Origin of the sequence: Sphingomonas sp. MJ1 (PH-R8) (genome assembly GCF_048058635.1) — a bacterium.
Lineage (GTDB): Bacteria > Pseudomonadota > Alphaproteobacteria > Sphingomonadales > Sphingomonadaceae > Sphingomonas.
Genome location: NZ_JBBEFX010000012.1, coordinates 1 through 55804, shown reverse-complemented (window position 1 = coordinate 55804; position 55804 = coordinate 1). Strand labels below are relative to the sequence as shown.

53 protein-coding genes (1 of these 53 cut by a window edge) are annotated in these 55804 nt (G+C 70.1%); 9 read left to right on the top strand and 44 right to left on the bottom strand.

The features are described 5' to 3' along the window. The 3 genes in view from VPH46_RS11410 to VPH46_RS11400 are tightly spaced (at most 40 nt apart) and all read right to left on the bottom strand, a layout consistent with a single transcriptional unit that may run on beyond the window. Positions 1 to 168 carry the beginning of an acyl-CoA thioesterase gene (locus tag VPH46_RS11410; protein WP_125961421.1) on the bottom strand. It extends 222 nt beyond the left edge of the window, so 168 of the gene's 390 nt are visible here — the first part of the coding sequence; it begins with the start codon at positions 166 to 168; its stop codon lies beyond the left edge, outside the window. Then, a complete protein-coding gene (locus VPH46_RS11405; RefSeq protein WP_416611334.1) occupies positions 161 to 382 on the bottom strand; it encodes a hypothetical protein in 222 nt (73 codons plus the stop codon). Before VPH46_RS11405 ends, VPH46_RS11410 begins: the two co-directional genes overlap by 8 nt. Positions 383 to 422: 40 nt before the next feature. Continuing rightward, positions 423 to 1739 (bottom strand): pyruvate dehydrogenase complex dihydrolipoamide acetyltransferase, encoded by a 1317-nt coding sequence (locus tag VPH46_RS11400; RefSeq protein ID WP_416611332.1) that lies wholly within the window; start codon positions 1737 to 1739, stop codon positions 423 to 425. A 125-nt stretch (positions 1740 to 1864) separates the two neighbouring features. Between VPH46_RS11400 and VPH46_RS11395 the strand changes: the two genes are divergently transcribed. Next, positions 1865 to 2320, top strand: coding sequence for a universal stress protein (locus VPH46_RS11395; protein ID WP_125961424.1), 456 nt, complete (start codon positions 1865 to 1867; stop codon positions 2318 to 2320). Positions 2321 to 2368: 48 nt separating this feature from the next. Here VPH46_RS11395 and VPH46_RS11390 read toward each other — a convergent pair whose 3' ends face one another. Together VPH46_RS11390 and VPH46_RS11385 are read right to left on the bottom strand one after the other, a co-directional pair. Further along, positions 2369 to 3364 carry a ferritin-like domain-containing protein gene (locus VPH46_RS11390; RefSeq protein WP_416611329.1) on the bottom strand — a complete coding sequence of 332 codons (996 nt, stop codon included), beginning with the start codon at positions 3362 to 3364 and terminating at the stop codon, positions 2369 to 2371. Between the two features lie 29 nt (positions 3365 to 3393). Next, a complete protein-coding gene (locus VPH46_RS11385; RefSeq protein ID WP_416611327.1) occupies positions 3394 to 4359 on the bottom strand; it encodes a ferritin-like domain-containing protein in 966 nt (321 codons plus the stop codon). Positions 4360 to 4673: 314 nt separating this feature from the next. Here VPH46_RS11385 and VPH46_RS11380 point away from each other — a divergent pair, with 314 nt between their 5' ends. Then, entirely contained in the window at positions 4674 to 5966 is a 1293-nt protein-coding gene (locus VPH46_RS11380) for a M20/M25/M40 family metallo-hydrolase (RefSeq protein WP_416611325.1), read from the top strand. A 17-nt stretch (positions 5967 to 5983) separates the two neighbouring features. Here the strand turns inward: VPH46_RS11380 and VPH46_RS11375 are convergent, their stop codons facing one another. The 6 genes from VPH46_RS11375 to VPH46_RS11350 form a co-directional block, all read right to left on the bottom strand. Then, complete coding sequence (locus VPH46_RS11375; RefSeq protein ID WP_416611323.1) at positions 5984 to 6187, bottom strand: hypothetical protein; 204 nt, start codon at positions 6185 to 6187, stop codon at positions 5984 to 5986. A gap of 339 nt (positions 6188 to 6526) precedes the next feature. After that, positions 6527 to 6880 (bottom strand): DUF3617 domain-containing protein, encoded by a 354-nt coding sequence (locus VPH46_RS11370; RefSeq protein WP_416611321.1) that lies wholly within the window; start codon positions 6878 to 6880, stop codon positions 6527 to 6529. 148 nt (positions 6881 to 7028) lie between these two features. Then, positions 7029 to 7940: an Hsp33 family molecular chaperone HslO gene (locus VPH46_RS11365; RefSeq protein ID WP_416611319.1), complete on the bottom strand. Its 912-nt coding sequence runs from the start codon at positions 7938 to 7940 to the stop codon at positions 7029 to 7031. A gap of 312 nt (positions 7941 to 8252) precedes the next feature. Then, positions 8253 to 9179 (bottom strand): ornithine carbamoyltransferase, encoded by a 927-nt coding sequence (gene argF / locus VPH46_RS11360; RefSeq protein ID WP_416611317.1) that lies wholly within the window; start codon positions 9177 to 9179, stop codon positions 8253 to 8255. Positions 9180 to 9269: 90 nt separating this feature from the next. Then, positions 9270 to 10460 (bottom strand): aspartate aminotransferase family protein, encoded by a 1191-nt coding sequence (locus tag VPH46_RS11355; protein WP_416611315.1) that lies wholly within the window; start codon positions 10458 to 10460, stop codon positions 9270 to 9272. Positions 10461 to 10589: 129 nt separating this feature from the next. Further along, the gene (locus VPH46_RS11350; RefSeq protein ID WP_317894335.1) at positions 10590 to 11432 is read right to left on the bottom strand and encodes an ABC transporter permease; all 843 of its coding nucleotides are present in this window, start codon (positions 11430 to 11432) and stop codon (positions 10590 to 10592) included. Positions 11433 to 11500: 68 nt separating this feature from the next. On the opposite strand from VPH46_RS11350, the gene VPH46_RS11345 reads away from it, so the two are divergent. The 5 genes from VPH46_RS11345 to VPH46_RS11325 all read left to right on the top strand — a co-directional run bounded on the left by VPH46_RS11345 (position 11501) and on the right by VPH46_RS11325 (position 17939). After that, on the top strand, positions 11501 to 12217 hold the full coding sequence (locus tag VPH46_RS11345; protein ID WP_416611313.1) for a GcrA family cell cycle regulator: 717 nt from the start codon (positions 11501 to 11503) through the stop codon (positions 12215 to 12217). A 79-nt stretch (positions 12218 to 12296) separates the two neighbouring features. Continuing rightward, complete coding sequence (locus VPH46_RS11340) at positions 12297 to 13301, top strand: alpha/beta fold hydrolase (protein ID WP_416611311.1); 1005 nt, start codon at positions 12297 to 12299, stop codon at positions 13299 to 13301. 51 nt (positions 13302 to 13352) lie between these two features. Further along, positions 13353 to 15335 carry a DNA topoisomerase IV subunit B gene (gene parE / locus VPH46_RS11335; protein WP_416611309.1) on the top strand — a complete coding sequence of 661 codons (1983 nt, stop codon included), beginning with the start codon at positions 13353 to 13355 and terminating at the stop codon, positions 15333 to 15335. A gap of 104 nt (positions 15336 to 15439) precedes the next feature. After that, positions 15440 to 16582, top strand: a complete 1143-nt coding sequence (locus VPH46_RS11330; protein ID WP_416611307.1) for a hypothetical protein — start codon at positions 15440 to 15442, stop codon at positions 16580 to 16582. A 34-nt stretch (positions 16583 to 16616) separates the two neighbouring features. Then, positions 16617 to 17939: a serine hydrolase gene (locus tag VPH46_RS11325; protein WP_416611305.1), complete on the top strand. Its 1323-nt coding sequence runs from the start codon at positions 16617 to 16619 to the stop codon at positions 17937 to 17939. Positions 17940 to 18196: 257 nt separating this feature from the next. Here VPH46_RS11325 and tatC read toward each other — a convergent pair whose 3' ends face one another. From tatC to VPH46_RS11180, 29 genes are all read right to left on the bottom strand, one after another. After that, the gene (gene tatC / locus VPH46_RS11320) at positions 18197 to 18973 is read right to left on the bottom strand and encodes a twin-arginine translocase subunit TatC (protein WP_125961436.1); all 777 of its coding nucleotides are present in this window, start codon (positions 18971 to 18973) and stop codon (positions 18197 to 18199) included. Continuing rightward, positions 18970 to 19386, bottom strand: a complete 417-nt coding sequence (gene tatB, locus VPH46_RS11315; RefSeq protein ID WP_416611302.1) for a Sec-independent protein translocase protein TatB — start codon at positions 19384 to 19386, stop codon at positions 18970 to 18972. Before tatB ends, tatC begins: the two co-directional genes overlap by 4 nt. 53 nt (positions 19387 to 19439) lie before the next feature. Then, positions 19440 to 19733: a twin-arginine translocase TatA/TatE family subunit gene (locus VPH46_RS11310; RefSeq protein WP_416611300.1), complete on the bottom strand. Its 294-nt coding sequence runs from the start codon at positions 19731 to 19733 to the stop codon at positions 19440 to 19442. A 30-nt stretch (positions 19734 to 19763) separates the two neighbouring features. Next, positions 19764 to 20342 carry an SMC-Scp complex subunit ScpB gene (gene scpB / locus VPH46_RS11305; protein ID WP_416611298.1) on the bottom strand — a complete coding sequence of 193 codons (579 nt, stop codon included), beginning with the start codon at positions 20340 to 20342 and terminating at the stop codon, positions 19764 to 19766. Continuing rightward, positions 20339 to 21067 carry a segregation and condensation protein A gene (locus VPH46_RS11300; RefSeq protein WP_416611296.1) on the bottom strand — a complete coding sequence of 243 codons (729 nt, stop codon included), beginning with the start codon at positions 21065 to 21067 and terminating at the stop codon, positions 20339 to 20341. Before VPH46_RS11300 ends, scpB begins: the two co-directional genes overlap by 4 nt. A gap of 217 nt (positions 21068 to 21284) precedes the next feature. After that, positions 21285 to 22292, bottom strand: a complete 1008-nt coding sequence (gene nagZ / locus VPH46_RS11295; RefSeq protein ID WP_416611294.1) for a beta-N-acetylhexosaminidase — start codon at positions 22290 to 22292, stop codon at positions 21285 to 21287. Positions 22293 to 22658: 366 nt separating this feature from the next. After that, a complete protein-coding gene (locus VPH46_RS11290) occupies positions 22659 to 23408 on the bottom strand; it encodes an SPOR domain-containing protein (RefSeq protein ID WP_416611292.1) in 750 nt (249 codons plus the stop codon). Next, complete coding sequence (gene argS / locus VPH46_RS11285) at positions 23408 to 25132, bottom strand: arginine--tRNA ligase (RefSeq protein WP_416611290.1); 1725 nt, start codon at positions 25130 to 25132, stop codon at positions 23408 to 23410. Before argS ends, VPH46_RS11290 begins: the two co-directional genes overlap by 1 nt. 237 nt (positions 25133 to 25369) lie before the next feature. After that, positions 25370 to 26539, bottom strand: coding sequence for a deoxyguanosinetriphosphate triphosphohydrolase (locus VPH46_RS11280; protein WP_416611288.1), 1170 nt, complete (start codon positions 26537 to 26539; stop codon positions 25370 to 25372). Beyond that, positions 26536 to 28503, bottom strand: coding sequence for an SPOR domain-containing protein (locus tag VPH46_RS11275; protein ID WP_416611286.1), 1968 nt, complete (start codon positions 28501 to 28503; stop codon positions 26536 to 26538). Before VPH46_RS11275 ends, VPH46_RS11280 begins: the two co-directional genes overlap by 4 nt. Positions 28504 to 28641: 138 nt before the next feature. Then, positions 28642 to 30132: a cell division protein FtsZ gene (gene ftsZ / locus VPH46_RS11270; RefSeq protein WP_416611284.1), complete on the bottom strand. Its 1491-nt coding sequence runs from the start codon at positions 30130 to 30132 to the stop codon at positions 28642 to 28644. 112 nt (positions 30133 to 30244) lie between these two features. Next, positions 30245 to 31504: a cell division protein FtsA gene (gene ftsA / locus VPH46_RS11265; RefSeq protein WP_416611282.1), complete on the bottom strand. Its 1260-nt coding sequence runs from the start codon at positions 31502 to 31504 to the stop codon at positions 30245 to 30247. A gap of 11 nt (positions 31505 to 31515) precedes the next feature. Beyond that, positions 31516 to 32496: a cell division protein FtsQ/DivIB gene (locus tag VPH46_RS11260; protein ID WP_416611280.1), complete on the bottom strand. Its 981-nt coding sequence runs from the start codon at positions 32494 to 32496 to the stop codon at positions 31516 to 31518. Beyond that, positions 32493 to 33434 carry a D-alanine--D-alanine ligase gene (locus VPH46_RS11255; RefSeq protein WP_125961448.1) on the bottom strand — a complete coding sequence of 314 codons (942 nt, stop codon included), beginning with the start codon at positions 33432 to 33434 and terminating at the stop codon, positions 32493 to 32495. The genes VPH46_RS11260 and VPH46_RS11255 overlap by 4 nt, the downstream gene beginning before the upstream one ends. A gap of 43 nt (positions 33435 to 33477) precedes the next feature. Then, entirely contained in the window at positions 33478 to 34392 is a 915-nt protein-coding gene (gene murB / locus VPH46_RS11250; protein ID WP_416611278.1) for a UDP-N-acetylmuramate dehydrogenase, read from the bottom strand. Beyond that, a complete protein-coding gene (locus VPH46_RS11245) occupies positions 34389 to 34586 on the bottom strand; it encodes a hypothetical protein (protein WP_132883230.1) in 198 nt (65 codons plus the stop codon). The genes murB and VPH46_RS11245 overlap by 4 nt, the downstream gene beginning before the upstream one ends. Further along, positions 34583 to 36010, bottom strand: coding sequence for a UDP-N-acetylmuramate--L-alanine ligase (murC, locus tag VPH46_RS11240; protein ID WP_416611276.1), 1428 nt, complete (start codon positions 36008 to 36010; stop codon positions 34583 to 34585). The genes VPH46_RS11245 and murC overlap by 4 nt, the downstream gene beginning before the upstream one ends. Beyond that, positions 36007 to 37158 (bottom strand): undecaprenyldiphospho-muramoylpentapeptide beta-N-acetylglucosaminyltransferase, encoded by a 1152-nt coding sequence (gene murG / locus VPH46_RS11235; protein WP_125961451.1) that lies wholly within the window; start codon positions 37156 to 37158, stop codon positions 36007 to 36009. The genes murC and murG overlap by 4 nt, the downstream gene beginning before the upstream one ends. Further along, positions 37158 to 38387 carry an FtsW/RodA/SpoVE family cell cycle protein gene (locus VPH46_RS11230; protein WP_239434599.1) on the bottom strand — a complete coding sequence of 410 codons (1230 nt, stop codon included), beginning with the start codon at positions 38385 to 38387 and terminating at the stop codon, positions 37158 to 37160. The genes murG and VPH46_RS11230 overlap by 1 nt, the downstream gene beginning before the upstream one ends. Then, positions 38384 to 39673, bottom strand: a complete 1290-nt coding sequence (gene murD / locus VPH46_RS11225) for a UDP-N-acetylmuramoyl-L-alanine--D-glutamate ligase (protein WP_416611273.1) — start codon at positions 39671 to 39673, stop codon at positions 38384 to 38386. Before murD ends, VPH46_RS11230 begins: the two co-directional genes overlap by 4 nt. Next, positions 39670 to 40740: a phospho-N-acetylmuramoyl-pentapeptide-transferase gene (gene mraY, locus VPH46_RS11220; RefSeq protein ID WP_125961454.1), complete on the bottom strand. Its 1071-nt coding sequence runs from the start codon at positions 40738 to 40740 to the stop codon at positions 39670 to 39672. Before mraY ends, murD begins: the two co-directional genes overlap by 4 nt. After that, the gene (locus VPH46_RS11215) at positions 40740 to 42110 is read right to left on the bottom strand and encodes a UDP-N-acetylmuramoyl-tripeptide--D-alanyl-D-alanine ligase (RefSeq protein WP_416611271.1); all 1371 of its coding nucleotides are present in this window, start codon (positions 42108 to 42110) and stop codon (positions 40740 to 40742) included. Before VPH46_RS11215 ends, mraY begins: the two co-directional genes overlap by 1 nt. Then, entirely contained in the window at positions 42107 to 43528 is a 1422-nt protein-coding gene (locus VPH46_RS11210) for a UDP-N-acetylmuramoyl-L-alanyl-D-glutamate--2,6-diaminopimelate ligase (protein ID WP_416611269.1), read from the bottom strand. The genes VPH46_RS11215 and VPH46_RS11210 overlap by 4 nt, the downstream gene beginning before the upstream one ends. After that, a complete protein-coding gene (locus tag VPH46_RS11205; protein ID WP_416611402.1) occupies positions 43525 to 45210 on the bottom strand; it encodes a peptidoglycan D,D-transpeptidase FtsI family protein in 1686 nt (561 codons plus the stop codon). The genes VPH46_RS11210 and VPH46_RS11205 overlap by 4 nt, the downstream gene beginning before the upstream one ends. Positions 45211 to 45230: 20 nt before the next feature. Continuing rightward, complete coding sequence (locus VPH46_RS11200) at positions 45231 to 45968, bottom strand: hypothetical protein (protein ID WP_416611267.1); 738 nt, start codon at positions 45966 to 45968, stop codon at positions 45231 to 45233. Beyond that, positions 45968 to 46915, bottom strand: a complete 948-nt coding sequence (gene rsmH, locus VPH46_RS11195) for a 16S rRNA (cytosine(1402)-N(4))-methyltransferase RsmH (RefSeq protein ID WP_416611265.1) — start codon at positions 46913 to 46915, stop codon at positions 45968 to 45970. Before rsmH ends, VPH46_RS11200 begins: the two co-directional genes overlap by 1 nt. Further along, positions 46912 to 47394, bottom strand: coding sequence for a division/cell wall cluster transcriptional repressor MraZ (locus tag VPH46_RS11190; protein ID WP_132883220.1), 483 nt, complete (start codon positions 47392 to 47394; stop codon positions 46912 to 46914). The genes rsmH and VPH46_RS11190 overlap by 4 nt, the downstream gene beginning before the upstream one ends. 361 nt (positions 47395 to 47755) lie before the next feature. Beyond that, the gene (locus VPH46_RS11185) at positions 47756 to 48073 is read right to left on the bottom strand and encodes a hypothetical protein (RefSeq protein WP_239434590.1); all 318 of its coding nucleotides are present in this window, start codon (positions 48071 to 48073) and stop codon (positions 47756 to 47758) included. A 47-nt stretch (positions 48074 to 48120) separates the two neighbouring features. Continuing rightward, on the bottom strand, positions 48121 to 49113 hold the full coding sequence (locus tag VPH46_RS11180) for a cysteine synthase A (protein ID WP_416611262.1): 993 nt from the start codon (positions 49111 to 49113) through the stop codon (positions 48121 to 48123). A gap of 148 nt (positions 49114 to 49261) precedes the next feature. Here VPH46_RS11180 and VPH46_RS11175 point away from each other — a divergent pair, with 148 nt between their 5' ends. After that, entirely contained in the window at positions 49262 to 51325 is a 2064-nt protein-coding gene (locus tag VPH46_RS11175) for a TonB-dependent receptor (protein ID WP_416611260.1), read from the top strand. Between the two features lie 24 nt (positions 51326 to 51349). Here VPH46_RS11175 and VPH46_RS11170 read toward each other — a convergent pair whose 3' ends face one another. The 4 genes from VPH46_RS11170 to VPH46_RS11155 form a co-directional block, all read right to left on the bottom strand. After that, the gene (locus VPH46_RS11170) at positions 51350 to 51970 is read right to left on the bottom strand and encodes an ATP-binding cassette domain-containing protein (protein WP_416611257.1); all 621 of its coding nucleotides are present in this window, start codon (positions 51968 to 51970) and stop codon (positions 51350 to 51352) included. Continuing rightward, entirely contained in the window at positions 51960 to 52646 is a 687-nt protein-coding gene (gene modB, locus VPH46_RS11165) for a molybdate ABC transporter permease subunit (RefSeq protein WP_416611400.1), read from the bottom strand. Before modB ends, VPH46_RS11170 begins: the two co-directional genes overlap by 11 nt. Before the next feature lie 9 nt (positions 52647 to 52655). After that, entirely contained in the window at positions 52656 to 53429 is a 774-nt protein-coding gene (gene modA, locus VPH46_RS11160) for a molybdate ABC transporter substrate-binding protein (RefSeq protein WP_416611255.1), read from the bottom strand. 91 nt (positions 53430 to 53520) lie between these two features. Beyond that, on the bottom strand, positions 53521 to 53958 hold the full coding sequence (locus VPH46_RS11155) for a phasin family protein (protein WP_416611253.1): 438 nt from the start codon (positions 53956 to 53958) through the stop codon (positions 53521 to 53523). 283 nt (positions 53959 to 54241) lie between these two features. Here VPH46_RS11155 and VPH46_RS11150 point away from each other — a divergent pair, with 283 nt between their 5' ends. Then, positions 54242 to 55792: an MFS transporter gene (locus VPH46_RS11150; RefSeq protein ID WP_416611251.1), complete on the top strand. Its 1551-nt coding sequence runs from the start codon at positions 54242 to 54244 to the stop codon at positions 55790 to 55792. Positions 55793 to 55804 lie beyond the last annotated feature (12 nt).

The window sequence follows — 55804 nt, the reverse complement described above, 5'->3', positions numbered from 1 at the left end:
CGCGATGGTGACGGCGCGGCCGCGGGCGTGGCGCGCCGCGGTTAGGCCGGCGGCCATGTCCATCTGGCTCATCAGCCAGCCGCCGAAGATGTCGCCATAGGGATTGGCGTCGGCGGGCATGGTGGTGACGCGCAGCGCCGGCTGCCCCTGGGGCGGGCCGTCAGTCATGGGCCAGACCCCCGCGGGCGAGACGCTGTTCGGCAATGGCGCGCTGCAGCTGGCGGATGCCGAGCACCACCACCACCAGCACCGCGCCCAGCGTCACCAGCTCGACGTCGTCGCGCGCGGGCCGGTAGGACCAAGCGGAGAGCATCCCCACCCCCACGACGGCCGCGACGCTCAACACGATCTGGATCAGCTCGATCGCAATCCGCACCTTCATCGCCGCGCTCCGCCTAGCAACCACCGGCTGCGCCCGGGCCTCAAGCAAGCAGGCCCATCGGCTGCTCAACCAGCGCCTTGAACAGCTTGAGCATCTGCGCGCCGTCCGCACCGTCGATGGCGCGATGGTCGAAGCTGCCGGTCGCCGTCATGACGGTCGCGACACCCAGCGCGTCGTCGACGATGTACGGGCGCTTCTCGCCCGCGCCGACCGCCAGGATCATGCCCTGCGGCGGATTGATGACCGCCTCGAACTGCTTGATGCCGAACATGCCCATGTTGGAGAGGCTGGCGGTGCCGCCCTGATATTCCTCGGGCTTCAGCTTGTTCTCCTTGGCGCGGCCGGCGAGCTCCTTCATCTCGGTCGAGATGCGGGCGACGCCCTTGGCGGCCGCGTCGCGGATGATCGGGGTGATCAGGCCGGTCGGGGTGGAGACCGCCACCGACACGTCGGCGCGGCTGTAGCTGACGAGCTGGTCGCCCAGGAACGTCACGTTGCACTTCGGGCTCTGCTCGAGCGCGATGCCGAGCGCCTTGATCAGCAGGTCGTTCACCGACAGCTTAACGCCGCGCGCGTCCAGGCTCTTGTTCAGTTCGCCGCGCAGCTTGAGCAGCGCGTCGAGGCGGACGTCAACCGTCAGGTAGATGTGCGGGATCGTCTGCTTCGCCTCGGTCAGGCGGCGCGCGATCGTCTTGCGGACGTTCGAGAGCTTCGAAACCTCATGCGGGATCGACTCGTCGTACCAGACCGCCTTGGCTTCCTGGCTGGGCGCAGTCCCGCCGGCGGGAACGGTGGCCGCAGCGCCAGCCGAGGCGCCCGGTGCGGGAGCCGCTGCCTTCGCCTGGCCCGGCTTGGCGCCGTCGAGGTCGGCCTTGACGATGCGGCCGTTGGGACCCGAGCCGCTGAGGCCCGCGAGGTCGATGCCCTTTTCGGCGGCGAGTCGACGTGCGAGCGGGCTGGCCTTCACGCGGCTGCCGCTGCTGGCCGGGGCTGCCGGCGCGGAAGCGGGCTTCGCCTCCGCCTTGGGCTGCTCGGCAGGGGCCGGGCTCGCTGCCGGAGCGGGCGTCGCGGCCGGGGCGGCGGCTGCCGGCGCCTCGATCGTGCTGGCGTCCTCGCCCTCACCCGCCAGGATCGCGATCACGGTGCCGACCTTCACATTGTCCGAACCCTCGGCGACGAGGATCTTGGCGATCACGCCCTCGTCCACCGCCTCGAACTCCATCGTCGCCTTGTCGGTCTCGATCTCCGCCATCAGGTCGCCGGAACGAACGGTGTCGCCCTCTTTCACCAGCCACTTGGCGAGGGTTCCCTCCTCCATGGTGGGGGAAAGCGCGGGCATCTTGATTTCGATCGACATGGGTACAGCTGGATCCTCTCGGGGCTCTGACCTTCCTTTGCCGTCACAGCCGCACCGGTCAACCCCGTGGGCTTGCGCGAACGGCCGAGCGTCGCCACGCTTCAAACCAAAGGGGAGCGTTTTCGATGCGTACGTATCTGGTGGTGATCGACGAAAGTCCCGAGTCGCAGATCGCGCTGCGCTTTGCCGCGCGGCGCGCGGTGAAGACCGGTGGCTCGGTCGAGATCCTGGCGCTGATCGAGCGGCCGGAGTTCGTTCAATGGGGCGGCGTGATGGCGACCATGGAACAGGAAACCCAGCAGCGCGCGCAAGGGCTGGTCGCCGCCGCTGCGGGCACGCTGCTGGAAGAGTCGGGCCTGAAGCCGGCGCTGACCGTCCGCGAAGGCGATGGCCCTGCGATCGTGCGGGAGATGATTGCGGGCAACCCCGAAATCGCCGCGCTGGTGCTGGGCGCGGCGGCGAGCGGCGCCCCCGGGCCGCTGGTGAGCCACTTCTCCGGCACCGACGCGGGCACGCTGCCGGTGCCGGTGATGATCATCCCGGGCAGCCTGGACCGCGAGGCGATCGACCGGCTGAGCTGAGGAAGCGCGGGCGGCCGCCGACCGGCAGCCGCCCGCACCAGGCCTGCGTCAGGCGGGACCGCTCGTCACGAAGGCGCCGTTGACGCCCGCGGGGAAGAAGCCGCCCGAACCCGTCGACGCGGCATTCAGGTACACGATGTTGAGCACCTGGCCCGTCGAGCGGCTGAACGCGATGCCGTCTTCGTCCGCCGGCACCAGGTTGGCATTGCCGTCCCTCGTGATCCCCTGATCGAGATCGCTGCTGCCGTCGAGCGAGTCGCGCGCATCGCTGATCCGGTTCGCCGAGGTGATGAGGCTCGGCATCTCGATTCCCTTGGAATAGAGCGCCGTGCGCAGCAGCCCGGCATGGTAGCCCTCGGTCGCGAGGATGCCCGCGGCCGCATCGACATAGGTCGGATTGGTGAGCAGCGGCGCCGCACCCTTGTAGGCGGTCACGCCCACATCTTCGAACAGATAGGCGGCGAGCAGGAAGTTCTCGTCGCTCGCATAGGGATCGAACGTGTCGTTGCTGCCGACCACGCCCGCCGACCGAGCCGCGGCGGTAAAGGGTCCTGCCGCATCGCCGCCGATGTTGATGGCCGGCTGGGCGATCGCCGCGCTGCCCAGCGCCTCGCGGAGGAAGGCCACGTGGTGGCGTTCGTTGTACGCGATCTCGCGTGCATATTGCGCGACCACGGGATCGGTGAAGGTTACCGCGCGTCCGCCCTGGACCGCACCCGCCCGGCCGACGCCGCCGAGCATGTCAACCGGCAGGCTCTGCCCGGTGGTGGCGAAGCTGTAGAACTGCGCCTCCAGATATTCCAGGTTCAGCGCGAAGTTGAGGACGTTCACGTCGGCGATGCCCGAGCTGGCGGTCGGCGTGGGCGTCGGGGTGGGCGTCGGCGTTACGACGTCGCCGTCATCGTCGTCGTCGCAGGCGGCCAGCAGCGACAGCCCGCCCGCCATCGCGGTCGCGGTGCCGGCGTAGCGGAGGAAGCGGCGACGCTCGGCCCGGCGATGCTCGACCGCCTGCAGGATCCGCCGCTTGGATTCGATGTCCATCATGTGAAGTCTCCCTGATCGAACCCGCGGGCTCAGTTCGCCGCGCTGCTGCGGATGGTGCCGTTGACGCCGGCGGGGAAGAACCCGCCCATCGTGGCCGCGGCGTTGTTGAGGTAGACGATGTTGAGCACCTGGGCGGTGGACCGGCCGAAGGCGAGCGCATTGTCGTCGACCAGCGCGACGTTGGACATCAGATCGTCGTTGTCGTCCTCGACCGGAGAAATGCCCTGGTCGCGATCGTCGCGGCCGTCGAGCGAATCGCGCGCGTCCGAGATTTTCTGAACGGAGTCGCGGATCATCGGCGTCTCGACGCCCTTGCTGTACAGCGTCGTGCGCAGGATGGCGGCGTGATACGCCTCCACCGCCATGATGCCGGCGGCAGCCTCCAGATAGGTCTTGTTGGTGATCAGCGCCGCCGCACCCTTGTAGGCCGACACGCCGACGTCCTCGAAGATGAAGGCGCCGAGCAGGAAATTCTGGTCGTTGGCGTAGGGGTCGAACGTCTCGCCCGTGCCGATCAGCCCGGCCGCGCGCGCAGCCGCCGAAAAGGCGCTGGTCGGCGTGGCGCTGATGTCGATCGCCGGCTGCGCGACCGCGGCCGAGGCGAGCTGTTCGCGCAGGAAGGTGACGTGCGCACGCTCGTCCCCGGCGATCTCGCGCGCATATTGCGCCACCACCGGATCCTGGAAATCGACCCTGCGGCCGCCGTTGACGGCACCCTGCTGCGACATCCCGCCGAGCATCGACTGCGGCAGCCCCTCGCCGGTTGCGGCGAAGCTGTAGAACTGCGCCTCGAGATATTCGAGGTTCAGCGCGAAATTGAGGATGTCGGCGTCGGTCACTGCCTGTGCCCGGGCGGGCCCCGATCGCGAGAGCGCCACCGCGCCTGCGGTGGTCAGTGCCGCGGCGCCGAATGCCCGCGAGAAAAAGTCGCGCCTTTCGTTTCGGCGCCGTACGCGCGCGTCCAAAGCTTCCACGATCGTGTCGGACTCAGTCATGGGGGCCTCCCTGTCGAGGTTACCTTCATGCGGCACCGGACAGCATTGCCCCGCCCGCTGGGGAGCGAGCGCCGCAAAAACGGCCGACCAACTTCCCGGGCCATCAACGCTACACCACCGAATTAAGTCGCATGGTTCTGGCATTATTTTGGTTTTACTTAGTCGGCAGAGAGTTTTCTTGCACTATTACTCGATAGCGAGCGGAAAACTTGACGTGGTGCGCCGCAGCATTTTGCCGGTCTGGTCGCCCACTGCTGAAGTGCCTCACCCAAAGTCGCTTGAGTGCATCTGGCTGGCCCGGCATGATCGTGCAGATGCGAACCCTTTTCCTGCTGCCGCTGCTTGCCCTCGCCACCCCTGCCACGGCGCGCGAGGCGCCCAGGCCCGAGCGGATGAAGGCGGACGTCGAGAAGCTGGTGTCGTTCGGCACCCGCCACACGCTGTCGTCGCCCGACCACCCCAGCCGCGGGATCGGTGCGGCGCGGCGCTGGTTCGCAAGCGAGATGGGGCGCATCGGCGAGGCGTGCGGCGGCTGCATCACGGTGGCGAACATCGCCCGCGGCTTCACCGGCCCGCGCGCGCCCAATGGCGTGCAGATCGTCGACGTGCTCGGCTTCCAGCAGGGACGCGACCCGAAGCGGGTGGTGATCGTGATGGGGCACATCGACAGCCGCGTGACGGACGTGATGGACGCGACCAGCGACGCGCCGGGCGCGAACGACGACGCTTCGGGCGTGGCGCTGGTGCTGGAGGCGGCGCGGATCCTGTCGAAGGAGAAGTTCGATGCGACCATCGTCTATGCGGCGCTGTCGGGCGAGGAACAGGGGCTGTGGGGCGGCGAGCTGCTCGCCGACACCGCGCGCGAACGCGGCTGGACGGTGAGCGCGGTGCTCAACAACGACATCGTCGGCAACACGATCGGCCTCGACGGGCGGCGAGTCGCGGACCGGGTGCGGGTGTTCTCCGAAGGCATCCGCAGTTCTGAATCGCTGGAGCAGCAGATCGCGCGCCGTGCCGCCGGTGGCGAGGACGACGGCCCCAGCCGGTCGCTCGCCAAGGCGGTCGACGGGTTGGCGGGAACCTTGCCGGGCGGCGTCGACGCGGTGCTGGAACGGCGCCCCGATCGGTTCGGCCGCGGCGGCGACCATGAGCCGTTCCTGAAGCTCGGCTACCCGGCGGTGCGCTTCTCGGTGGGGGTCGAGAACTACGACGCCCAGCACCAGGACCTGCGCACCGAGAGCGGCCGCGTCTATGGCGACACGGTCGACCGGATGGACTTCCCCTATCTCGCCAAGGTGACGGCGCTGAACGTCGCGACGCTCGCGCGGCTGGCAGCGGCACCGGCCGCCCCCGAAGGCGTGACGATCGCGGGCGCGCTCAGCACCGACACGACGGCGCGCTGGCAGCCGGTCGCGGGCGCCGCCGGCTATCGCATCCGCTGGCGCCGCAACGATCGCCAGGACTGGACGGACCAGGTGGACGTGACGGGCACCAGCCACGTGCTGAAGGGCGTGATCGTCGACGACCATTTCGTCGGCGTGTCGGCGCTGGCCAAGGACGGCAGCGAGAGCCTGGTCAGCTTTGCGGGGCGCGCGCCCCGCGGTTGAGGATCGGAGGCGGCGCCTCAGCCCGCGCGGGACTGGCGCTCCGGCTTCTCGGTGCGCGTCGGATCGGCGTCCCGAACCGGATCGAAGAGGCGCCATTCGCCCCGGACGTCATCGCGCAGCATCTCCTCGCTGCAGCGCGTGCAACGGGCGCGAAAGTCGACCCCATCGTGCCACACACGCTTCGCGTGCTTGTGGCCCATCACCATACAAAGCCAACCCACGGATCGTCTCCCGACTCTCCCCTGAAAATGCGCTTCGGCCCCGAAGTAACCGCCCCCTACGGAGACCGAAGAGCACAGAAGGCATACGCTGCACCGCAAAAACGCGCCACGCCCTTAGCGACCGTACGTGGCCGCGCTCCGGTAAACCGCGTACGAATTACTACGTAGCGTCCTCAAGAGGACTAGGAGATCGCGTGCAGCGACTCAAGCGGTCGACCGCGAAGCGCGGGACCGGCAAAGAACGGGCCGCTGAAGAGCGGCCCGAGGATCATGTTGTTAGGGGAACATGCGCCGAAATCCGGCTATTCGCTTCGTAGAACGGCCTGCATAAACCCAGCCTTAACGGCTGCGGCCGGCCGAACAGCTGCCGAGACGCCGGACCCAGTATTCCTCCTGGAACGGCAAGCCTTCGGCGATGCCCTGCGTCTCGACCGTCAGCGCGTGCGAGGTATTGACCGTGATGGTGGTGCGTCCATGTCCTGATCCGGGACAGGTATAGTGTACCGTCGCGCGATTTCCGGCATCTTCGATGACGAAGCGCGAGCACTGCACGCCGGCATGACGGAGCTGAACCAGCGCCCCGACATCGCGGACGCACAGATTGCGTCCCCCCGCCTTCGCACCGCGTTCGCGGACCTGCCACAGGCCCGGCTCGATCGACGCTGTTGCCTTTAGTCCGGAGCCCGGAACCACCGCTACGGCAGACGCCGCACCGAGTATCGCCGCAACTGCGGCCAGAATGGCGCGACCTGCGCCCCCACCCCTCATGTCTCACCTTCCGTTTGCCGCAGCGCGGCAGCCCCCGCCGCGCATGTGGGGGCTGCCTGCCGGGGATGCAACGTCAGGAGAGTGCCGTCTCGAACGGCACCGGGAACTTGGTGGCGCAAAAGGCGCAGTCGACGGTGATCAGGCCGTTCTCGTCGGCCATCTCGCGCCGCTCCTCCTCCGGGAAGCGCGACAGCACCTGCTGGATGTAGGTCACGTCGCAGCGGCAGCCGCGGCTCATCGCCGTGCTTCCCTGCACCAGCACCTCGCGCTCCTCGTTGAACAGGCGCCAGACCAACGTCTCGAGCGGAAGCGCCGCATCCGTGAGCTCGTCCGCACCCATGGTGGCGCCGAGTGCGTCGACATGCTGCCACTGCGGATGATCGAGGCGGGTGTGGATACGATCGCGTCCCTCCTCGCCATCGGGCAGGTGTTGCAGGAACAGCCCGCCCGCGACCGGCCGGCCGGCTGCGTCGCGGCCGACGCCCAGACGAACCAGGCTCGGGATCTGCTCCGACTGGAGGAAGTAGCTCTGCGCCGCGTCCGCCAGGGACTCGCCGTCCAGCGGCACGATGCCCTGGTAGCGCTCGCCGGTCACCGCCTGGTCGAAGGTGATCGCGAGATAGCCGTTGCCGAACAGCGCGAACAGCGACGGCGCCTCCGGCAGCGCCGCCAGACGCTCGGCGTCATAGTCCACATAGCCGCGCAGCTCGCCGGCCTTGAAGTCGCAGACCATCAGCCGAACGACGCCGTTCTGGGTCTGCGCCTGGAGCGTGAGCTGCCCCTCCTCGCCCTTCAGCGTCGAGCCGAGCAATGCGGTGAGCGCCAGCGCCTCGGCCAGCAGCGTCTCGATCGCCGGCGGATAGGCGTGCGCCGACAGGATCGAATCGAGCACCGGGCCGAGCCGAGTGATGCGACCGCGTGCGTCGCGGTCGGGAATGGTGAAGCCGATCGCGCGGTCGAGATCGGTGGCGGTGGGTTCCTGCATGGTGTCTACCGTTCGGGCTGAGCCTGTCCGAGCCCTGCCCTTCCCCTTCCGCCCGCATGGGAGAAGAAGAGCGGCCCCTGCGGGGGCGAACGGCGCTCGGTGGTGTGGAATAGAGATAGGAAGCCGCGCGCGTTCGGCAATGAACCTCCTATCCGTTCATCTCGAGTAGGGATCGAGCTTGTCGAGAGCCCGTGTCGAGAGAGCCGCAAGGCCCGACCTCTCGATACGCCGTCTCGACAAGCTCGACGGCTACTCGAGGCAAACGGACACGGGGACGACAGGGCGTCCGTGGCGCCGGACGCTTCTGCCGGTCTAGCCGACCTGGCCGAAGCACCAGCGCAGGACCGACTTCTGCGCGTGGAGGCGGTTCGCCGCCTCCGGCCAGATCAGCGATTGCGGGCCGTCGATCACCTCCGGCACCACTTCTTCCCCGCGGTGGGCGGGCAGGCAGTGGAGGAACTTCGCATCCGGCTTCGCCGCGGCCATCAGCGCCTTGGTCACCTGGAACGGTGCCATCGCCGCGAGCTTCGCATCGGCATGGGCCTGGCCCATCGAGATCCAGGTGTCGGTGACGATCACGTCCGCGCCGGCTACCGCCTCCAGCGGATCACGGCAGACCCGCGCACGGGCGCCCGCCGCCTCCAGCACGTGCGGCGCGGGGTCGAAGCCCTCCGGGCAGGCGGCGACCACGTCGAAGTGCATCAGCGCGCCCGCCTCGATGATCGAGTGGAGCACGTTGTTGCCGTCGCCCAGCCACGCCCATTTGCTGCCCGGCAGCGCCAGGCCCGCCTCGATGACGGTCAGCAGGTCCGCCATGATCTGGCAGGGGTGCGAATTGTCGGTGAGGCCATTGATGACGGGGACGGTGGCATAGGCCGCCATCTCCTCCAGCTTCGCATGGTCGTCGGTGCGCACCATGATGGCGTCGCAATAGCCCGACAGCACGCGCGCGGTGTCGGCGACCGTCTCGCCGCGGCCGAGCTGGCTGGTGCCGCTGTCCAGGATCACCGCGGTGCCGCCCAGCTGGCGCATCGCCATGTCGAACGACACGCGGGTGCGGGTGGAGGATTTCTCGAACACCATCGCCAGCGTGTGGCCGGCGAGCGGTGCGTCGGCGTCGGGGCGCCCCTTGGGAAAGCCGGCACGGGCCTGCTTGCGATCGAGCGCGTCGGCGAGCATCGCGGCGACGCCGTCGGCGCCGGCGGAGGAGAGATCGAGGAAGTGACGGGTCTGGGTCATGGCAAAGGCCCTTGGCTCCCCGCCGGACCGGCCGCCCCGTTCGCGAGGGCGGACGGCCAGGACGGGCCGGTCGATGTCAGGTGGCGAGGGTCAATCGTCGGCGAGCGGCACGAAGGTGCGCGCGCCGGCGGAGAGCTTTTCCACCGCCTCGGCGATGTGGCGCTCGTCGATCACCAGCGGCGGCAGCACGCGCACCACGTTGCCGCCGGCCGAGACCGTCAGCAGCTGGTGGTTGTCGCGCAGGTGCGCCACGAACTCGCGGGCGTCGGCCTTGAGCTTGATGCCGAGCATCAGCCCCTTGCCGCGCACCTCCTCGAACAGATGGTCGTGGTTGGGGATCATCTGCTCGAGCGCCGAGCGCAGGCGCTCACCCATCTGCTTCACATGATCGAGGAAGCCCGGCTCCAGCATCACGTCGAGCACCGCCTGGCCCGCCGCCATGGCGAGCGGATTGCCGCCATAGGTCGAGCCGTGGGTGCCATAGACCATGCCCTTGGCCGCTTCCTCGGTCGCGAGGCAGGCGCCGAGCGGGAAGCCGCCGCCGATGCCCTTGGCCACCGACATAATGTCGGGCGTGACGCCATATTGCTCGTGCGCGAAGAAGGTGCCGGTCCGACCATAGCCGCACTGCACCTCGTCCAGAACCAGCAGCAGGCCGTGTTCGTCGCATGCCTTGCGCAGGCCCTGGAGGAACTCGGGGGTGGCGGCCATCAGCCCGCCCTCGCCCTGGACGGTCTCCACCAGGAAGCCGGCGGTCTCGTCATCGATCTTGGCGAGCGCGCCTTCCAGATCGTTGAACGGCACATAGTCGAAGCCGGGCAAGAGCGGCTCGAACCCGTCGCGCATCTTGGGCTGATCGGTCGCGGAGATCGCGCCGAGCGTGCGCCCGTGGAAGGCGTTCTGGAAGGTGATGAGCTTGTGCCGCTCCGGATTGCCGTTGGCGTAGTGATAGCGGCGCGCGGTCTTGATCGCGCACTCCACGGCCTCGGCACCCGAGTTGGTGAAGAACACCGTGTCGGCAAAGCTGTTGTCGACGATGCGCTGCGCCAGCGCCTCCCCCTGCGGGCTGCCGTAGAGGTTGGAGACGTGCATCAGGGTCGCGGCCTGGTCGGCGATCGCCTTCACCAGATGCGGGTGGCCGTGGCCGAGCGCGTTCACCGCGATGCCGGCGGCGAAGTCGAGATAGCGCGTGCCGTCCTCGTTGAAGAGGTAGCAGCCCTCGCCTCGCACCGGGCGCACGCCGCACCGTGGGTAAACGGGCATGAGCGCGGTGATCGACATCGAACGGCCTCCTTCAGGCTAGGTGGAAAAAGCTCCAGAAACGCGAAAGGGCGGCCCAGCCAGGCCGCCCTCCCGTTGCTTTACGCGCGACCGGCAAAGCCGGTCAACACCAAGGCTGGTGCAGCGGCCTCAGCTCTTGGTCTTCCAGCCGGTTGCGAGCAGCCGATAGGCGATGATGCCGAGCAGCACGTCGACGCCCAGGATCACCAGGCTCCCGAGCAGCACGGGCGAGTCGGCGGTGCCGATGAAGCCGTAGCGGAAGCCCGAGATGATGTAGAAGAAGGGGTTGGCGTGGCTGATCGCCTGGAAGGTCGGCGACAGGCGCTCGACCGAGTAGAAGGTGCCGGACAGGAGCGTGAGCGGGCCCACCACGAAGTTCTGGACCGCGGCGGCATGGTCGAACTTCTCCGCCCAGATCGAGGTGAGCACGCCCACCAGCGCCAGGAACACCGAGCCCAGGAAGCCGAACCACAGGATGGCCCAGAGGTGCTGCGGCGTCACGTGCACGCCCGGCCACAACGCCATCGCCAGCCACACCGCGCCGCCCACCAGGAACGCGCGCGTGACGGCGCCGCCGGTCAGCGCCGCCAGCAGCTCGCCGGTCGAGAGCGGCGGCATCAGGTAATCGACGATCGTGCCCTGCATCTTGCCCACCAGCAGCGAGAAGCTGGCGTTGGCATAGGCGTTGGTGAGCATGCCCATGACGATCAGGCCGGGCGCGAGGAAATCGGCAAAGGCGACGGTGCCGCCGCCGACCGGAACCGCCCCGCGTGCCCCGAGCGCGGTGGTGAACACCACGAGGTACAGGAGGGTTTGCACGGCAGGTGCCCAGATCGTCTGGAGCTGCACCTTGAAGAAACGGCGCACCTCCTTGATATAGAGCGCACGCAAGCCGCCCCAGTTGACGTTCCGGATGACCGGAACACCGGGGTCGGAAATCCTGTTTTCGGATGCGAGGGGCTGATCGGCCATGGGTGCCGCCTAGTCGCTGGCGTCGCGGGCCGCAACCCGCACCGGAACCGAGTGGGGAACGACGACGAATGAGTTGGACCGAGGAACGCATCGCCACGCTGACCAAGATGTGGGAAGCCGGGCAGACGGCGAGCCAGATCGCGGAAGAGCTGGGCGGGATCAGCCGCAATGCGGTGATCGGCAAGGCCCACCGGCTGGGGCTGCAGTCGCGTCCTTCGCCCGTTCGCGCCAATGATCCGGAGGCCAAGAAGGCCGCCGCAGCAGCCCCGGCCGCGCCCGTGGCCGTGCCGGTCGAGCCGCCGGCACCCAAGCGAGTCGAAGCGTCGCCCCCGCCTGCTCCAGAACCCGTTAAGCCGGCGCCGGTACGCGCGCCCGAGCCGGTGCGCGCTGCCGCGCCGGAACCGGCCGAAGAGGACGACACCGCACCGGCCGCCGAGTCGCGGCCCCAGCCGACTCTGCGTTCGGTCGGCCCCGGTGGCTTCCTGCGCCAGAACCCCGGCGAGAACAGCGCGCCGATCACGCCCGCCCCGCCGCGCCGCCTGGTGCCCGCCCGCCCGAGCGAGGCGATCGCCGGCAAGACCACGCTGCTCGACCTCAACGACCGCATCTGCAAGTGGCCGATCGGCCACCCGGGCGAGCCGGACTTCCACTTCTGCGGCGACAAGGTGAATCCGGGCTTCCCGTACTGCGTCGAGCATTGCGGCCACGCCTATCAGGCGCAGCTGCCCCGCCGCGACCGGCGCCCGCCGCCGCCGCTGCCCTATGGCGGCCCGCGCGTCCGCTGAGGCAGAGCACGAAACACCGATCGCCCTGGAACCCGGTTCCGGGGCGATCGCTTTTTGACGGGGCGGCGAGGAGGCAAGGATGCAGACTGCGGGTTGGATGATTGCGCTGGCGCTGGCAGGAGCGCCGTTCCCGGCCCTTGCCCAGTCGAAACCCGATTTCGGCGCGAACCTGGAGCGGTTCGACTATCCCTATCCGGTCCGGTGGTTCGAAACGCGCGCGCAGGGCGAGGCGGTGCGCATGGCCTATCTGGACGTGGCCCCGACTGCGGCCGCGAACGGCACCACCGTCGTGCTGCTCCACGGCAAGAACTTCTGCGCGGCCACCTGGGGCGAGACGATCGGAGACCTCGCCGCACGCGGCTATCGCGTGATCGCGCCCGACCAGATCGGCTTCTGCAAGTCATCCAAGCCGGCGGGCTTCCAGTACAGCTTCCACGCGCTGGCGAGCCTGACGTCGGCGCTGCTCGACCGGGCGGGTGCCGGGCGGGTCGTGCTGGTCGGCCATTCGACGGGTGGCGTGCTCGCGACCCGCTTCGCCCTGCTCTACCCCAAGCGGCTGTCGCAGCTGGTGCTGGTCAATCCGCTGGGCCTGAACGACACGCTGGCGGAGGGCGTGCCCTATACGCCGCTCGACGGCCTGCGCGCCGAGGAGGCGAAGACCGACGCGGGCTCGATCAAGGCCTATCAGCTGCGCAACTATTACCATGGCCAGTGGCGTCCGGCCTATGACCGCTGGGTGGCGATGCTCGCCGGGCAATATGCGAGCGCCGAGGGCGACACGGTGCGCGAAGCCCAGGCGCGGCTTTCCGACATGATCGAGACGCAGCCCGTCGCGGCCGAGTTGTCGCGCGTGGCAGTGCCCGTCACCCTCCTCATCGGCCAGCTCGACAAGACCGCGTTCCGCGCCAACACCGCGCCCGAGGCGGTGCGGGCGAAGGTGCGTACCGTGCCGCAGGCGGCGGAGACGGCGGTGAAGGCCTTCCCCAACGCGCGGCTGGTGCGGCTGCCGGCGCTTGGCCATTCGCCGATGGTCGAGGACCCCAAGAGCTTCCACCTCGCCCTCGCCCACGCGATCCGGCACTGAACCTGGCCGGCGCGCTTTGCGCTGGGGTCGCCCGCGTACTATAGCTGTTCCATGGCAGAAGACCTGTTCGCGTCGCCCTCCTCCACCACCGCCAGCAACAGCTACGACGCCTCGTCGATCGAGGTGCTCGAGGGGCTGGAGCCGGTTCGCCGCCGCCCCGGCATGTACATCGGCGGCACCGACGAGCGCGCGCTGCACCATCTTGCGGCCGAAGTGCTCGACAATGCGATGGACGAGGCGGTCGCCGGCCATGCCAACCGCATCGAGGTGACGCTGGAGGAAGGCAATCGCCTGACCATCGTCGACAACGGCCGCGGCATCCCGGTGGATCCGCACCCACGCTTCCCCGACAAGTCGGCGCTGGAGGTGATCCTCTCGACGCTGCATTCGGGCGGCAAGTTCACGGGCAAGGCCTATGCGACGTCGGGCGGCCTGCACGGCGTGGGCATCAGCGTGGTCAACGCGCTGTCGACCGATACGGTGGTGGAGGTCGCGCGCGACCGGCAGCTCTATCGCCAGCGCTTCGCGCGCGGACAGACGCTCGGCCCGCTCGAAAGGGTCGGTGCGGCGCCCAACCGGCGCGGCACGTCGGTGGCCTTCACGCCGGACACCGAGATCTTTGGCGACATGCTGTTCAAGCCGGCGCGGCTGCACAAGCTGGTCCGCTCCAAGGCGTATCTGTTCGCAGGCGTCGAGATCCGCTGGCGCTGTGCGCCGTCGCTGATCTCCGACGACACGCCGGCCGAGGCCGTGTTCCAGTTCCCCGGCGGTCTCGCCGATCACCTCCGCGAGCAGGTGGGCGCGCGTGAGTGCGCGACGTCCGACTTCTTCGCCGGCGCGCAGGAGTTCCCAGACGCGCAGGGCCGTGTCGAATGGGCGGTCGCCTGGCCGCTGTGGAGCGACGGCAGCTACAGCTGGTACTGCAACACCATTCCGACGCCGGACGGCGGCACCCACGAGCAGGGCCTGCGCCAGGCGCTGGTGCGTGGCCTGCGCGGCTTCGGCGAGCTGGTGGGGCAGAAAAAGGCCAAGGACCTGACCCCCGACGACGTGCTCACCGGGTCCGAGGTGATGCTGTCGGTGTTCATCCGCGACCCGCAGTTCCAGAGCCAGACCAAGGACCGGCTCACCTCTCCGGATGCCACCGCGCTGGTCGAAAAGGCGGTGCGCGACCATTTCGATCACTATCTTTCCGACAACATGGAGCGCGGCCGGGCGCTGCTCGGCTATGTGCTGGAGCGGATGGACGAGCGTCTGCGCCGCAAGCAGGAGCGCGAGGTCAAGCGCAAGACGGCGACCTCGGCCCGCAAGCTGCGCCTGCCCGGCAAGCTCACCGACTGCGCCGCCGACGATCCTGCCGGCACCGAGCTGTTCATCGTCGAGGGCGACTCGGCCGGTGGCAGCGCCAAGCAGGCGCGCGACCGCAAGACGCAAGCGATCCTGCCGATCCGCGGCAAGATCCTGAACGTAGCCAGCGCCACCAGTGCCAAGATCCTGGCGAACCAGGAGATCGCCGACCTGATCCTCGCCATGGGTTGCGGCACGCGCAAGGACTGCGACCCCAGCCACCTGCGCTACGAGCGCATCGTCATCATGACGGACGCGGACGTCGACGGCGCGCATATCGCGACGCTGTTGATGACCTTCTTCTTCCAGGAGATGCCGGACCTGGTGCGACGCGGGCACCTCTACCTGGCGCAGCCGCCGCTCTATCGCCTGACGGTGGGAGCCAAGAGCCTCTACGCCCGCGACGACGCGCACCGCGCCGAGCTGGAGCGCACCGCGTTCAAGGGCAAGAAGGTCGAGGTCGCGCGCTTCAAGGGCCTGGGCGAGATGAACCCGATGCAGCTGCGCGAGACCACCATGGATCCCAAGACGCGCTCGATGATCCGCATCACCCTGCCCCAGGAATATGAGGAGCGGGCTGGCGTGAAGGACCTGGTCGACCGGCTGATGGGCAATAATCCTGCCCACCGCTTCGCCTTCATCCAGGAGAATGCGGCAAGACTGGACGAAGAAGTCATCGACGCCTGAAAAGCGCGTGACAGACGACGTCACCGCTTGATAGCCTCGCCATCGGAACTCCCGATGGCGAGGTCTTGGCGATGCTGCGAACTGCACTTGGCGTGTCCCTTTCCATGCTGCTGGCTTCGGCGGCAGCGGCCCAGGAGGCGCCGGAGAGCGCGGGAGGCGAGGTCGTCGTCACCGCCGTCCGGCTGGAGCAGACGGAACAAAGGCTGGCCGCGTGCATCGCGCGGCACTGCCCTCCCGCCGAGGACGTCGCCGCCTCGCTCTCCCATGTCGAAAATCAGTTCGTGGCGGGGGCGTATCGCGACGCACGGCGGACGATCACGGAGGCGATCCGGCGAAACCGCGGGTTTGCGAAGACCAATCCCGTGGACGTGGCCGTGCTCTATCGCGCCGACGCGCGGATCCACGCCCACCTGGGGGACGGCGACGGGATGAAGGCCGCCATGCGGGGCATGCTCGCCTCCCTGCGCGCAGGGCTCTCGGAGACCGATCCGCAGACGCTCTATGGCCGCATCGAGCTGGCCGACGGACTTTCCGAACTGGGCAACATCCGTGGGGCGGAACGCGAGTACAAGGCCATTGCCGAGGACGCGGCGGCAGCCGGGCAGCCGACGATCCGGAACTTCGCGCTGCTGCGTACCGCTTCGCTCAAGGTCTCCCTTGCGCAGCTCAGCGAGCGGTTTCGCCCGGAAGCCCGTGCCGCGCTCCGGCAGCTGAAGACCTCCTCGGCGTCCGATGCGACCGGCTTCCGACTGGCGACACAGGTGCTGGAGACCCGGCTGGCGATGGCCGAGGGAGCGCCGGACGCGGTCGATGCGCTGATCGCCCGAGTGCAGGCGGAACCGGCCAGCACGCCGCGCCTGCTCTACAGCGAGCCGGTCAAGCTCGGCGCCGGCAAGTGGGACGATCCACCGCTCCAGAGCTATGAGGACCAGTGGATCGACGTCGCTTTCTGGATCGGTCCGGACGGCCGCACCCGCGACGCAGCGCTGCTGCGGCAGAGCGAGCATTACAGCGGTGGCTGGAACAAGCGCGTGCTCGAATCGCTGGCGTCCCGCCGCTATGTGCCGCTGGCGCTCCCGCCGGGCGATCCGGGGCTCCTGCGGGTGGAACGCTACACCATCACCTCTCGCCTGGCGACGAAACTCGGGTCGCGCATCCCCCAGCCGACCGGGCTGCCGCGCGTGGAGGTGCTCGACCTGACGATGGACGCACCGCCACCGGGCATGAACCCGCAGCGGGCGAGCTGAGCGGGTGCCGCTTTGCCCTTTTCGGGCCGCTGCGTTGGGAGTCGCGCTTGCGACGGGCACGTCGCTCGCCGCGCAGGAAGCGCCCGCTCCTGCCCCTGAGGCGCAGGCGGTGACCGCATCGCCGGAGTTGCGGCAGCGGGCCGAGGCGCTGGCGGCGGCGATCGCGGGAAGCATCCCCTATGACCGCTATTTCGCGCCGAGCTTCCGCGCAGCGATCCCGGAAGCGGCATTCCGGCAGGTACGCGACCAGCTGACGGCGGGCCTCGGCAAGCCCACCCGGCTCGAAGCACTGGTGGCGCGCACGCCCCATGTCGCCGACTTCCGCCTCGGCTTCGAGCGCGGAACGGCGCTCGGGCAGATCGTGGTCGATCCCGCCGCGCCGCACCTGGTGACCGGCCTCCGCATCACCGGCAGCGAACCGCGCGAGGCGCCGGAGGCGAGCATCCAGGCGGTGGTGGAGGCGATCCGTGCCCTGCCGGGTGCCACCGGCTTTGCGCTCGCGCGGCTGGAGGATGGCGGCCCCGTGCGCCTGGCGGCGCACGATCCTGCCACGCCGCTTGCGATCGGATCGACCTTCAAGCTGGTGATCCTGGCGGAGCTGGTGCGAGCGACCGCTGCGGGCGAGCGGCGGTGGGACGACGTCGTAACGCTGGATGGCAGCCCGCTTCCGGCCGGAGGCTACACGGGCAAGGCTGCGGGGACGCGGGTGTCGCTGCGCGAACTGGCGACGCAGATGATCTCCGTCAGCGACAATTCCGCCACCGACATCCTGCTGCGCGCGCTGGGGCGCGACAAGGTGGAGGCGATGCTGCCGGTGATCGGCATCCGCGATGCGCGCGGGCGCAACACGCCGTTCCTGGGGACCCTGGAGGCGTTCAAGCTCAAGGGCGTTGAGGGCGGTGCGCTCGGGCGGCAATGGGAGGCGGCGGATGTCGCCGGCCGCCGGACGCTGCTGGACGGAGCGGTCGCGCAAGCACCGGTGGCGGCGATCCCCGCCTCGCTGTTCCAGGATGGCAAGCCGATCCGGATCGCGACGGTCGAGTGGTTCGCCTCGGCCGACGACCTGCTGCGGGTGATGGACTGGCTGCGGCGCAGTACCGAAGGGCCGGCGGGAGCGGAGGCGCGCGCGGTGCTGTCAAAGAACCCCGGCATCGCGCCGGCGAACGCCGCCCGCTGGGACTGGGTGGGCTACAAGGGCGGATCGGAGCCTGGGGTCATCAACATGACGCTGCTGATGCGCGCGAAGTCGGGCGGCTGGGTTGCCATGGCCGGGAGCTGGAACAACCCGCAGACCGCAGTCGACGAGGCGCGGTTCGTCGGGTTGATCAACAAGGCGGCGGCGCTGGCTGCGCCGTAAGCGTCAGACCGCAGGGTCTTGGCGGACTCGTACGGCTATTCCAGTGCTCCTGCGAAGGCAGGAGCCCAGGATTCCGAACGCTATCGGCCGTTGCTCTGCTTGGCCCTGGATCCCTGCTTTCGCAGGGATACGGTCTCGAGCTTAGCACCCTCACCTGAGATAAACCCGCGGCGAGGGACTGCTCGCCTCTCATGCGTCCCCCAACTGGGCCCCGGCCTTCGCCGGGGTACAGGAGGTGTGTGGAACGCCGCCCCGGCTCAGGCCTTTGCCTCGTCCTCTTCCTCGGGCGGAGCGTTGCGGGCGCGCTTGCGCTCGGTGAACCAGATGCCGATCAGCGCGACCTCGTAGAGCAGCACCAAGGGGATCGCGAGCAGCATCTGCGACCAGACGTCCGGCGGCGTCAGCACCGCCGAGAGCGCGAAGGCGGCGACGATCGCATAGCGGCGCGCGCTCACCAGCTGCGCGCGAGTGACGATGCCGGCGAGCTCCAGCAGCATCAGCAGCACGGGCAACAGGAAGGCCAAGCCAAACGCGAACAGGAACTGCATCACGAACGACAGGTAGTTGGCGACCGAGGGCAGCGCCTCCTGCTGCACGCCGCCCAGATTGCCCTGGTAGCCGAGCAGGAAGTGCAGGGCGACCGGGATGGTGACATAATAGGCGAGCGCCGCGCCCATCAGGAACAGGACGGGCGTCGCGAGCAGGAAGGGGAACAGCGCCTTCTTTTCCGACCGGTAGAGGCCGGGGGCGACGAACTGCCACAGCTGGTTTGCGATCACCGGGAAGGACAGCATCATCGCCGCGAAGAAGGCGACCTTCACCTGGACGAAGAAGCCTTCGAAGATCTGGGTGAAGATGATCCGCTTCTGCCCGGCCGCCAGCAGCGGCTGGACCAGGAACGCAAAGATCTGTTCGGAGAAATAGAAGCAGGCGCCGAACGCGATCGCGATCGCGATCAGCGAGTAGATGAGGCGCTGGCGAAGCTCGATCAGATGGTCGAGCAGCGGTGCCTGGCTGTCGTCGATGTCCCTCACGACGGCGCCTTTCCATCCAGCGCCGGCGGCTGGGCCGGGCGATCGTCCTCGCCCGCGGGCTCTACATGCGGTTTTTCGACCATGACCGGCGCGTCCTGCGCGTCGGTGGGGAACGGCGCCGTGTCCGCTGCACCCGTTTCAGGAGCGGCGGGGCTGGCGGTGTCCGCAGCCGGGAGCGCGGGATGCTCGCGCAGGATGCGGGCGTTTTCCTCCGCCCACTTCTTTTCCATCTCGGCCAGTTCCGCCTCGCGCACCATGGCGTCGAAGCCGGAGCGGAACTGGCGCGCGACGCCGCGTGCCTTGCCGACCCAGTGGCCGACGAAGCGCATTGCCTTTGGCAGGTCCTTCGGGCCGATCACCAGCAGCGCAACCACGGCCACCAGCATCAGCTCGGTCGGAGCGATATCGAACATTCAGCGCCCGTTCGCGTCGAGGGGCGCGCCGGGCGCGCCCGTGAAGATCAGGATCAGCGGTCGTCGCGGGTGCGGTCGGCGTCGCGCACCGGATCGACTACCGGATCGCGAACCGGCTCACGCGGGGGCGCAACCTCGGCATCATAGCCGCGGTTGGCGTCGGCGCGCTGCTCCAGACGGGTCGGGCGGGCGGGCGGCAGATCGTCGTCCTCCTCGGCCATGCCCTTCTTGAAGCTCTTCAGTCCCTTGGCGACGTCGCCCATCATGTCGGAAAAGCGGCCCTTGCCGAACAGCAGGAGCACGATGATCCCGACGATCAGCCAATGCCAGATGCTAAGACCGCCCATTGTCACTCTCCATTACGCGTTGGCGCCCACTTAGTCGCTCTCGTCGCCGCTTTCTAGCTCGCCCGCAAGGGCAACGTCGATCGGGTCGAGCAGGCCCGCGGCGCGCAAGTCGTCCATTCCCGGCAGATCGCGGCGCGTGCGAAGGCCGAAGTGGGTCAGGAATTCGGGCGTGGTGGCGTAGGTGAGCGGCCGGCCCGGCACCTCGCGACGGCCGGCGGGACGCACCCAGCCGGCCTCCATCAGCACGTCGAGGGTGCCCTTCGCCACCTGCACGCCGCGAATCGCCTCGATCTCGGCGCGGGTGACCGGCTCGTGATAGGCGATGATCGCAAGCGTCTCGATGCCGGCGCGCGACAGGCGGCGCGGCTCCTCGCGATCGCGGCGCAGGAAGCGGGCGAGATCGGGCGCGGTCTCGAAATGCCAGCGATCGCCGCGGCGCACGGGGGCGATCCCGCGGCCGGCGTAGTCGGCGACGAGTTGGTCGAGCGCACGCGGCACGTCCGCCCCCTCGCCCACATAGGCGCGGATCGCGGCGACGCTCATCGGCGAGTCGGCCGCGAACAGCACCGCCTCCACCGCGCGCACCAGTTCGTCGGGCGCGGTGCTCACCGGATTGCCCGGATGCGGAGCGGCGCGAACGGGGCGCTCTGGTCGAGCTCGACCTTCCCCTGCCGCGCGAGCTCCAGCGCCGCGAGGAAGCTGGAGGCGAGCGCCGAGCGGCGGAAGGCGGCGTCGGCATCCTCGGGCAGGAAGCGCTCCAGCACCGTCCAGTCGAGATGAGTGCCGAGCATCGCCGACACCCGCTCGATCGCGGTCTCCAGCGTCATCACCGGGCGATGCTGGACGATGTGGAGCACCGGGCGGGTGCGCGCGCTCACCCGGCCATAGGCGGCGACCAGGTCGTAGATCTCCGCCTGCCAGATCGTCTGGCGCAGGACGCGCAGCCCTTCGGGAGCGCCGCGGGGGAAGACGTCGCGGCCGATGCGGTCGCGGGCGAGCAGGCGGGCGCCGGCCTCGCGCATCGCGTTCAGCCGCTCGAGACGGAGTTGCAGGCGGAGCGCCAGTTCCTCCGGGTCTGGCTGCGCCTCCGGGTCGCGCGGCAACAGCAGCGCGGATTTGAGGAAGGCAAGCCAGGCGGCCATGACGAGATAGTCGGCGGCGAGCTCCAGCTTCAGCGCCCGGGCCTGCTCGACATAGGCGAGATATTGTTCGACCAGCTTCAGGATCGAGATTTCGCGCAGGTCGACCTTTTGCGTGCGGGCGAGCGCCAGCAGCAGGTCGAGCGGCCCTTCCCAGCCCTCCACCTCCACCGTCAGCGTGTCGACCGTTTCCATGAGGGTGTTAGACAGGCTTCGTCAGGGGATTGCCAGAGGGGGCGGCATCCTGCGCGTCTGAGGATCGCAGGCGACTGATCTGACGCGCAACCTGTACCCCGGCGGAGGCCGGGGCCCAGTTGCGGTGTCCTGGCGGTGGGTTGCGCTCCCTTACCGCCGCCTTCCCAACTGGGCTTTGGCCTTCGCCCGGGTACGAAGAAGGAGCAGCGCGTTTGGTTCAGGCGAGCGCCAAGAGGGCGTCGCGCTTTGCGATCAGGGGAGCGATGTCGGCTGCCTCGGCAGGGCGGGTGACGCTCGCCATCGCGCGGTTGAGGCGCTCGCGGCTTTCGGGCGAGATCTCCCCGAGGCGGCCGGCAATGTCGACCATCTCGTCCATGCGCGCCCAGCAGTCGAGCACCAGGTCGCAGCCGGCGGCGATTGCAGCGGCGGCCTTTTCGCCCGCGGTGCCGGACAGCGCCTTCATGTCGATGTCGTCGGTCATCAGCAGCCCGTCGAAGCCGATGCGGCCGCGGATCACCTCGCCGATCACGGTCGGTGACAGGGTGCCGGGGCGCTCGGCGTCCCAGGCGCGGTAGACGACGTGCGCGGTCATCCCCATCGGCGCATTCGCCAAGGTACGGAACGGCGCGATATCCTGCTCCAGTGCCGCGGCGTCGGCGTCGACCACGGGTAGCTCCAGGTGGCTGTCGACCACCGCGCGGCCGTGGCCGGGCATATGCTTGACGACGCCGACCACGCCAGCGCGGGCGAGGCCGTCGAGCACCGCGCGGCCGATCGCCGCCACCTGGAGCGGATCGGCGCCATAGGTGCGCTCGGCAACGGCGGCGGTGGTGTCAGGCTGGCGCACGTCGAGCAGCGGCAGGCAGTTGACGGTGATGCCGACCTCCGCCAGCGTGTGCCCGATCGCCTCGGCATTGGCGCGCGCCGCCTCGATCGCCGAAGCGGGGGCGACGTCCCACAGCCGGGCAAAGGCAGCACCGGCAGGAAATGCGGGCCACTCGGGCGGCTTCATGCGGGAGACCGCCCCGCCCTCCTGGTCGATCAGGATCGGCAGGTCGTCGCGGCCGGTGAGCGCACGCAGCGAGTCGGTGAGCGCGCGCAACTGCGCGCGATCGACGACGTTGCGGCCGAACAGGATGAAGCCGGCCGGCTCCACATCGCGGAAGAAGGCGGCTTCACCGTCGGTGAGCGCGGGGCCGGACAGGCCGAAGATCACGGGCTTCATGCCCGCTGCCTAGCGACTTGGGGGCGGGATTAGAACACCCTGGGAGCGGGGTTCGTCGCGCGCATCTGCGGAGCGAGCCCGCCTTCGAGAGGGGCGTACTCCCGCGAAGGCGTGACTTCTGCGGAACGGGCGCCGCCGTCCTTGGCCACGCGCGTATTCCTGCGAAAGCAGGAATCCAGGGCCAAGCAGACCAACGCCTTGCGGTGCTTGGAACCCTGGGCTCCTGCTTTCGCAGGAGCACGGCGGGTTTGACCCCGTCGGGCCTACGACACTGGCGAGAAGCGGTGGCGGGGTGCGCCACGTCTTCGCTTCGGCCACCCAACTGGCCCCCAGCCTTCGCCGGGGTACAGGCCGGCGGCTTGGCCGTCAGCGGGCGATGTAGCAGCCTTCGCCGGCGAGCTTGAGCTTGCCGCAGAGTTCGCCCGCCTTGGGAGCGTCGCCCGCGTCGACGCGCAGCCGGTAGACGGTTTTCCCGTTGACCTCGGCCTGCTCGATCGAGGGGGTGAGCGGGGCGAGATAGCCGAAGCGCTTGGTGAGCCGCTGCCAGCTGCTGTTGGCGACGCTTGCCTCCGGGAAGGAGCCGAGCTGGACCACCGAGCCGGAGGCGGTGCGGACCGGGGCCGCTGCCGCCTGGCGGGCGGGCGCGCGGGCCTGGAGCTGGCCGGCGGAGGCCGGAACCGCTGCCACCACCTTGGCCGCACCCTCGGACGGGGCCGCGGCGGGCGCCTGTGCCGGTGCCGCCTGACCCAGAACCGGCGCCTCGGGCACCTTGCTCAGGTCCACGGTCGCAGCGCCCGCGTCCCGGCCTTCGCTGGTCGCAAAGACGGTATCGCCGGTGCCCTCCACTTCCATGCCGCCGGGCTGGTCCGGCTTCACCTTGTACGGGCCCTTTTCCGCGGTGATGATCGCGCCATTGCCACCGCCGCCGCCCGTCACGTTCGCGCCGAAGTTGAGCGCCGCCCAGATGACGCCGCCCAGCACGGCGATGCCAACCAGGACGAGCAGCAGCACCCGCCACAGCGAGGCGGTCGCCTCGGGCGGGGGCTCGACGCTCTCCAGCCACGGCAGGCGATCCTCGTCGCGTGCGTGCATGCCCGTCGCCAGCCGTTCGGCCATCAATGCATCTCCTCGACGGCCTCGACCCCCATTACGGCAAGCCCGTTGCGGATGATCTGCCCGATTGCGTCGGCCAGGAAAAGCCGCGCGCAGGTGAGCGCCGGATCGTCCGGCTGGAGCGTGCGGCGCGACGGATCGTCGTTGCCGACGTTCCAGGCGGCGTGAAATTCCGCAGCCAGATCATAGAGATAGAAGGCGATGCGATGCGGTTCGCGCGCCGTCGCCGCAGCTTCCGCGACGCGGGGGAACTGGGCCGCGCGCTGCACCAGGCGCAGCTCGGTTGCGTCAAGCCGGGACAGGTCGACTGCGTCGCACTCGATCCCCGCCTCCCGCGCGCGGCGGTGCAGCGAGGCGACTCGCGCATGGGCGTACTGGACGTAGAAGACCGGATTGTCCTTCGACGCCTCCACCACCTTGGCGAAGTCGAAGTCCATCTGCGCATCCGCCTTGCGGGTGAGCATGGTGAAGCGGACGACGTCCTTGCCGACTTCCTTCACCACGTCTGCCAGCGTCACGAAATTGCCGGCGCGCTTGGACATCTTCACCGGCTCGCCGGCGCGCAGCAGGCGGACCATCTGGACGAGCTTGACGTCGAAGCGGACCTTGCCCTCGGTCAGCGCCTGGACGGCGGCGACGATGCGCTTGACGGTGCCGGCATGGTCGGCGCCCCAGATGTCGATCAGCTGGTCGGCGGTCTGCGCCTTCTGGAAGTGATAGGCGAGGTCGGCGCCGAAATAGGTCCACTGGCCGTTGGACTTCTTGATCGGGCGATCCTGGTCGTCGCCGAACTGCGTCGAGCGGAACAGCGGCAGCTCGACCGGCTCCCAGTCCTCGGGCGTCTCGCCCTTGGGGGCTTCGAGCACGCCGTCGTAGACGAGGCCGCGCTCGCGCAGCCACGCCTCGGCCGCCTCGGGCTTGCCCGCCGCCTGGAGCTCGGCCTCGGACGAGAACAGGTCGTGGTGGATGCCGAGCAGCGCCAGGTCGTCCTTGATCATGACGAGCATGGCGGCGACGGCCTCCTTGCGGAACATCGCCAGCCACTCGCTCTCGGGCGCGTCGACGAAGCGGGCGCCATGCTCGGCCGCGAGCTTCTCGCCGATCGGCTTGAGGTAATCGCCGGGGTAGAGGCCTTCGGGGATCTCGATCGTCTCGCCTAGCGCCTCGCGGTAGCGCAGATGCGCCGAGCGCGCGAGCACGTCGACCTGGCCGCCGGCGTCGTTGACGTAATATTCGCGGATCACCTTGTGGCCGACGAACTCGAGCAGGCTGGCGAGCGCGTCGCCGACCACCGCGCCGCGGCAATGACCCATGTGCATGGGACCGGTGGGGTTGGCCGAGACATATTCGATGTTGACGGTGGTCCCCGCCCCCATCGTCGAGCGGCCATAGTCTCCGCCCGCCTGGATGATCCCGCGCAGCTCGTCGCGCCAGGTGTCGTCGGTCAGCGTCAGGTTGATGAAGCCGGGGCCGGCCACCGACACTTCGGCCACGGCGTCGAGCTTGCCAAGTTCGGCGGCGAGCTTTTCGGCGAGCGCGCGCGGATTGGTGCGCGCAGGCTTGGCCAGCACCATGGCGGCGTTGGTCGACAGGTCGCCGTGGCTCGCGTCGCGCGGCGGCTCCACCGTGACGGCGCGTCGGTCCAGCCCCTCGGGCAGGTCGCCCGCCGCGACCAGCGCGTCGAGGGCGGCATCGAGATGGGCGGCAAAGCGTGCGTACAGCGTCATGGGCATCCCGGTGATGAAAATCAGGCGCGGCTGTAGAGGAGTTTTCCGTTCGCTTGAACCATCATCCTGACGAAAGTGGGATCAGGGGTCGCTACGCCCCTCCCGCTTGTTTCGAGTAGCCGTCGAGCCTGTCGAGACGGCGTATCGAGAAATCGACTGCGGCTCTCTCGACACGGGCTCTCGACAAGCTCGATCCCTGCTCGAGACAAACGGGCTGGGGCGGACTGGAGCCCCCCGTCAGAACCCCTCGGGCAGGCTCACCTCCCCGACCAACTCGCGGTAGCGGGCGATGGCGAAGCGGTCCGTCATGCCGGCGATGAAGTCGGCGATGTGGCGGCTGCGGCCGGGCTCGTCGTTGGGGAGATCGGCACGCCAGCCGTCGGGCAGCAGCGCCGGGTCGGCCCGGTAGGCGGCGAACAGCCCCGTCACCACCGTGCGCGCGGCATCCGCGGCGGCGAGCTGCGATGGGTGGTGGTATAGGTTGGCGTACATGAAGCGCTTGAGCGTACGCTCCTGATCGCGGACCTTGTCGGAGAAGCCGACGAGGCAGCGGCCGCAGGCGCGCACGTCCGCGACGCTCTGCACGCCCGCGTCGGCGATGCGGCGGCGGGTCTCGGCGATCAGGTCGTTGACCATGGCGCCGATCTGCGCGCGGATCAGCTCGCCCACCAGCCGATCGGGCGCGTCGTCCGGGAATTGCGCGCGCACCTCGTCCCAGCGCTCCGCGACGATCGGCACGCCCAGCATCTGGTCAAACGTCAGCAACCCGGCGCGCAGGCCGTCGTCGATGTCGTGGTTGTCATAGGCGATGTCGTCGGCGAGTGCTGCGACCTGCGCCTCCAGCGAGGACCATTCGCCCAGCCGCAGCGGAAAGGCGGCGTCCACGTCCGCCAGTGCCCAGCCGGGGCGGCGGATCGGACCGTTGTGCTTGGCGAGCCCCTCCAGCGTGTCCCAGGTGAGGTTGAGCCCTCGCCAGCGGGGATACGGGCTGTCGAGCCGCGTCAAGGTTCGCAGCGTGTGGCCGTTGTGGTCGAAGCCGCCTGCCCCCATCAGCGCGTCCTTGAGCGCATCCTCACCGGCATGGCCGAACGGCGGGTGGCCGATGTCGTGCGCGAGGCACAGCGCCTCCGTCAGATCCTCGTTCAATCCCAGCGCGCGCGCGATCGCGCGGCCGATCTGCGCGACCTCCAGGCTGTGGGTCAGGCGGACGCGGAAATGGTCGCCGTCGGGCGCCATGAACACCTGCGTCTTGTGACGCAGGCGCCGGAAGCTGATCGAGTGGATGATGCGGTCGCGATCGCGCTGAAACGCGTCGCGGGGGCCGCGCGCGGTCTCGTTGCCCTCGTCGCGCAGGCGTCCGCCGTGCGCCCGAGGGTCCGCCGCCCAGGGCGCCTGTTGTCTGGTCACTTGGGAAGCTGCTCGATCTTTTGTCCGGGTTCGCTGGCCCAGACAAAGGCGGAGAGCCCCTGCTTGGCAAGCGTGTTGACGAAGGTCTGCGCTTCGTCGTCGGTCTTGAAGGGGCCGACCAGCAGCCGGTTGGTGGCACGCAGCGGGGTGGTCCACGCCGCGCGCCCCTTGAGCGCCGCCGCCTTGGCACCCAGCGTGCGATACGCCTTGGGCAGGTCCGCCTTGTTGGCGCCGCCCGCGACCTGCACCCAGGTGCGCGCAGGATCGCGCTTGACGGGATCGGGCTTGGCCGGGGTCTTCGCCTTGCCCTTTGCGGTCGCGGCCTTGGGGTCGTCCTTTGCCGCCTTGGCGCTGCCGAGCTTTGCGGCGGCATCCTTGGCCTTGGTTGCCGGCTCCTTGGCGGCGGGCTTTTCCGTCTCGCGTGCCGCGGCAGCCTTAGCAGGCGTCGGCTTGGGCTCGGGCCGGGCGGGCTCGACACGAACCGGGGGCGCAGCGGGGACCGTGGCGGCAGGGGTCACCGGTGCGGGCGCGGGCGCGGCGGAGGGCAGCGGCGCGACGCCCAGCTCGGTCGCCGGGATCGTCAGGTTGCGGATGATGGTCGCAAGCGTGGTGTCGGTCGCCGCGGCGGCGGCATCGCTGCGCGCGGGCGCCGGCGGCTGGGGCGCCGAGGCGACCTGCCTGGGTTCGGCGGCAGCGACGTCGCGCGCCTCCTGCGCGGCGGCCGCAGCAGCTGCCCGTTGCGCATCGGCGAGCCGGGCGGCCTCCGCCAGGCGCTGCGCCTCGGCGAGCCGGGCAGCTTCTGCGGCACGCTGCGCCTGGGCGACGCGCTCGGCCTCGACCCGGCGGGCCATCTCGGCAGCTGCAGCGGTGCGGGCCGCTTCGGCCGCTCGCGCGACCTGGGCGAGGCGTGCAGCTTCGGCGGCGCGGGCGGCTTCGGCCACGCGCGCCGCCTCGGCGACGCGATCGGCCTCCGCCTTGCGCGCGGCGGCGAGTTCGGCCTCGCGCTGGCGGGCCTCGGTCTCGCGGCGGGCAGCGGCCGCGGCCTCGCGACGTTCCCGACGAGACAGCTTGCGGGTGCGCGTGGCCGCCTGGGCCGGCTGCACGGCCGTAGTCGCCGCGGCCACGGCGACGGGCGCCTCGGCGCGCGGTGCCGGCACGATCGGGGGCGCGAGCCGGGCATCGGCGATGCGGGCGGGCGTGGTCCCCAGGCGGCCGAAGTGCACGGCAAAGGCGCGATCGGCCGGCGAGAGCGACGGCAGGCGGCGGAAGAAGGGGGCAAGCTGCGTGCCGAAGCCCGGCAGCATGGTGGCGGCGATCCGGTCGGCCCCGGCCGCATCGCCCTGCATCGCGAGGACGCAGGCGTGGACGCGCCACGCCGCACGGTCGCTCTGGCGCAGCAACGGGTCGAGCAGCTGGTTAGCCGCGCGGACGTCGCCGGTGATGCCCAGCGACAGCGCGAGGCGGCGGACGATCTCGTCATCCCGATCGACCGAAAGCGCGAGCCGGTAATCGCGCTGCGCGTTGGTGGGATAGCCGAGCAGGTCGAACGCGAGCCCGCGGTCGGCCGCAAAATAACGAGGCGCCAGACCCGCGCGCTCGGCCGCGGCGAACAGGCGCATCGCCTCCCCCGGCCGCTCCATCGACAACAGCGCGGAGGCGCGTCCCGCGAGCACGCGCGGATCGCCGGGCGCCACCTTCTCCGCCCGGGCGAAGAACTGCACCGATGCCTGCGGGTCGCCGAGGCGTGTGCTCAGGCGGCCGGCCTCGATCAGGGCGTTGAGGTCGTTGGGACTGGTCGCCAGGATCCGCATCTGTTCGGACAGGCGGTCCGCGTTCGGGGTCGGCTGCTGGACGATCGCCTGCGCCCATGCGGGCTGCAGACTCGCCTGCGCCAGGGCGAGGCAGGAGGCGGCGAGCAGCGTTGGCAGCAACGCCCCGCGACCGGTGGTCGGGAAACGGTTCATGGGTGCAGCCACCTTAGAGGCGCGAGCGGAATACGGAAGTTGTGCGCCGCTGACCAGGCGACCAGACGATGCCCCCAGGGGACGAACTGCGTGCGGGGAGATGGCCGGGCAACCCAGGGAGGCGCCCGGCCACCGGCCTTACTGGTTGTTCTGGCGGTGCAGGAAGCGCGGGATGTCGAGCGGCTCCTTGGCCGTCTCGTCCCCGCGTGCCGGTGCACGACCGGCGTTCGCCATGCGCTCGAACAGGGTACCGCCCGGACGGCTGCGGCCGCTGCCCTGCTCCTCGCCGGCTGCCGCCTCGGTGCCCGGGGTCAGCCAGCGACGACGTGCCTCGAAGCCGGGGCGCGGCTCGTCGGCAGACGGCGTGGGCGCCGGAGCCGGAGCCGCAGCGGCCTGCTGCGGGACCATGGTGTCCGCGCCGAGCACCAGCTCGTCGGCATCCTCCACGGGCGGCTGCGGCGCGGGCTGGGGTGCCGGCTGCGGGGCAGCGACCGGCTGGACCTGGGGCGCTGCCGCCTGCGGGGCCGGTGCGGGCTGGGCTGCCGGCTGGACCGGAGCCTCGACCGCCTGCGGCTCGCCCGCCGGAGCGGGACGACGGCTGCCGCCGAAGGAGAAGGAGGTGCGCGCCGGTTCGGCGGCGATCGCCGCCTGCTGCGCGGGCGAGCTTGCCTCTATGCCGGTGGCGACCACCGACACGCGGATCTTGCCTTCGAGCTCCGGGTTGAACGCCGAACCCCAGATGATGTTGGCGTCGTCGTCGACCAGCTCGCGAATGTGGTTCGCGGCCTCGTCCACCTCGAGCAGGCGCATGTCGTCGCCGCCGGTGATCGAGACGATCACGCCCTTGGCGCCGTTCAGCGAGACGCCGTCGAGCAGCGGGTTGGCGATCGCCTTCTGCGCGGCTTCGATCGCGCGGCTGTCGCCCTCGGCTTCGCCGGTGCCCATCATCGCCTTGCCCATCTCCTGCATCACCGAGCGGACGTCGGCGAAGTCGAGGTTGATGAGGCCGGGCATGACCATCAGGTCGGTGATGCCGCGCACGCCCTGCTGCAGCACCTCGTCCGCCATTTCGAACGCCTGCTTGAAGGTCGTGTTGGCGTTGGCGATCAGGAACAGGTTCTGGTTCGGGATGACGATCAGGGTATCGACGTACTTCTGAAGCTCCTCGATCCCGGCGTCGGCCGAGCGGGCGCGCTTCTTGCCTTCGAACGAAAAGGGCTTGGTGACCACGCCGACGGTCAGGATGCCCATCTCGCGCGCCGCCTTGGCGATCACCGGGGCTGCACCGGTGCCGGTGCCGCCGCCCATGCCGGCCGCGATGAAGCACATGTGTGCGCCCTGCAGCGCTTCCTGGACCTGCTCGATGGTTTCCTCAGCCGCGGCGCGGCCGATCTCCGGCCGGCTGCCGGCGCCCAGGCCTTGCGTGATCTTCACGCCCAGCTGGATACGCTGCGGCGCGTCCGACTGCTTGAGCGCCTGCGCGTCGGTATTGGCGACCAGGAATTCCACGCCCTGCACTTCGGCGCGGATCATGTTCGCGATGGCGTTGCCGCCCGCCCCGCCGACGCCGATCACCGAAATGCGCGGCGTCAGATCGTCGAGGTCCGGCGGAAGAAATTCGATGCTCATTCCTGATCTCCCGAAGCGGGCCGGCCGCTGGCCAGCAACCGCCTAACTAGTTTCTTCTGCACCAACGGCTTGGGGGCATCTACCCCCGATCAGCACCATCCGTAGCGAATCTTCAATAGTTGGTCCGAAAGGCGGCCATCAGGCGCTGCAACATCGCCATCGGACTGGGCCGGGTGACCACCTGATGGGTCGGCTGGATCGCCCTGAGATCGACCGGATCGGACGCCGCGAACATCGCCAGACCCGCCAGCGTCGCGAAGCCCGGACCCGAATGCGCCTCCGGCAGCGCGGTCAACCCGCGCGCACGTCCGACACGGACGGTGCGGCCGAGCGCCTGCTGCGCATAGTCGGCGATGCCCTTCAGCTCCGCACCGCCGCCGGTGAGCACCACCTGACGCCCGACGGGATCGTCGAAGTTCAGCTTGCGCAGTTCCTTCTGGATCTCTGCCATCAGCCGGTCGAGCCGCTGGCGGATGACCGCGATCAGCTGCGCCCGGGTGATACGCGTACCCTCGGCGTCCTCGTCAGGGCGGACCGGCGCCACGTCGATCATGTCGTGGTTGTCGCGCGGGCTCATGTTGGCCGAGCCGTAGAAGCACTTCAGCCGCTCGGCCTGATTGCGGCCGGTGCCGAAGGCGGAGGCGACGTCGTCGGTGATATCGGCGGCACCCATCGAGATGGAGGCGAGGCCAGTGAGCACGCCGTTGGCGAACACCGACACGTTGGTGACGCCCGCGCCGATCTCGACCAGTGCGACGCCGAGTTCGCGCTCTTCCTCGGACAGGCAGGCAAGGCCCGTCGCGACGGGGGCGGCGATGATCGACTTCACCTCCAGGTGCGCAGAGCGGACGCAGAGGTCGAGGTTGCGGACGGGCGAGCCTTCGGTCGCGACGACGTGGATCTCGACGCCTAGACGGTCGGCGTGGAGACCCATCGGGTCGCGCACGCCGCCCAGGCCATCCAACGAATAGCGCATCGGCTGGGCATGCATGACCATCAGCGCACCGGGATCGATGGCGTTGCGGCCGGCCTTCAGCAGCGCGTCAACGTCCGACTGCTCGACGCGATGGCCACCCAGGTCGACCTCCAGCTTGACGATGTCGGACAGGAGGCCGCCTGCCGAGAAGCTGACCCACACGTCCTCGATGTTGAGGCCGGCGATGCGCTCCGCCTGCTCCACCGCCTCGCGCACCGCGGTCTCGGTCGCCTTCATGTCGGCGATGTAGCCGCGTTTGACGCCGCGGCTCTCGCGCTGGCCGGTGCCGAGCACCACCAGTTCGCCGCCGTCCCCCTTTTGCGCGATCAGCGCCGACACCTTCGACGATCCGATGTCGAGTGCGGTAATCAGTCCTTCCGGTGTCACTTTAGCCATCGCCCTACCCCTTAAACGACGCCCGTGCTGCCTGTCTCTACGCTGCCCGTCTCATTGCCTTGGCCGGCCGGCGCAGCACCTTCCGCCGCGTTGCCGGGTTCGGCATCGTCGGCCGCGGGCGTGGCCGCGGCACCCGGCGCCATGCGCACCACCAGCTTGCTGGGATCGCGCAGGTCGAACCGGGCATAGCCCTTGCCCAGCAGGCCCATGGTGCCATCCATCTGCGCGAACTTCACCAGCGCGTTTGCTGCGGCCTTTTCCCCTTCGGGCAGCACCAGCGTCTCGCCCGACTGGAACAGCAGGTCCCAGCGGCGATTGCCGACCCAGGTCGCGGCCTTCACCATCGGACGGAGCGCCGGCGCGGCGGCGATCAGGCGCTGATAGGCCGGCTCCTGCGCATTGGCGCCTTCCCCGATCACCAGCGGCAGGCGCGGGATCGCGTGGGCGGGTACCTCGTCGAGCAGCACGCCCTTGTGGTCGATCAGCATCAGCTGGCCGTTGTTCTGCCAGACGGCGGCGGGATCGCGCTCGACCACGTCGATCACGAGGGTGTCGGGCAGCCGCCGCGACACGCGCGCATCGGCGATCCAGCCGTATTCGAGCAGGCGGTCGCGGGTGCCGTTCAGGTCCACCAGCGGCATCGCGCGCGAGCGCTGGTCGAGCGCCACGGCATAGACCGAATTGGCGTCCATGCGCTTGAGGCCGGTGACCTCGATCTGGGCGACGCGGAAGCCGAGGCTGCCGATCCCCTCGGCCATGGCGGTGCCGACCAGGCCGAAGACGCCGAGCCACCCGGCCGCGGCGATCGCAGCCCCGCCGACGAGCGCGGTGATGCCCCAGGCCGCCGCCTTGCGCACCGTCGCCTCGCCGCCGGGCACGCGGGCCACGGCGTGGTCGAGGATCGAGGCGCGGCGCTGGCGCTTGGGCTGCGGACGGCGCTTGGGCTTCACCGTGCGCGCCGGTGCCGGGCGCCGGGAACTTGCACGGCTCATTCGGTCGCTCCGTGGGTGAGGGCCTCGTCGACGATCCACTGTACCAGCTGCGGATAGGACATGCCCACCGCGCGTGCCTGTTCGGGCACCAGGCTGAGCGGGGTCATGCCCGGCTGGGTGTTGACCTCCAGCAGGAACAGGCCCTCGACGCCCTGGCTGTCGTCCCAGCGGAAGTCGGAGCGTGACGCGCCGCGGCAGCCGAGCCGCTGGTGCGCGGCAACCGCGATCGCCTTGCACGCCTCGGCGATGTCCTCGGGGATCTCCGCCGGGCAGACGTGCTCGGTCAGCCCCTCGGTGTACTTGGCGTCGAAGTCGTAGAAGCCGGACTTGGGGCGCAGCTCCGTCACGGCGAGCGCGCGGTCACCCAGCACCGCCGTCGTGAGCTCACGCCCACGGATGAATGGCTCGGCGAGCAGTTCGTCGAACTCCTGCCAGGGGCCGGTCGCGTCGCGCGCGATCGGGTTGCCGTAGTTGCCCTCGTCCGTGACGATGGCGACGCCCACCGACGAGCCCTCGTTGACGGGTTTCAGCACATAGGGGCGCGGCAGCGGATCGCGCTCGAACAGCTCCTCGGTCGCAACGATGCGGCCGCCGGGCATGGGGATACCGTGCGGGACCAGCGCCTGCTTGGTGAGTTGCTTGTCGATCGCGATCACCGAGGTGGCGAGCCCGGAGTGGGTATAGGGCAGGCCCATCAGGTCGAGCATGCCCTGCACCGTGCCGTCCTCACCGGGCGAGCCGTGGAGTGCGTTGAAGACTACGTCGGGCTTCGCTTCGGCGAGGCGGAGTGCCACGTCGCGATCCATGTCGATGCGCGTCACGCGGTGACCCAGCGACTCCAGCGCGTCCGCGACGCCCGTGCCCGACATTAGCGACACCGGACGCTCGGCCGACCAGCCGCCCATCAGCACGGCGATGTGAAGGGTGCGCTCGGTCACAGGGAAACTCCTTGGCTCGCGGCCAGAACGAGGGTGCGCGGCATCACTTGGCAAGTCCCACGCGCTGGATTTCCCATTCCAGCTCGACGCCGGAATGGGCCTTCACCCGTGCGCGCACTTCCTCGCCCAGCGCCTCGATCTCGGCGCTGCTGGCGGACCCCAGGTTGAGGAGGAAGTTGCAGTGCTTTTCGCTCACCTGCGCGTCGCCGCGGCGCAGGCCGCGGCAGCCGGCGGCGTCGATCAGCGCCCAGGCCTTGTGCCCGTCCGGGTTCTTGAAGGTCGAGCCGCCGGTGCGGCTGCGCAGCGGCTGGGACGCTTCGCGCTCCGCGGCGATGCGGTCCATCTCGGCGCCGATCGCGGCGGGATCACCGGGTGTGCCCTCGAACACCGCCTCGACCACGACGGCGCCGGCCGGCAGTTCGGAGTGGCGGTAGGTGTAGCCCAGCCGCTCGGCAGGCCAAGTCTCGATCGCGCCGGCGCGCGTGACGACCGTCGCCTCGACCAGGATGTCGCTGGTGTCGCGGCCATAGGCGCCCGCGTTCATCCGCACGGCGCCGCCGATCGTGCCCGGGATGCCGCGCAGGAACTCCAGCCCGGCGATACCCGCGTCGCGGGCGGCCGAGGCGACAGTGATGCCCATCGCCCCTGCCCCTGCCCGCACGCGGTTGCCGGGTTCGACGGACACGCGCGCCATCGCCTTGGGCAGGCGTACAACTACGCCCGGCACGCCACCGTCGCGCACGATCAGGTTGGAGCCGACGCCGACCGGGAGCACCGGCACTTGCGGGTCCAGCGTGGCGAGGAGATCCGCCAGCGCCTCGACCGTATCAGGACGCACCAGCCACTCTGCCGGACCGCCGGTGCGGAACCAGATGAAGTCGGCGAGCGAGCCCTGCGGCTCGACCTTGCCGGCGACCGGGGGCAGCGCGCCCGTGTCGAGGCGGAGGGCGGTGCTCATTTGCTCCAGCCCCACAGCTTCGCCCAGGCGAGCCATGCCTTCCACTGCGCCTCTGCCGCGCGACGGCCGGCATCCTGGAAGTCAGCGGCCTGGCTGCCGGCCTGGAGCATGCGGCGGACGGCATCCACCTGCGCCTCATGGGCGCGGAAGAGCTCGCGCTGCGCCTCGGTCGCGGTCTTGAACCAGTCGCTCATGCCGCCTGCTCCACGCGCGCCGCCTGGACGATCGCATCCGCGAGGCCGGCGGCGGTCTTGGTGATGTCCCCTGCCCCCAGGCAGACGATCAGGTCGCCCTCACGCGCGTCGGCGGCGAGGAGTTGCGCGAGTGCCTTAGCATCCGCGACCGAGCGCGCGGAGCGATGGCCGCGACGGCAGATGCGCTCGGCCAGCGCCTCCCCGCTCACGCCCTCGACCGGCGCCTCGCCCGCCGCATAGACGGGGAGTGCATAGACCGCATCGGCATCGTTGAACGCCTGCGCGAACTCGTCCATCAGCGCGCCGAGCCGTGAATAGCGGTGCGGCTGCACGACCGCGATCACGCGCCCGGCAGAGGCTTCGCGCGCAGCGGAGAGTACGGCGCGGATTTCCACCGGGTGATGCGCATAGTCGTCGATCACCGTCATCGCCGGCTCGGCGACCGTGCCGACCTTGGTGAAGCGGCGCTTGACTCCGCCGAAGGCACCGAAGCCGCTGGCGATGGTGGCATCGTCGATGCCCATCTCGATCGCGACGGCAATGGCGGCGAGCGCGTTCTGGACGTTGTGGCGGCCGGCCATCGGCAGGACGATGCCGGCGATGGTGCGCTGGCTGCCGTCGCGCTCCCGCACCACGGCGTCGAAGCGGTTGCAGCCGTCCTTCGACACGATGTTGGTGCCGCGGACGTCGGCTTGCGCGGCAAAGCCATAGGTCACGATGCGGCGGTCGCGCACCCGCGGGATGATCGCCTGCACCTCCGGATGGTCGAGGCACAGGATCGCCGCGCCGTAGAAGGGCACGTTCTCGACGAACTCGACGTACGCGTCCTTGGCGCGGTCGAACGAGCCATAATGGTCGAGATGCTCGGGATCGATGTTGGTGACGACCGCGATCGTGCCGTCCAGGCGCAGGAAGCTGCCGTCGCTCTCGTCGGCCTCGACCACCATCCAGTCGCTGGCGCCCAGCCGCGCGTTGGAGCCATAGGCGTTGATGATGCCGCCGTTGATGACGGTGGGGTCGACCCCGCCGGCGTCGAGCAGGGCTGCGATCAGCGAGGTGGTGGTCGTCTTGCCGTGGGTGCCGGCGACCGCGACGGTGGACTTGAGGCGCATCAGCTCGGCGAGCATTTCGGCACGGCGGACGACCGGCACACGGCGGGCGAGCGCAGCCTCGACCTCCGGGTTCCCGCGCTGGATGGCGGTCGAGGTCACCACCACCGCCGCGTCACCCAGATTGGCGGCGGCATGGCCGATCGCCACCGGGATGCCGCGGTCGCGCAGGCCCTGGACGACATAGCCCTCGGCCACGTCGGAGCCCTGCACGCGATAGCCCAGGTTCTTCATCACCTCGGCAATGCCGGACATGCCGATGCCGCCGATGCCGACGAAGTGGATCGTGCCGATGTCGGTTGCGACGCCCTTCATGCCAGCGCCTCCCGCACGGCGGGCTTGGCCGATCCGCTCGGGATCCGGGCCGGAGGCGAGTCGATGCTCTCGACCAGGTCGGCGAGGTCGCGGACGGCGTAGGGGCGGCCGCAGCTGCGCGCGCGAAGCGCGGCATTCTCCAGCGCCTGCGGCTCCAGCCCGAGCTTCTGGATCTGCTTGGCGAGCTCCGTCGGGGTGAAGGCCGTCTGCGGAATGGTGCGCGCGCCGCCCGCCTGGGTGATCTCGCGCGCGTTGACGGTCTGGTGATCGTCGGTGGCGCTGGGAAGCGGCACCAGGATCGCCGGCCGGCCGGCGGCGGTGAGCTCGGCGATGGTCGAGGCACCGGCGCGTGCGATCACGACATGGCTCCAGGCGAGGCGCTCGGGCAGGTCGGGCAGATAGGTCGCGATCTCCGCCGGGATACCGTGCTCGGCGTACTGCGCGCGCACGCGATCAATGTCCTCCAGGCGCGCCTGGTGCGTGACCTGCAGGCGACGGCGGAAATGGAGCGGAAGCAGCGCCAAGCCATCCGGCACGACCTGGCTGAGGATGCTCGCGCCCTGGCTGCCGCCGGTCACCAGCACGCGGAACAGGCCGTCTTCCTCGGGCGTCGGGAACGGGCGGTCGCGCAGGGCGAGCACGGACTCGCGAACCGGGTTGCCGACGAGGTGGACCTTGCCGGCGTAGGCGGGCTTCAGCCGCTGCACGTCTTCGTACGAGGTCGCGATGGCGTTCACGCGCCCGGCGACGAAGCGGTTGACACGGCCGAGCACGGCGTTCTGCTCGTGAATCACGGTCGGCACCTTGCGCGCAAAGGCCGCGAGCAGCGCCGGGAGCGCGGGATAGCCGCCGAAGCCGACGACGGCAGACGGCTGGAAGGTGTCGTAGAGCGCCATCGCCATGGCGCGGCCGGCGAGCATCTCGCGCCCGGCGCGCAGCCAGCCCAGCGGCCCGCCCTGGAGGCGGCCGGCGGGAAGCACGTGGGTCTGAACGCCGTCGAACAGGCCTGGGAAACGGACGCCGCGTTCGTCGCTGACCAGCGCGACGCGATGGCCGCGCGCGGTCAGCTCCGTCGCAAGGGCCGCCGCGGGGACCATGTGCCCCCCCGTGCCGCCAGCTGCCAGGACATAATGTTTCGATCCGCGCATCAACCGTTCCACCGGGTACCGTAGGGAGATCGCGTCAGATACGGGTTCCGGCGCGTGAAAGCGAGCAGCAGTCCCATGCCGAGCGACAGCGCGATCATCGAAGAGCCGCCATAGCTGATGAACGGCAGGGTCATGCCCTTCGAAGGCGCGATGCCGGTGTTCACCGCCATGTTGATCAGCGCCTGCAATCCGAACTGCACGGCAAGGCCGGCGGCGGCGAGGAGGCGGAAGGCATCCTCCTCGTCCAGCAGCCGCACGAACACACGCACCACCAGCGCCAGGAACAGCAGCGCGATCGCGGCACAGGCGATCAGCCCGAACTCCTCGCCCACGACCGCATAGATATAGTCGGTGTGCGCTTCCGGCAGCTTGAACTTGATGCGGCCGCCGCCGGGACCCGTGCCGGTGATGCCGCCGGCCGTCAGCACCGCATGCGCCATGTCGGTCTGGTAGCTGTCGGTATGGACGGCGTTTGGATCGGGGAAGAGGAAGCTGTCGATACGGATGCGCGCCGTGTCGTAGAAGACATAGGCCGCGACCACCCCGCCTGCGCCCAGCGCGCCCAGCAGCGCCATGATCCGGGTGGAGATGCCCGCGATCATCAGCAGGGTCAGCCACACCGAGCCGAAGATGATCGTCTGGCCGAAATCCGGCTGGAGCATCAGCACGCACCCTACCAGCGCAGTGAGCGCGCCGGTGATCGGCACGACCGGCAGGTGCGGATCCTTGGCGCGGAACGACAGGATCCAGGCGGTGGCGACGATAAACAGGGGTTTGAGGAACTCCGAGGGCTGGAACTGGCTGATCCCGACCCCGATCCAGCGCCGGGCGCCGTTGATCTCGACGCCGATCAGCGGCGTCGCCATCAGCAGCACCAGGAACACGGCGGCCCCGCCCAGCGCAAAGCGCCGTGCCGCCGTCGCGGGCAGCATCGAGACCCCGATCATCACCGGGAAGGACAGCACCACCCACAGGGCCTGGCGCCAGAAATAGGCCATCGCCGGGATCTTCACCGCGCCGCTGGAATAGCGCACCGCCGTGGCGGGGCTGGCGGCGGCGACGGCGACCAGCCCGAGCGCGACCAGCAGCATCGCGATCAGCAGCAGCACCCGGTCGATGTCGCGGAACCACAGGCCGATCGGCGAGCGGGCGCCGCGGCCGACATGGCGCTGGACGCGCTCGCGCAGGGGATCGGCACGGAGAGAAGCGGCGCGCGCAACATCGGTCATCGCAGGTCCTCCACCGCGCGCACAAAGGCGCGCCCACGCTCGGCATAGTCGCTGAACTGATCGAACGAGGCGCAGGCCGGCGACAAGAGTACCACCTCGCCCGGCTTCGCACGGGCGGCGGCGGCGCGGACGGCTGCGTCCAGCGTGCCTGCTTCCTCCACCGGCAGGTCGGGGGCCAGCACCTCGGCGAAGCGGGGGCCGGCCTCGCCGATCGTATAAGCGCGCACGACATGGCCGAAGCCGGGACGGCAGGCGTCGAGATCGTCGCCCTTGGGCTTGCCGCCCAGGATCCAGTGGATGCGCGGGAAGGCGGCGAGCGCGGGCGCGACGGACTCGGGGTTCGTCGCCTTGCTGTCGTCGATGAAGGCGACGCCGTTCACTTCCGCCACCCGCTGCATGCGGTGCGGCAGGCCGGCAAAGCTTGCGAGGCCGGCGTCGATGGCGGCGTTGTCGACGCCCAGCGCCTCGCAGGCGGCGATGGCGGCGAGGGCGTTCTGGGCGTTGTGCGGCCCCTGGAGCGACGGCCAGCGGGACTGGTCCATGCAGACGCCGGGCGCGATCTTGGTCAGGTCGGCGCTGCGGCCCGCTTGCGCGACCTGGCGGGCGATCAGCGCCGAAGGGGTGTCGCCGATGCCGATGATCGCGGCATGGCCAGCGGACTGCATCGCGAACAGCCGCGCCTTGGACGCGGCATAGGCGTCGAAGCCGTCGTAGCGGTCGAGATGGTCGGGCGTGATGTTGAGCAGCACCGCCGCGTCGCAGTCGAGCGTGGTGGTGAGATCGATCTGGTAGCTCGACAGTTCGAGCACATAGACGCCGCCTTCCGGCAACGGCTGCTGCTCCAGGATCGGCAGGCCGATGTTGCCGCCCATCAGGGTCGGGACGCCGGCAGTCTGGAGGATGTGGTGGATCAGCGCGGTCGTGGTCGACTTGCCGTTGGTGCCGGTGATGCCGACGACGCGGTGGGGCGGCAGATCGGCGCGGGCCTGCGCGAACAGCTCGATGTCGCCAAGGATCGGCACGCCCGCGGCGGCAGCCTTTGCGGCGATGGGGTGGCTGTTGAGCGGCACGCCCGGCGACACGATCACGCCGTCGAACCCGGCGAGGTCGATTTCCAGCGGGTCTGCGAGCGTAGCACCGGTCACGGCGTCACGGCGCGCGGGATCGCTGTCCCAGGCAGTGACGTTCGCGCCACCGGCAAGCAGCGCGTTGACCGTGGCGATGCCGGAGCGTGCAAGCCCCAGCACCGCATAGCGCCTGCCGGACCAGCCGCCCGCGACGATCATCGCAGCTTCAACGTCGACAGGCCGGCGAGTGCCAGCACCAGCGCCACAATCCAGAAGCGGATCACCACCGTCGCCTCCGCCCAGCCGAGCTGTTCGAAATGATGGTGGATCGGGGCCATCTTGAACACCCGCTTTCCGGTGCGCTTGTAGAAGAACACCTGGATGATGACGCTGAGCGCCTCCACCACGAACAGGCCGCCGATGATGCCGAGCACGATCTCGTGGTGCGCGGTGACGGCGATCGCGCCGAGCGCGCCGCCGAGCGCCAGGCTGCCGGTGTCGCCCATGAACACGGCGGCAGGGGGCGCGTTGAACCAGAGGAAGGCGAGGCCCGCCCCAGCGATGGCGCCGCAGAGGATGGCGAGGTCGCCCGCCCCCGCCACATAGGGAATGCCGAGATAGCCCGCGAACTTGGCGTTACCCGCGAGATAGGCGATCACCATGAACGCGACCGAGGCGATGATCACCGGCATGGTCGCCAGGCCGTCGAGCCCGTCCGTCAGGTTCACGGCATTGCCGAACGCCACGATCGTGAAGGCGGCGAAGACGACGTAGAACGGCCCCAGGTCGATCGCGACGTTGGAGAAGAAGGGCACGTAGAGCTGGGTGCCGGTCTCGCGGATGATCAGCCAGCTGGCGATGCCGGCGATCACGAACTCCAGCAGCAGGCGGACGCGCCCCGGCACGCCCGCGGTGCTCGCCTTGCGCACCTTGTCATAGTCGTCGAGGAACCCGATCGCCGCAAAGCCGAGCGTCACGAACAGACACGCCCAGACGAACGGGTTGCGCAGGTCCATCCACAGCAGGATGGACAGCGTCATGGAAGTCAGGATCATCAGGCCGCCCATGGTGGGCGTGCCGACCTTGGCGAGATGGGTCTGGGGCCCGTCCGTGCGGATCGGCTGCCCCTTGCCCTGGCGGACGCGCAGCCAGCCGATGAACCAGGGGCCGATGATGAGGCCAAGGAACAGCGCCGTCGCGACGGCACCGCCGCTGCGGAAACTCAGATAGCGGACGAGGTTGAGGACGCCCGGAAAGCCCAGCGTCTCGGCGATCAGATACAGCATCAGCCTCTTTCCGCCAGCGCCGCCACCACGGCTGCCAGCCCCACCCCATTCGAGCCCTTGACGAGAACCGCGTCGCCCGGCGCAAGCAGCGCCAAAAGGCGGTCCTGCGCGGCAGCGGCGTCGGGCACATGGACGAAATCGACCGTGCCCTCAAGGGCTTCGGCAAGGGCCTTCATGCCCGCACCCACCAATATGGCGTGCGAAACCCCCGCTTCGCCGAGCGGGCCCGCCAGCTCGGCGTGGAAGCGGTCGCTCGCCTCCCCCAGTTCGCGCATTTCGCCGAGCACCGCGAGCTTGCGGCCCGGCTCCTCGGCCAGCACCTTGAGCGTCGCGCGCATCGAGGCGGGATTGGCGTTGTAGCTCTCGTCGATCAGCAGCGCGCCGCCCTCGCCGATCGCGATCTCCGTGCGCGCGCCGCGGCCGGGCAGCCCCGGCAGGTCGGCAAGCGCGAGCCCGGCCTGGGCGAGGTCGCCGCCGGCCGCCTCGACCGCGGCGAGCACGGCCATCGCGTTGGCGACCCAGTGCACGCCGGGAGGCGCCAGGGTAAAGCTCAGTTCGCGATCTCCGAGCTTCGCGATGACGAAGGTGCCGCCGGTGCCGATCGCGACATGCTCGACTGCGCGCACGTCCGCGCCCTCGCCCAGACCGAAGGTGACGATCCGGCCGGCATGCGGGCGGGCCGCAGCGATCAGGCGATCCCGGTGCGGGCTGTCGAAGGGGATGATGGCGATGCCGCCGGGCTCCAGGCCCTGGAAGATCTCCCCCTTGGCGTCGGCGATGGCGGCTTCGGAGGGGAAGAAGGCGGTGTGCGCCGGGGCAATCGTGGTGACGACCGCGATGTGCGGGCGCACGATGCGGGTGAGCGCCGCCAGTTCGCCCGCGTGGTTCATGCCCATTTCGAACACGCCGAAGCGGGTGGCCGCCGGCATGCGCGCGAGGCTCAGCGGCACGCCGGTGTGGTTGTTGTAGCTCTTGACCGAGCGGTGCGCGCTGCCCGGCGCGCCGCGGTTCAGGGCAGCGAACAGCGCCTCCTTGGTGCCGGTCTTGCCGACGGAGCCGGTGACGCCGATCACCGTCGCGTCGGTGCGGGCGCGGGCGGCACGGGCCAGTGCCTCGAGTCCGGCCGTGGTGTCCGCCACCCGCACGCTCGGATGCGGCGTGTCGGCCGAGACCAGCGCGCCGGCGGCGCCCCGGGTGAAGGAACCGTCGAGGAAGCGGTGGCCGTCGGTCGCCTCACCGCTCAGCGCAACGAACAGGTCCCCGGGAGCCACCTCCCGCGAATCGAAGGTCACGCCGCTCGCGGCGAAATCGGCCGAGGCGGTGCCGCCGGTGGCAGCCGCGATCTCGGCCGAGGTCCACAAGGGTGTCATGCCGTCCCCGCACACTCCCGGGCCACCGCGACATCGTCGAACGGCAGCACCAAATCTCCGACGATCTGCCCCTGTTCGTGCCCTTTGCCGGCGAGCAGCACGATGTCCTCGGGTCCGGCTTCCGCAATGGCGGCGGCGATCGCGTCGCGGCGGCCGCCGATCTCGCGTGCATCCGGCGCGCCTTCGAGCACCTGGGCACGGATCGCGGCCGGGTCCTCGCTGCGGGGATTGTCGTCGGTCACGATGACCAGGTCGGCCCCAGCGGCGGCTGCCGCACCCATCGGCTTGCGCTTGCCGGTGTCGCGGTCGCCACCGGCGCCGAACACCACGATCAGCCGGCCGGCGGCATGGGGCTTCAGCGCGGCGATCGCCGCCTCGAGCGCGTCAGGGGTGTGCGCATAGTCGACGTACACCGGCGCGCCGCTGCGGGTGATGACCGCGCGCTCCAGCCGGCCACGCACCGGCTGGAGCCGGGAAAGGCCGGCGAGCGTCGCCTTGAGATCGCCGCCGGTCGCCAGCACCAGCCCCGCTGCGGTGAGCGCGTTGGCAGCCTGATAGGCGCCGATCAGCGGCAGGTTGACCTTGTGGGTCTCCCCTTCCGCCTCGATCAGGAGCGTCTGACCCAGCAAGGTGGGATCGCGGCCGACGAGGCGCAGCGTCTCGCCATGCTCGCCAACCGTGAGCAGCCGGTTGCCGCGCATGCGGGCGAGGTCGATCACGCGATCGGCGTGGGGATCGTCCACCCACACCACGGCCGCGCCGTCCGGGTCCAGCACTTCGGAGAAGAGGCGCAGCTTGGCGGTGAAATAGGTCGCCATGTCGCCGTGATAATCGAGGTGATCGCGGCTGAGGTTGGTGAAGGCGGCGGCGCGAACCGGCAGGCCTTCGGTGCGGTATTGGGAGAGGCCGTGGCTCGATGCCTCGAACGCGACGTGGGTCACGCCCTCGCGCGCGAGGCCGGCGACGTTGGAAAGGAAGGTGACGACGTCGGGCGTGGTGAGGCCGGTCGAGACGCGATCGTCGGCGGTGGTGACGCCGAGCGTGCCGATCGAGGCGGCGTGATGCCCCTGCATGCGCCACAGCTGGCGGGTGAGCTCGACCGTCGAGGTCTTGCCGTTGGTGCCGGTCACCGCGACCGCGGTTTCCGGAAACGGCGCAAAGAACGCTGCCGCGAGCCGGGCGAAGCGCTCGCGCGGGTTGCGGTCGGCGATGTGGACTGCGCCCTGGACTACCGCCTCTGGCCGAGCAACCACGGCGATCGCACCGGCGGCAACGGCTGCGGGGATGAAATCCTCCCCGTTGACCGTCGCGCCCTCGAACGCGCCGAAGATCGTGCCCGGGGCCACCTTGCGATGGTCGATGGCGAAGCCGGTGACGGCCGGGCCGCCTTCGGTGCCGAGGAGAGTTCCCAACTTCATTCCGGTCCCGCGCTCTTTTCCTGGCCAGCGGGATGCCACAGCAGCCCGCGCAATTCGCTCGTGTCGACGTCGGCCCGCGCATCCGGGATCACGCCCAGCAGCGGCCCCGTGCGGCTGATCACCCGCGACGCCACCGGCGCGGCCGTCCAGGCGGCGCTGGTGAAGCCGTAGGTTTCCTTGGTTCCCTTGGGCGAGTCGAGCATCGCGATCACCACATAGCGCGGGTGGTCCATCGGGAAAGCCGCCGCGAAGGTCGAGACGTTGACCTTCTTGGAATAGCCGCCCCCCGACACGCGCTCGGCCGTGCCGGTCTTAGCGCCGACGCGGAAGCCGGGAGCCTCGCCGCGGCGGCCGGTGCCTTCCTGCACGACCAGCCGCAGCAGCTGGCGCATGCGGTCGCTGGTCGCCTGGCTGAACACGCGCCGGCCCTTCGGAACCGTGCCCGGTTCACGCTTCAACAGCGTCGCCGGGCGCCAGATGCCGCCGTTGACCATGGTCGCATAAGCCGTGGCCAGGTGGAGCGGCGTCACCGCGATACCATGGCCATAGGCGGAGGTCATGGTGGTGGTCCGCGCCCAGAAGGTCGGCCAGATCGGGCGCGCCTTCTCGATCTCGATGCTGGGCGGCGTGTCGAAGCCCAGGCTGCGGAAGAGCGTGCGCATCCGCGCCTCGCCCATTTCGTCGGCGATGCGGGCGGTTGCGATGTTCGAGGAGTGGACCAGCGTCTCGGGGATGTTGAGCCAGCGGCGCTCGGCATGGTCGTCGTGGATGCGGAACCGGCCGATCGGCAGCGGCTGGGTCGCGTCGTAGCGCTTGCTCATCGAGCTCGCGACGCCGGTCTCGATCGCGGCGGCGACCGTCAGCGGCTTGAAGGTCGAGCCGAGCTCGTAGACGCCCTGGGTCGGGATGTTGAGCTCGGACCCGCCGCTCGTCACCTTGTTGGGATTGAAGGTGGGCAGCGAGGTCATCGCCATCACCTCCCCCGAATCGACGTCGAGGATGACGCCGGCGGCACCCACCGCCTGGAAGCGCGCCATCGCCTGGCTGAGCTCGCTCTCCAGCGCCGCCTGCACGCGCACGTCGAGCGACAGCGCGACCGGCTGGCCGCGTTCTGCCGGGTCGGTCAGACGGGTGTCGAGGTAGCGCTCCATGCCGCGCATGCCGCGGCCGTCCATGTCGAGATAGCCGAGCGCATGGGCGGCGAGCGTCGACTGCGGATACAGCCGCTCCGGCTCGCGCGCGAAGACGATGCCCGGCTCGCCCAGCGCGTTCACCTGCCCCACCAGCTCGGGGAGCGCGCGGCGGCGGAGATAGCGAAAGGTCGTGTCGCTCTGCAGGATGCGGCGATAATAGCCGGCGTCGTGCTCGGGAAGGACCGCCGCCAGCTGCTCGGCGAGCAGCGCCTTGTCGCCGATCACCTTGTTCGGCCGCACCGCGATCGACCAGGCATCGATGGTGCGGGCAAGCGGCGCGCCGTTGCGGTCGACGAGGTCGGCGCGCAGCGGCACCAGCGCCGCCGCCGCGTCTCGCGAGGAGGCGGGCGAGGTCGAGATGGCGAGCGTCGCCAGCCGGAGCAGCACCATCGCCACGCCCGCCGCGAACAGCAGCAGCACGATCATCAGCCGCACATGCGCAATGGCGACCAGCGAATGCCGGCCGCCATCACCCTGGCGCTGAGTCATCGGGGGCGCGACGACGACGATCACCGGTTCTTCACCGCCTCCTGCCGGGCACCGCGGGCGAGATCGCGCAAGGTGCGGTCGCTGAGCAGCGTCTGATCGAGCATCGCCACGGCCTGTGCCTTGCGCTCGGCCGGGCGGCTAGGTGCGGCGGTCACCAGGCCGGCGGTGCGGACCGGGGCGGCGGCAGGCTTGCGCACCGCGGGCGCGGCGCTTGCGACGGCGACCGGTGCGGCGGCAGCCTTGCGCGGCGCCGGCTGCGTCCGCCCGACCGCCACCGGCGCTGCTGCGGCGGCGGGCTTGGTGGACGCGGCGCTTGCGGTGGCGACCGGTGCGCGGGTGGCCACCGCTTCGGCTGCGGCCTTGGCTGCGGCGGCGTCCGCCTCCGCCTGCGCCATGGTCGCGGCGGTCAGCACCACCCCGGCGCTCGGCACCACATAGGACGCGAACTGGACATCGTCGCCGGGGGTGCGGCCGGGCAGCTGCGCCAGCATCGCCTCGCCGCCGACGAACTGCTCGGCACGCGGAGCGGCCAGCGAGAGGACGTCGCCGTTCCAGCGCTCCAGCTGCGCGAGGTTAGCGCGGGTGTCGAACTCCGTCTCCAGCACGCGGATGTCGTTGCGCGCCTTCACGATCGCGCGCTCGACCGATTCGACGCGGCTGCGCTCGGCGGCCACCTGCGAGGTGACGAGGTAGAAGGCAGGCGCGACCACCGCGACGCACAGGCACCAGCCGAGTGTCTTGAACCCGAACGCTGCCATTACTTCACTCCTGCCTCTGTCCATGCCGCGGCGGCCGTACGCCGGGCGGTTCGCAATGTTGCCGATCGTGCGCGCGGGTTGCGCGCGAGCTCCGCCTCGCCGGCGCGGACCGGCTTGGCGGGGGATTCGAAGCTGGGCGCGCGGCCTGCCGCCTGGGCGGGCATGTGCCGCGATCCCGAGGGCGTGCTGCCGCTGCGCTCGCGGAGGAAGCGCTTGACGATGCGATCCTCCAGGCTGTGGAAGGTCACCACCGCCAGCCGCCCGCCGGGCTTGAGCACGCGCTCGGCCGCTTCCAGCCCGCGCTCCAGCTCGTCGAGCTCGGCGTTCAGGTGGATGCGCAGCGCCTGGAAGGTGCGGGTCGCCGGGTCCTTCTTCTCGTGCGGCTTGTGCCCGAGCGCGCGGCGGACGATCGACGCCAGCTCGGCCGTGCGGGTGATCGGACGCGCCTCGACGATCGCGCGTGCCACCCGGCGCGAGCGGGGCTCCTCACCATAACGGTAGAGCACATCGGCGATCTCCACCTCGTCGGCGGTGTTGACGAAGTCGGCTGCGGTCGGCCCCGACTGGCTCATCCGCATGTCGAGCGGCCCGTCCGCCTGGAAGGAGAAGCCGCGCTCCGCCTGGTCGAGCTGCATGGAGGACACGCCGATGTCCATCGTCACGCCATCGACGGGCACCACACCCAGATCCGCCAGCGCCGAGGCCATCGAGGAGAAGGGCGCCTCGACCAGCGTCAGCCGCTCGCCCGCTTCGGCAAGCGTCGGCGCGGCATTGGCCACCGCATCGGGATCGCGATCGAACGCGATCACCCGCGCGCCCCGGCCGAGCATGGCACGCGTATAGCCGCCGGCGCCGAAGGTGGCGTCGACATGCACTTCGCCGGGCTCGATCGCGAGGCCGTCGAGCACCTCGTCCAGCAGCACGGGGATGTGGGGCGCGTCGCTCATCGCAGCCCCTTCTCTTCCATGCAGAACTCGACGAGCTCGCGCGTCTCCTCGGCGATGCTCTCGTCGGCGAGCAGCGCTTCGGGGTTCCAGATGTTGAAGGTGTTGCCGCGGCCGTGGAAGAAGGCCCACTTCTCGATCTTGGCACGGCGGCGGAAGAAGGTCGGCAGCACGAAGCGGCCGGCGCTATCGAACGGCGCCGATTCCAGGTTGCCGAACGCATTGCCCGCCACGTTGTAGTCCACCGCCTCCCCGCTGTCCTCGACCGCCAGTTCGCGCGGATCGATGCGCGCGTGCAGGATGCGGGGCCAGTTGACGTCGAACCCGACCAGGCAGCCGTGCTGGGAATCGCGCGCGATCAGCAGGTCGCGGGCGTCCGCGTTGCGCTCCAGGGCGGCGCGCAGCTTTGCGGGAACAGCGACTCGCCCTTTGGCGTCAACTGCTTGCAGCCCGTAGCTCAGATAGAGTTCTCGGTCTGACACGCTGCCCCAATCGGTCGCGCAGCGTCGCCTTCCCCGCTGTCCTCACGATGCTGGCGCCGGCCAGTCGCGCTTCGGCTTCGCGGCGGAGGTGCTGCCCCCTCGTTGACACATTCGTATCAAATCCATCTTTGGCCCACAATGGGCTAACCTGGGTGAGAGTGGGATTTACCGCCACTTTTTCCCGCTTGGTCCGGGATTCACCGCCACGCGCAAGAACGCACCCCCCGGGCCGCGGAGGCGGGAGCGGTCGAATGGCAGTGGGAGGGAGTGGGAAACGCCGCCCGATCGGGGCCACAGGCGTGCCAGCGCGCACGCCGAATGGCGTTGCACGGGCTCGTCCGTCAGCGGGTGGAAATCGCCCCTATTGGGGGATCGAAGCCGGCGGCTCCATCGGCGCGAGCTTGGCAGGCGGCGCGATGCTGTTGGTGGCGGCGGGCGCGATGCCGAGCTCGGCGAGCGGCTCGCGGCCGGCATCGGCGGTGCTCACGCCCTTGTCGGTCCCGGTCATGTTGGCGACCGTCTCCACGTTCGGCGCGCCGACCGCCACCACCGGCGCATCGTTGCGCGCGGAACTGACCAGCGCACTCGCCAGCAGGATGAGGATGAGCACGACGGCGAGGCCGGTCATCCCGACCCGCACACGCTGCATCGCGCTCAGCTGTTCATTGGCATTCGGCATGCGTGAAGGAGAACTAGTCGAATCGTCCGCCACTGTCGACCGCGGCGTCAGGCTGCCGCCGCTTCGCGTCGCGGTGCGAGGCCCTTCGCCGCCAGCCATTCGGGGTTGTAGAGGGTGGAGAGATAGCGAAAGCCCGTGTCGCACAGGATGGTCGCGACCCGGCTGCCGGCCCCGAGCTCCCGCGCCAGGCGCACGGCCCCGGCGACGTTGATGCCCGACGACAGGCCGACGCAGATCCCCTCCTCGTCCAGGAGGCGGCGGACCCATTCATAGCCCTCGGCATCGGAGATGCGGAACTGGGTGTCGATCGGCGCCCCCTCCAGGTTGGCGGTGATGCGCCCCTGGCCGATGCCTTCCGCGACCGAGGTCCCTTCGGACTTCAGCTCGCCACAGGCATAATATTCGTAGAGCGCCGCGCCGTGCGGATCGCTGAGCGCGATGGTGACATTGGGATCGCGCTCCTTGAGCGCCAGGCCGACACCCGCAAGCGTGCCGCCCGTCCCCGCCGCACAGGTGAAGCCGTCGATGCGGCCGTCCATCTGGTCCCAGATCTCGGGCGCGGTGCCGGTGATGTGCGCGCGGCGGTTGGCGATGTTGTCGAACTGGTTCGCCCAGATCGCGTTCGGCGTCTCCTCGGCGATGCGGCGCGAGGTGTGCACGAAATGGCCTGGATTCGAATAAGGCGCCGCCGGCACCAGCACGAGCTCGGCGCCGAGCGCGCGCAGCGTGTCCATCTTCTCCCGGCTCTGCGTCTCCGGCATCACGATGATGGTGCGATAGCCCTTGGCATTGGCGACCAGCGCCAGGCCGATGCCGGTGTTGCCGGCCGTCCCCTCGACGATGGTGCCGCCGGGCGCGATCAGGCCGCGCGCCTCCGCATCCTCGATGATCGAAAGCGCCGCGCGGTCCTTCACCGAGGCGCCGGGGTTGGCGAACTCGCACTTGCCGTAGATTTCCGCGCCCGCAGCCTCGCTTGGACCTTTCAACAGGACGAGCGGAGTGTTGCCGATCAGGGCGAGCGAGTTGGGAGCGGTGTGCATGACGGCTACATGGGTGCAGGCCGCCGCGGGCACAAGCAAGCGATGCTACGGGCAGGCCAACCCGCATTCGCTGGATGCCCGCGCTTTTCGGTTCAGCTTGGCGCGCGAAGGCAATAGGGCCCGGGCCGGACACAAGGGGATTTCCACCATGAAGCTGTCGCACTCCATCGCCGCGCTCGCGGTGTGCGCTCCTGCCGCCGCCGTGGCGCAGGAGGCGACGCCGCCCGCGAACGACGTGGTGGTCACCGGCCGCGGGCTGGAGACACCCGCCGAAGCAACGGTGGCAGTGGTCGAGATCGACCGCGAGCGTATCCTGTCGGAAGCGAGCCACCGGCTCGAGACGCTGCTCGCCGACGCGGCCGGCCTGCAGCAGTTCCGGCGCGCCGACTCGCGATCGGCGCATCCGACTGCGCAGGGGCTGTCCCTGCGCGGGATCGGCGGCAATGCGTCGAGCCGCGCGCTGCTGATCCTGGACGGGGTGCCGCAGGCGGACCCGTTCGGCGGCTGGGTCGCCTTCCCCGCCTATGCGACGGAGCGGCTGGGACGCATCCGCGTGACCCGCGGCGGAGGCAGCGGCTTCTGGGGGTCGGGCGCGCTCGCCGGCACGGTCGAGCTGGAGAGCGCGACGCCGGATCAGCTGTCGCCGCTCACCGGCAGCATCGCCTATGGCAGCCGCGACTCGGTGGAGGCCAACGGATCGGCAACGCTGGTGCGCGGCAGCGGCTTTGCGACGGTGTCGGGCGCCTATGCCCGCGGCGACGGCTTCGTGCCGACCGTAGCGGAAGACCGCGGCCCCGCCGATCGCGCCGCGCCCTATGAGCAGGCGTCGGGCGCGATCCGGGCGGGCGTTGCGATCGCGCCGGAGACGGAAGTGCAGGTCAACGTCAGCGCCTTTACCGACCGGCGCGAGCGCGGCACCGCCTTTACCGACAACAGCAGCGAGGGCGCGGACGCGAGCGTGCGGCTGGTCGGGCGCGGCCGCTGGGGCTGGTCGGCGCTGGGCTACGTCCAGACCCGCGCCTTCGCGAGCAGCTTTGCGAGCGTCGATGCGACCCGCACCACCGCCACCCAGTCGCTGGACCAGTATAACGTGCCGGCCACCGGCATCGGCGCGCGCTTCGAAGTCGCGCCGCCGGTTGGCAAGGGCATCTCGCTGCGGCTGGGCGGCGACGTGCGGGCGCTCGAGGGGCGCACGCAGGAACGCTACACCTTTGTCGCGGGCAGCCCGACGCGCCGCCGGGAGACCGGCGGGCGGACGCAGACGCTGGGCCTGTTTGCGGACGGATCGGCGCAGCTGGGCGACCTGACCCTGTCGCTGGGCGGGCGTGTCGATTGGTGGCGGATCGAGGACGGGCATCTCGACGAGCGTGCGCTCACCGGGGGCGCAGCGCTGACGGACACGCGCTTTGCCGACCGGGACGGCAGCGAGGCGACCGGGCGTGCGGGGATCTCGTGGCAGGCAAGCGACGCGATCGCCTTGCGGGCCGCGGCCTATCGCGGGTGGCGGCTGCCGACGCTCAACGAGCTCTACCGTCCGTTCCGGGTGGGGCCGGACGCCACCGCCGCCAACCCGGACCTGGCGCCGGAGCAGCTGACCGGGGCCGAGGGTGGCGTCACCCTCACCCCGCTGCCGGGCATGCAGCTGTCGGGCACCTTCTTCTGGAACCGGCTGGAGGATGCGATCGCCAATGTGACGGAGGGCCGCGGGCCGGGCAATTTCCCGGGCGTGGGCTTCGTGTCGGCGGCGGGCGTCTATCGGGTGCGGCGCAACCTCGACGCGATCGAGTCGAAGGGGTTCGAGCTGGATGCGAGCTACCGGCCGGGGCCGGTCGGCGCGCGCGTGTCCTGGTCGCACACCGATCCGCGGGTGGAGGCGTCGGGCAGCGCCGCGGCGCTTGACGGGCTGCGGCCGGCGCAGACGCCGCGCGACCTGGTGTCGGCGACGGTGGACTGGCGGCAGGGCGGCTGGGGTGCCGCACTGACGCTGCGCCACGCCGCCCGCCAGTTCGAGGACGATGCCAATGCGGAGGCGCTGGCGCCCGCGACCACGGTGGACGCCTTCTTCGCGGCACCGATCCGCGCCGGCTTCTCCCTGGAGCTGCGGGGCGAGAACCTGCTCAACGAGCGGGTGGAAACCGGCATCAGCGGCGCCGACGTGGTCGAGCGGGCGTCGCCGCGGACGCTGTGGGTGGGGCTGCGCTACCGGGGGTAAGCGGCATACTGGGTACGAGGAGGCCTACATCTCCACGACGGTCCCGGCGAGACGTTCGACCTCCCCGGGATCGTGGGTGACCATCAGCATGGGCAGCGCGAGTTCGTCGCGCAGCCGCTCGATGGTGCGCATCACCTCCTCGCGCCGGTTGCGGTCGAGCGAGGACATGGGTTCGTCCAGCAGCAGGAAGCGCGCGCCCGACAGCAGTGCACGGCCGATCGCGACGCGGCGCGCCTCCCCGCCGGACAACGTGCGAGGCCAGCGATCGAGCACGGGTTCGAGCTCCAGCAGCGCCACCGCCTCGTCGAAGCCGATCAGCGCCCCTTCCCGCGCGGCGCGGCCGGCGCCGTAGCGCAGGTTGCTGCGCACCCGCAGGTGCGGGAACAGCCGCGCCTCCTGGAAGACATAGCCGGCCTGGCGCCGGGCCACGGGCACGTCAGTGCCCGTGGTGGAGTCGAACAGCGTGCGCTCGCGCACGCGGACATGGCCGCGATCGGGGCGAACCAGGCCAGCGACCATGTTCAGCACCGTGGTCTTGCCGGCACCCGAGGGACCGAACAGGACCGTCAGCCCGGGTGCGGGCGCGATCCGGCACGCGAAGCTTCGGTCGCCGCGGCGGAGCACGACATCGACGTCAAAGGACATGCAGCCTCCGCCCGGAACGGCGGGTCAGCACCTCCGAGATGACGAGCGCGGCCAGGGCGAGTGCAACCGAAAGGAGCGCCAGCCGCAGCACCGCCGGCTCGCGCCCGGGCACCTGGAGCGCATCATAGATGGCGAGCGGCAGCGTCTGGGTTTCGCCCGGCACGTTGGAGACAAAGGTGATCGTCGCCCCGAACTCGCCGAGCGCACGCGCGAAGCCGAGGACGGCGCCTGCGAGCACACCGGGAAGGCTCAGCGGGAGGGTGATCGTCGCAAACACGCGCGCCCGCCCTGCCCCGAGCGTGCGTGCGGCCGATTCGAGGCGGCGGTCGACGGCCTCGATCGAGAGCCGCATCGCGCGCACCATCAGCGGCAGTGCCATCACCGCCGCCGCGATCGCAGCCCCGGTCCAGCGGAACAGCACGGTCTCACCGGTCCAGCGTTCCACGAGCGCGCCGATCGGGCCTGCGGGCGCGAAGGCGAGCAGCAGCAGCCAGCCGGTCACCACCGGCGGCAGCACCAGCGGCAAGTGGACGATGCCGTCGAGCAGCACCCGCCCGGGGAAGCGCCCGCGGGCGAGCAGCCAGGCGAGGGCGAAGGCGACCGGCAGCGCCGCTGCCACCGCCACCCCGCCGACGCGCAGCGACAGCCAGACGACGGTCCACTCCTCGGGCGACAGTTCCACTGTTCAGCGCGTCGAGAAGCCGAAGCGCGCGAAGATCGCCTTGCCCTCGCGGCTGTTCAGGAAGCGGCGGAACGCCTCCGCATCCGGGCTGGTGCCGTTCTTCAGGCGCGCGGCGGGATAGACGATCGGCGGGTAGCTGCCGACGGGAAACACCCCTGCGATCCGCACCTTTGCAGAGGCGCGGGCGTCGGTCGCGTAGACGATGCCGAGCGGGGCCACGCCGCGCTCCACCAGCGCAAGGGCCGCGCGCACGCTTTCGCCGCGGACCACCAGCGGTGCGACCTGCTGCCAGCCGCCGAGCTTTTCGAGTGCCGCCTTGCCGTATTTGCCCGCCGGCACCGCATCGGGATTGGCCATGGCGAGCCGCCCGCGAGGCCCGAGCGCGCGGCGGAGATCGACGCCGGGGCGCAACGCGACGCGAACGCTGCTGCCCCGCGGTGCGATCAGCACCAGCCGGTTGCCGAGAAGGTCGCTGCGCGTGCCGGGCACGACCAGACCGCGCCGCTGAAGATCGTCCATCCAGTCCCGATCGGCGGACACGAACAGGTCGGCGGGCGCGCCGGAGGCGGCCTGCCGGGCGAGCGCCGAACTGGCGGCGAACGACAGGCGGGGCCGCGGATGACCGCGGCGCGCCCAGGCGTCGGCCGCCGCGTTCATCGACTCCTGCAGGCTGGCCGCGGCGAGCACCAGCGGCGGCCGCGGCTGTGCGGCAAGCGGGGCGGAGGCGCCCGCTAGACCCAGCAGCGCGAGCGCAGCGAGCACGCCTCGTCTCAACATCCCCGTCTCCGTCTCATTCCGCCGTTCCTAGCGGGAGACGGACGCGGTTGCACCTGTCGCTTGGCCGGCCGGCTGCGGCCGGCCGAACGGGTCAGGACTTGCCGGTCATCTGGCCGATGGTGGCGCGGCCGAAGCTTGCGATGAGTTCGCCGATTTCGCGCGCCTGGGCGACCGAGCGCGTGCTCTGTTCGCGCAGATATTCGCTTTGCAGGCGCATCACCTCGGTCATGTCGTGGGCCTGGGCGGCGGCACGCATCATCCGAAAGGCTTCGCGGGTGTTGGTCTCGGCCTGGTCGAGCATCCTGAGGCCGAGCTCGCTGCCCTGGCCGGCGATTTGCCCGCCGGCTGCGCGCATGCGCTCGCCCGCGGCGCGCAGCCCCTCGGCCATGCCGCCGGCCGCGTCACCCGATCCGCCCGGCATGCCGTCGCCGCCGAAGGCATTGTCCGCGCCGCCGATGCCGGCTCCCGTGGTTGCGGCACCGTCGCCTGCGGGTTCCGAGGTGCTGTTACCGGCATTTTCTTCCGCCATGTCTGTCTCCTGCCGGCGCGGCGCCCGGCCTCGAAAAGGGGGTCTGCCCGCGCCTGTCGGTGCGACGCGCGAGGATCGGCAAGGTTCCGCGCCGGCCGGCCGTTTCATCTCCGCAACGGAACGACTTCCCGCGCGAGAAGTTGATCGTCTCCCAGCCGTCGTCCTTGAGCGGAGTCGAGCCGTCGCCACCGCCTATGAATTCAAGCCGCACGAGCGGCCGCTGCTTCCGGGCTCGCCGGCGACGCCCGAGCATCCGCTCGGCCGCCGCTACGCCTATTTCGCAGTGGGCACGTTGCTTGGGATCACGGGCGGCCTGAACAACGGGCTGCTCACCGCCAACCTGCCCCAGATCCAGGGTTCGCTCGGCCTGACGCCCGTGCAGGGAGGCTGGCTGACCGCGATCAACGCGATGACCAGCGTGTGCATGGGCATGCTGCTGATCAAGTTCCGCCAGCAGTTCGGCCTGCAACGCTTCACCCGCGTGTTCCTGGTCGCGTTCCTGTGCCTCAACGTCTTCCAGCTGTTCGTCCACGGCTATGTGACGCAGCTGATCGTTCGCGGGGCGGCCGGGCTGGTGGGAAGCGCGCTCACGACGCTGTGCTTCATGTACATCATGCAGTCGCTGCCGGCGTCGATGCGCCTGTCCGGCATGATCATCGGCTTCGGCTCCTCCACGGTGGCGCTGCCGCTGGCGCGGGTGATCTCACCGCTGCTACTGCTGGACGGCCACATCCAGAACCTGTTCCTGTTCGAGTTGGGCCTGACCCTCGCCGCGCTCGCCTCGGTCGGCCTGCTCCGCCTGCCCCCCAGCGAGCGGTTCCAGGCGTTCGAGCGGATCGACTTCCTGACCTTTGCCCTGTTCGCACCGGGCATGGCGCTGCTGTGCGCGGTGCTGGTGCAGGGTCGCATCCAGTGGTGGACCACCGAATGGCTGGGCTATGCGATCGCCGCGGCGATCCCGCTGATCGGGACCGCACTGCTGATCGAGCATAACCGGGCCAACCCGCTGCTCAACACACGCTGGATGCGCAACGGCAACATCCTGCGCTTCGCGACCGTCGCGGCATCGATGCGCATCCTGCTGTCCGAACAGAATTTCGGCTCCATCGGCCTGCTGACCGCGCTGGGCATGGGCAACGAGCAGTTGGTCACGCTGAACGTGGTGGTGGTGTTCGCCTCCATCGCCGGCATCTGCGTGAGCCTGGCGACCCTCACTCCGAACGAGCTGGGCCTGCCGGTGATCGCGTCGGTGGTGCTGATCGGCATCGCCGCCTGGATGGACTCGCACGCGACCAACCTCACCCGGCCCGCCAACCTCTACCTGAGCCAGGCGCTGATCGCCTTTGCCGCGCTGTTCTTCCTGGGGCCGATGATCATGATCGGCATCTTCCGCGCGCTCGCCCGCGGGCCGAGCCACATCATCAGCTTTTCCGCCGTGTTCGGCATCTCCCAAACGATGGGCGGGCTGGTCGGGTCGTCGCTGCTGGGCAGTTTGCAGATCGTGCGGGAGAAGTTCCACGCGTTCCAGATCACGCAGGCGCTGACGACGACGGACCCGCAGGTCGTGTCGCGCATCCGGCAACTCGGAGGCGCCTATGCGTCGGCGATCGGCGATCCCGTCCGGCAGCAGGCGCAGGGCACGAGCCTCCTAGCCCAGCTGGTCACGCGCGAGGCGAACATACTGGCCTACAACGACGTTTTCCTGATGGTCGCGATGCTCTCGGTCGTGCTGACCGTGTGGCTCGGCGGCTATTGGCTCTATCACAAGGTGCGCGGGGTCAACCCGTTGGCCGAGGAACTGGCAGCAGTGCAACGGATGCGACAGACGACGTGAGCGATACCCGCC

What these genes read in the sequence shown, in the direction of transcription:
- VPH46_RS11405 (WP_416611334.1), bottom strand. Translation starts at nt 382, where the DNA reads ATGAAGGTGCGGATTGCGATCGAGCTGATCCAGATCGTGTTGAGCGTC.
- VPH46_RS11400 (WP_416611332.1), bottom strand. Translation starts at nt 1,739, where the DNA reads ATGTCGATCGAAATCAAGATGCCCGCGCTTTCCCCCACCATGGAGGAG.
- VPH46_RS11395 (WP_125961424.1), top strand. Translation starts at nt 1,865, where the DNA reads ATGCGTACGTATCTGGTGGTGATCGACGAAAGTCCCGAGTCGCAGATC.
- VPH46_RS11390 (WP_416611329.1), bottom strand. Translation starts at nt 3,364, where the DNA reads ATGATGGACATCGAATCCAAGCGGCGGATCCTGCAGGCGGTCGAGCAT.
- VPH46_RS11385 (WP_416611327.1), bottom strand. Translation starts at nt 4,359, where the DNA reads ATGACTGAGTCCGACACGATCGTGGAAGCTTTGGACGCGCGCGTACGG.
- VPH46_RS11380 (WP_416611325.1), top strand. Translation starts at nt 4,674, where the DNA reads ATGCGAACCCTTTTCCTGCTGCCGCTGCTTGCCCTCGCCACCCCTGCC.
- VPH46_RS11365 (WP_416611319.1), bottom strand. Translation starts at nt 7,940, where the DNA reads ATGCAGGAACCCACCGCCACCGATCTCGACCGCGCGATCGGCTTCACC.
- argF (WP_416611317.1), bottom strand. Translation starts at nt 9,179, where the DNA reads ATGACCCAGACCCGTCACTTCCTCGATCTCTCCTCCGCCGGCGCCGAC.
- VPH46_RS11355 (WP_416611315.1), bottom strand. Translation starts at nt 10,460, where the DNA reads ATGTCGATCACCGCGCTCATGCCCGTTTACCCACGGTGCGGCGTGCGC.
- VPH46_RS11350 (WP_317894335.1), bottom strand. Translation starts at nt 11,432, where the DNA reads ATGGCCGATCAGCCCCTCGCATCCGAAAACAGGATTTCCGACCCCGGT.
- VPH46_RS11345 (WP_416611313.1), top strand. Translation starts at nt 11,501, where the DNA reads ATGAGTTGGACCGAGGAACGCATCGCCACGCTGACCAAGATGTGGGAA.
- VPH46_RS11340 (WP_416611311.1), top strand. Translation starts at nt 12,297, where the DNA reads ATGCAGACTGCGGGTTGGATGATTGCGCTGGCGCTGGCAGGAGCGCCG.
- parE (WP_416611309.1), top strand. Translation starts at nt 13,353, where the DNA reads ATGGCAGAAGACCTGTTCGCGTCGCCCTCCTCCACCACCGCCAGCAAC.
- VPH46_RS11330 (WP_416611307.1), top strand. Translation starts at nt 15,440, where the DNA reads ATGCTGCTGGCTTCGGCGGCAGCGGCCCAGGAGGCGCCGGAGAGCGCG.
- tatB (WP_416611302.1), bottom strand. Translation starts at nt 19,386, where the DNA reads ATGTTCGATATCGCTCCGACCGAGCTGATGCTGGTGGCCGTGGTTGCG.
- VPH46_RS11310 (WP_416611300.1), bottom strand. Translation starts at nt 19,733, where the DNA reads ATGGGCGGTCTTAGCATCTGGCATTGGCTGATCGTCGGGATCATCGTG.
- VPH46_RS11300 (WP_416611296.1), bottom strand. Translation starts at nt 21,067, where the DNA reads ATGGAAACGGTCGACACGCTGACGGTGGAGGTGGAGGGCTGGGAAGGG.
- nagZ (WP_416611294.1), bottom strand. Translation starts at nt 22,292, where the DNA reads ATGAAGCCCGTGATCTTCGGCCTGTCCGGCCCCGCGCTCACCGACGGT.
- VPH46_RS11290 (WP_416611292.1), bottom strand. Translation starts at nt 23,408, where the DNA reads ATGGCCGAACGGCTGGCGACGGGCATGCACGCACGCGACGAGGATCGC.
- argS (WP_416611290.1), bottom strand. Translation starts at nt 25,132, where the DNA reads ATGACGCTGTACGCACGCTTTGCCGCCCATCTCGATGCCGCCCTCGAC.
- VPH46_RS11275 (WP_416611286.1), bottom strand. Translation starts at nt 28,503, where the DNA reads ATGAACCGTTTCCCGACCACCGGTCGCGGGGCGTTGCTGCCAACGCTG.
- ftsZ (WP_416611284.1), bottom strand. Translation starts at nt 30,132, where the DNA reads ATGAGCATCGAATTTCTTCCGCCGGACCTCGACGATCTGACGCCGCGC.
- ftsA (WP_416611282.1), bottom strand. Translation starts at nt 31,504, where the DNA reads ATGGCTAAAGTGACACCGGAAGGACTGATTACCGCACTCGACATCGGA.
- VPH46_RS11260 (WP_416611280.1), bottom strand. Translation starts at nt 32,496, where the DNA reads ATGAGCCGTGCAAGTTCCCGGCGCCCGGCACCGGCGCGCACGGTGAAG.
- murB (WP_416611278.1), bottom strand. Translation starts at nt 34,392, where the DNA reads ATGAGCACCGCCCTCCGCCTCGACACGGGCGCGCTGCCCCCGGTCGCC.
- VPH46_RS11245 (WP_132883230.1), bottom strand. Translation starts at nt 34,586, where the DNA reads ATGAGCGACTGGTTCAAGACCGCGACCGAGGCGCAGCGCGAGCTCTTC.
- murC (WP_416611276.1), bottom strand. Translation starts at nt 36,010, where the DNA reads ATGAAGGGCGTCGCAACCGACATCGGCACGATCCACTTCGTCGGCATC.
- murG (WP_125961451.1), bottom strand. Translation starts at nt 37,158, where the DNA reads ATGCGCGGATCGAAACATTATGTCCTGGCAGCTGGCGGCACGGGGGGG.
- VPH46_RS11230 (WP_239434599.1), bottom strand. Translation starts at nt 38,387, where the DNA reads ATGACCGATGTTGCGCGCGCCGCTTCTCTCCGTGCCGATCCCCTGCGC.
- murD (WP_416611273.1), bottom strand. Translation starts at nt 39,673, where the DNA reads ATGATCGTCGCGGGCGGCTGGTCCGGCAGGCGCTATGCGGTGCTGGGG.
- mraY (WP_125961454.1), bottom strand. Translation starts at nt 40,740, where the DNA reads ATGCTGTATCTGATCGCCGAGACGCTGGGCTTTCCGGGCGTCCTCAAC.
- VPH46_RS11215 (WP_416611271.1), bottom strand. Translation starts at nt 42,110, where the DNA reads ATGACACCCTTGTGGACCTCGGCCGAGATCGCGGCTGCCACCGGCGGC.
- VPH46_RS11210 (WP_416611269.1), bottom strand. Translation starts at nt 43,528, where the DNA reads ATGAAGTTGGGAACTCTCCTCGGCACCGAAGGCGGCCCGGCCGTCACC.
- VPH46_RS11205 (WP_416611402.1), bottom strand. Translation starts at nt 45,210, where the DNA reads ATGACTCAGCGCCAGGGTGATGGCGGCCGGCATTCGCTGGTCGCCATT.
- VPH46_RS11200 (WP_416611267.1), bottom strand. Translation starts at nt 45,968, where the DNA reads ATGGCAGCGTTCGGGTTCAAGACACTCGGCTGGTGCCTGTGCGTCGCG.
- rsmH (WP_416611265.1), bottom strand. Translation starts at nt 46,915, where the DNA reads ATGAGCGACGCGCCCCACATCCCCGTGCTGCTGGACGAGGTGCTCGAC.
- VPH46_RS11185 (WP_239434590.1), bottom strand. Translation starts at nt 48,073, where the DNA reads ATGCCGAATGCCAATGAACAGCTGAGCGCGATGCAGCGTGTGCGGGTC.
- VPH46_RS11180 (WP_416611262.1), bottom strand. Translation starts at nt 49,113, where the DNA reads ATGCACACCGCTCCCAACTCGCTCGCCCTGATCGGCAACACTCCGCTC.
- VPH46_RS11175 (WP_416611260.1), top strand. Translation starts at nt 49,262, where the DNA reads ATGAAGCTGTCGCACTCCATCGCCGCGCTCGCGGTGTGCGCTCCTGCC.
- VPH46_RS11170 (WP_416611257.1), bottom strand. Translation starts at nt 51,970, where the DNA reads ATGTCCTTTGACGTCGATGTCGTGCTCCGCCGCGGCGACCGAAGCTTC.
- modA (WP_416611255.1), bottom strand. Translation starts at nt 53,429, where the DNA reads ATGTTGAGACGAGGCGTGCTCGCTGCGCTCGCGCTGCTGGGTCTAGCG.
- VPH46_RS11155 (WP_416611253.1), bottom strand. Translation starts at nt 53,958, where the DNA reads ATGGCGGAAGAAAATGCCGGTAACAGCACCTCGGAACCCGCAGGCGAC.